The 55,718-nt window shown below is 72.1% G+C and carries 54 protein-coding genes (1 of these 54 only partly in view); 20 read left to right on the forward strand and 34 right to left on the reverse strand.

The genetic code is table 11. From position 1 onward, the window contains the following. The 3 genes from AB4039_RS12500 to AB4039_RS12510 form a co-directional block, all read left to right on the forward strand. A protein-coding gene (locus AB4039_RS12500; RefSeq protein ID WP_266844487.1) for a class I SAM-dependent methyltransferase crosses the window boundary here: on the forward strand, positions 1-69 show its 3' portion. Its footprint begins 582 nt before the window's first position; only the last 69 of its 651 coding nucleotides appear in the window; its start codon lies beyond the left edge, outside the window; its stop codon occupies positions 67-69. Between the two features lie 101 nt (positions 70-170). Further along, positions 171-716 carry a nucleoside 2-deoxyribosyltransferase gene (locus AB4039_RS12505; protein WP_442270729.1) on the forward strand — a complete coding sequence of 182 codons (546 nt, stop codon included), beginning with the start codon at positions 171-173 and terminating at the stop codon, positions 714-716. A gap of 80 nt (positions 717-796) precedes the next feature. Continuing rightward, positions 797-2,164: a M1 family metallopeptidase gene (locus AB4039_RS12510; protein ID WP_442270730.1), complete on the forward strand. Its 1,368-nt coding sequence runs from the start codon at positions 797-799 to the stop codon at positions 2,162-2,164. 86 nt (positions 2,165-2,250) lie between these two features. Here the strand turns inward: AB4039_RS12510 and AB4039_RS12515 are convergent, their stop codons facing one another. After that, positions 2,251-2,871, reverse strand: coding sequence for a TetR/AcrR family transcriptional regulator (locus AB4039_RS12515; protein WP_266844492.1), 621 nt, complete (start codon positions 2,869-2,871; stop codon positions 2,251-2,253). A gap of 83 nt (positions 2,872-2,954) precedes the next feature. Between AB4039_RS12515 and AB4039_RS12520 the strand changes: the two genes are divergently transcribed. Continuing rightward, positions 2,955-4,175, forward strand: coding sequence for an amidohydrolase family protein (locus AB4039_RS12520; RefSeq protein ID WP_442270731.1), 1,221 nt, complete (start codon positions 2,955-2,957; stop codon positions 4,173-4,175). A 224-nt stretch (positions 4,176-4,399) separates the two neighbouring features. Here the strand turns inward: AB4039_RS12520 and AB4039_RS12525 are convergent, their stop codons facing one another. Next, positions 4,400-5,341, reverse strand: coding sequence for an NADP-dependent oxidoreductase (locus AB4039_RS12525; protein WP_442270732.1), 942 nt, complete (start codon positions 5,339-5,341; stop codon positions 4,400-4,402). A gap of 288 nt (positions 5,342-5,629) precedes the next feature. Here AB4039_RS12525 and AB4039_RS12530 point away from each other — a divergent pair, with 288 nt between their 5' ends. Beyond that, the gene (locus AB4039_RS12530) at positions 5,630-6,121 is read left to right on the forward strand and encodes a hypothetical protein (protein WP_266844495.1); all 492 of its coding nucleotides are present in this window, start codon (positions 5,630-5,632) and stop codon (positions 6,119-6,121) included. Positions 6,122-6,210: 89 nt separating this feature from the next. Here AB4039_RS12530 and AB4039_RS12535 read toward each other — a convergent pair whose 3' ends face one another. Both AB4039_RS12535 and AB4039_RS12540 read right to left on the reverse strand, forming a co-directional pair. Further along, positions 6,211-6,429: a hypothetical protein gene (locus AB4039_RS12535; RefSeq protein ID WP_266844496.1), complete on the reverse strand. Its 219-nt coding sequence runs from the start codon at positions 6,427-6,429 to the stop codon at positions 6,211-6,213. A gap of 28 nt (positions 6,430-6,457) precedes the next feature. Next, the gene (locus AB4039_RS12540) at positions 6,458-6,694 is read right to left on the reverse strand and encodes a hypothetical protein (protein ID WP_266844498.1); all 237 of its coding nucleotides are present in this window, start codon (positions 6,692-6,694) and stop codon (positions 6,458-6,460) included. A gap of 627 nt (positions 6,695-7,321) precedes the next feature. Here AB4039_RS12540 and AB4039_RS12545 point away from each other — a divergent pair. The 3 genes from AB4039_RS12545 (at position 7,322) to AB4039_RS12555 (ending at position 9,672) form a co-directional block, all read left to right on the forward strand. Beyond that, positions 7,322-8,038, forward strand: coding sequence for a DUF1963 domain-containing protein (locus AB4039_RS12545; protein ID WP_442270733.1), 717 nt, complete (start codon positions 7,322-7,324; stop codon positions 8,036-8,038). Between the two features lie 201 nt (positions 8,039-8,239). Next, a complete protein-coding gene (locus AB4039_RS12550) occupies positions 8,240-9,013 on the forward strand; it encodes a class I SAM-dependent methyltransferase (RefSeq protein ID WP_266844502.1) in 774 nt (257 codons plus the stop codon). A gap of 137 nt (positions 9,014-9,150) precedes the next feature. Beyond that, complete coding sequence (locus AB4039_RS12555; protein WP_266844503.1) at positions 9,151-9,672, forward strand: universal stress protein; 522 nt, start codon at positions 9,151-9,153, stop codon at positions 9,670-9,672. Between the two features lie 28 nt (positions 9,673-9,700). Here the strand turns inward: AB4039_RS12555 and AB4039_RS12560 are convergent, their stop codons facing one another. From AB4039_RS12560 to AB4039_RS12570, 3 genes are read right to left on the reverse strand one after another with little or no spacing between them, the layout of a single operon-like run. Next, positions 9,701-10,351: an Rv1733c family protein gene (locus tag AB4039_RS12560; protein WP_442270734.1), complete on the reverse strand. Its 651-nt coding sequence runs from the start codon at positions 10,349-10,351 to the stop codon at positions 9,701-9,703. 34 nt (positions 10,352-10,385) lie between these two features. Next, complete coding sequence (locus AB4039_RS12565; RefSeq protein ID WP_266844507.1) at positions 10,386-10,508, reverse strand: hypothetical protein; 123 nt, start codon at positions 10,506-10,508, stop codon at positions 10,386-10,388. A gap of 47 nt (positions 10,509-10,555) precedes the next feature. Beyond that, a complete protein-coding gene (locus AB4039_RS12570) occupies positions 10,556-11,329 on the reverse strand; it encodes a pyridoxamine 5'-phosphate oxidase family protein (RefSeq protein WP_442270735.1) in 774 nt (257 codons plus the stop codon). Between the two features lie 66 nt (positions 11,330-11,395). On the opposite strand from AB4039_RS12570, the gene AB4039_RS12575 reads away from it, so the two are divergent. Continuing rightward, positions 11,396-11,593 carry a hypothetical protein gene (locus AB4039_RS12575; RefSeq protein WP_442270736.1) on the forward strand — a complete coding sequence of 66 codons (198 nt, stop codon included), beginning with the start codon at positions 11,396-11,398 and terminating at the stop codon, positions 11,591-11,593. Here the strand turns inward: AB4039_RS12575 and AB4039_RS12580 are convergent. The 3 genes from AB4039_RS12580 to AB4039_RS12590 are packed head-to-tail and all read right to left on the reverse strand — an operon-like array spanning position 11,583 to position 14,248. Then, entirely contained in the window at positions 11,583-12,338 is a 756-nt protein-coding gene (locus AB4039_RS12580) for an FAD:protein FMN transferase (protein ID WP_442270762.1), read from the reverse strand. The genes AB4039_RS12575 and AB4039_RS12580 overlap by 11 nt on opposite strands. 46 nt (positions 12,339-12,384) lie before the next feature. Continuing rightward, on the reverse strand, positions 12,385-12,822 hold the full coding sequence (locus tag AB4039_RS12585; protein WP_266844510.1) for an FMN-binding protein: 438 nt from the start codon (positions 12,820-12,822) through the stop codon (positions 12,385-12,387). Between the two features lie 55 nt (positions 12,823-12,877). After that, positions 12,878-14,248, reverse strand: a complete 1,371-nt coding sequence (locus tag AB4039_RS12590; protein WP_442270737.1) for a ferredoxin reductase family protein — start codon at positions 14,246-14,248, stop codon at positions 12,878-12,880. A 195-nt stretch (positions 14,249-14,443) separates the two neighbouring features. Between AB4039_RS12590 and AB4039_RS12595 the strand changes: the two genes are divergently transcribed. The 3 genes from AB4039_RS12595 (at position 14,444) to AB4039_RS12605 (ending at position 17,096) form a co-directional block, all read left to right on the forward strand. After that, entirely contained in the window at positions 14,444-15,190 is a 747-nt protein-coding gene (locus AB4039_RS12595; protein WP_442270738.1) for a response regulator transcription factor, read from the forward strand. A gap of 5 nt (positions 15,191-15,195) precedes the next feature. After that, positions 15,196-16,635, forward strand: a complete 1,440-nt coding sequence (locus tag AB4039_RS12600) for a sensor histidine kinase (protein WP_442270763.1) — start codon at positions 15,196-15,198, stop codon at positions 16,633-16,635. A 122-nt stretch (positions 16,636-16,757) separates the two neighbouring features. Next, positions 16,758-17,096 carry a hypothetical protein gene (locus AB4039_RS12605; protein WP_266844512.1) on the forward strand — a complete coding sequence of 113 codons (339 nt, stop codon included), beginning with the start codon at positions 16,758-16,760 and terminating at the stop codon, positions 17,094-17,096. A gap of 63 nt (positions 17,097-17,159) precedes the next feature. On the opposite strand, the gene AB4039_RS12610 is transcribed toward AB4039_RS12605, so the two are convergent. Further along, positions 17,160-17,528, reverse strand: a complete 369-nt coding sequence (locus tag AB4039_RS12610) for a nuclear transport factor 2 family protein (RefSeq protein WP_266844514.1) — start codon at positions 17,526-17,528, stop codon at positions 17,160-17,162. A gap of 70 nt (positions 17,529-17,598) precedes the next feature. Between AB4039_RS12610 and AB4039_RS12615 the strand changes: the two genes are divergently transcribed. After that, the gene (locus AB4039_RS12615; RefSeq protein ID WP_442270739.1) at positions 17,599-18,474 is read left to right on the forward strand and encodes a LysR family transcriptional regulator; all 876 of its coding nucleotides are present in this window, start codon (positions 17,599-17,601) and stop codon (positions 18,472-18,474) included. Between the two features lie 348 nt (positions 18,475-18,822). Then, entirely contained in the window at positions 18,823-20,247 is a 1,425-nt protein-coding gene (locus AB4039_RS12620) for an FAD-binding oxidoreductase (RefSeq protein WP_442270740.1), read from the forward strand. A 58-nt stretch (positions 20,248-20,305) separates the two neighbouring features. Here the strand turns inward: AB4039_RS12620 and AB4039_RS12625 are convergent, their stop codons facing one another. From AB4039_RS12625 to AB4039_RS12655, 7 genes are all read right to left on the reverse strand, one after another. Continuing rightward, positions 20,306-20,734, reverse strand: a complete 429-nt coding sequence (locus AB4039_RS12625) for a nuclear transport factor 2 family protein (RefSeq protein ID WP_442270741.1) — start codon at positions 20,732-20,734, stop codon at positions 20,306-20,308. A 113-nt stretch (positions 20,735-20,847) separates the two neighbouring features. Beyond that, a complete protein-coding gene (locus AB4039_RS12630; protein WP_442270742.1) occupies positions 20,848-22,602 on the reverse strand; it encodes a glycoside hydrolase family 35 protein in 1,755 nt (584 codons plus the stop codon). 63 nt (positions 22,603-22,665) lie between these two features. Continuing rightward, the gene (locus AB4039_RS12635; protein ID WP_442270743.1) at positions 22,666-24,642 is read right to left on the reverse strand and encodes a glycoside hydrolase family 5 protein; all 1,977 of its coding nucleotides are present in this window, start codon (positions 24,640-24,642) and stop codon (positions 22,666-22,668) included. Positions 24,643-24,718: 76 nt separating this feature from the next. Then, a complete protein-coding gene (locus AB4039_RS12640) occupies positions 24,719-25,564 on the reverse strand; it encodes a carbohydrate ABC transporter permease (protein WP_266844525.1) in 846 nt (281 codons plus the stop codon). Positions 25,565-25,571: 7 nt separating this feature from the next. Further along, positions 25,572-26,594: a carbohydrate ABC transporter permease gene (locus AB4039_RS12645; RefSeq protein ID WP_266844526.1), complete on the reverse strand. Its 1,023-nt coding sequence runs from the start codon at positions 26,592-26,594 to the stop codon at positions 25,572-25,574. Beyond that, on the reverse strand, positions 26,594-27,871 hold the full coding sequence (locus tag AB4039_RS12650) for an ABC transporter substrate-binding protein (protein ID WP_442270744.1): 1,278 nt from the start codon (positions 27,869-27,871) through the stop codon (positions 26,594-26,596). Before AB4039_RS12650 ends, AB4039_RS12645 begins: the two co-directional genes overlap by 1 nt. Positions 27,872-27,984: 113 nt before the next feature. Continuing rightward, positions 27,985-29,145, reverse strand: coding sequence for an ROK family protein (locus AB4039_RS12655; RefSeq protein ID WP_442270745.1), 1,161 nt, complete (start codon positions 29,143-29,145; stop codon positions 27,985-27,987). A gap of 174 nt (positions 29,146-29,319) precedes the next feature. Between AB4039_RS12655 and AB4039_RS12660 the strand changes: the two genes are divergently transcribed. Together AB4039_RS12660 and AB4039_RS12665 are read left to right on the forward strand one after the other, a co-directional pair. Beyond that, entirely contained in the window at positions 29,320-31,446 is a 2,127-nt protein-coding gene (locus tag AB4039_RS12660; RefSeq protein WP_442270746.1) for an alpha-galactosidase, read from the forward strand. A gap of 80 nt (positions 31,447-31,526) precedes the next feature. Further along, positions 31,527-32,369, forward strand: coding sequence for an alkaline phosphatase family protein (locus AB4039_RS12665; protein ID WP_442270747.1), 843 nt, complete (start codon positions 31,527-31,529; stop codon positions 32,367-32,369). Between the two features lie 50 nt (positions 32,370-32,419). Here AB4039_RS12665 and galK read toward each other — a convergent pair whose 3' ends face one another. The 7 genes from galK to AB4039_RS12700 all read right to left on the reverse strand — a co-directional run bounded on the left by galK (position 32,420) and on the right by AB4039_RS12700 (position 40,668). After that, positions 32,420-33,619, reverse strand: a complete 1,200-nt coding sequence (gene galK, locus AB4039_RS12670) for a galactokinase (protein ID WP_266844534.1) — start codon at positions 33,617-33,619, stop codon at positions 32,420-32,422. Beyond that, positions 33,616-34,665 carry a galactose-1-phosphate uridylyltransferase gene (gene galT / locus AB4039_RS12675; protein ID WP_442270748.1) on the reverse strand — a complete coding sequence of 350 codons (1,050 nt, stop codon included), beginning with the start codon at positions 34,663-34,665 and terminating at the stop codon, positions 33,616-33,618. The genes galK and galT overlap by 4 nt, the downstream gene beginning before the upstream one ends. Positions 34,666-34,777: 112 nt before the next feature. Then, positions 34,778-35,791 carry a LacI family DNA-binding transcriptional regulator gene (locus AB4039_RS12680; protein ID WP_266844537.1) on the reverse strand — a complete coding sequence of 338 codons (1,014 nt, stop codon included), beginning with the start codon at positions 35,789-35,791 and terminating at the stop codon, positions 34,778-34,780. Continuing rightward, entirely contained in the window at positions 35,788-37,572 is a 1,785-nt protein-coding gene (locus AB4039_RS12685) for a glycoside hydrolase family 36 protein (protein WP_442270749.1), read from the reverse strand. The genes AB4039_RS12680 and AB4039_RS12685 overlap by 4 nt, the downstream gene beginning before the upstream one ends. 2 nt (positions 37,573-37,574) lie before the next feature. After that, positions 37,575-38,405 (reverse strand): carbohydrate ABC transporter permease, encoded by an 831-nt coding sequence (locus AB4039_RS12690; RefSeq protein ID WP_266844541.1) that lies wholly within the window; start codon positions 38,403-38,405, stop codon positions 37,575-37,577. Then, positions 38,402-39,325: a carbohydrate ABC transporter permease gene (locus AB4039_RS12695; RefSeq protein ID WP_442270750.1), complete on the reverse strand. Its 924-nt coding sequence runs from the start codon at positions 39,323-39,325 to the stop codon at positions 38,402-38,404. The genes AB4039_RS12690 and AB4039_RS12695 overlap by 4 nt, the downstream gene beginning before the upstream one ends. After that, positions 39,322-40,668, reverse strand: a complete 1,347-nt coding sequence (locus AB4039_RS12700) for an ABC transporter substrate-binding protein (RefSeq protein WP_266844545.1) — start codon at positions 40,666-40,668, stop codon at positions 39,322-39,324. Before AB4039_RS12700 ends, AB4039_RS12695 begins: the two co-directional genes overlap by 4 nt. 214 nt (positions 40,669-40,882) lie before the next feature. Between AB4039_RS12700 and AB4039_RS12705 the strand changes: the two genes are divergently transcribed. Continuing rightward, entirely contained in the window at positions 40,883-42,877 is a 1,995-nt protein-coding gene (locus AB4039_RS12705) for a hypothetical protein (protein WP_442270751.1), read from the forward strand. Between the two features lie 65 nt (positions 42,878-42,942). On the opposite strand, the gene AB4039_RS12710 is transcribed toward AB4039_RS12705, so the two are convergent. The 4 genes from AB4039_RS12710 to AB4039_RS12725 all read right to left on the reverse strand — a co-directional run bounded on the left by AB4039_RS12710 (position 42,943) and on the right by AB4039_RS12725 (position 47,736). After that, complete coding sequence (locus tag AB4039_RS12710) at positions 42,943-43,830, reverse strand: hypothetical protein (RefSeq protein ID WP_442270752.1); 888 nt, start codon at positions 43,828-43,830, stop codon at positions 42,943-42,945. Between the two features lie 76 nt (positions 43,831-43,906). Beyond that, the gene (locus tag AB4039_RS12715; RefSeq protein ID WP_266844550.1) at positions 43,907-45,448 is read right to left on the reverse strand and encodes an AMP-binding protein; all 1,542 of its coding nucleotides are present in this window, start codon (positions 45,446-45,448) and stop codon (positions 43,907-43,909) included. 213 nt (positions 45,449-45,661) lie between these two features. Next, complete coding sequence (locus tag AB4039_RS12720; RefSeq protein ID WP_442270753.1) at positions 45,662-46,744, reverse strand: SGNH/GDSL hydrolase family protein; 1,083 nt, start codon at positions 46,742-46,744, stop codon at positions 45,662-45,664. 134 nt (positions 46,745-46,878) lie between these two features. Beyond that, the gene (locus AB4039_RS12725; RefSeq protein ID WP_266844554.1) at positions 46,879-47,736 is read right to left on the reverse strand and encodes a helix-turn-helix transcriptional regulator; all 858 of its coding nucleotides are present in this window, start codon (positions 47,734-47,736) and stop codon (positions 46,879-46,881) included. A 173-nt stretch (positions 47,737-47,909) separates the two neighbouring features. Between AB4039_RS12725 and AB4039_RS12730 the strand changes: the two genes are divergently transcribed. Further along, positions 47,910-48,653 (forward strand): SDR family oxidoreductase, encoded by a 744-nt coding sequence (locus AB4039_RS12730; protein WP_266844556.1) that lies wholly within the window; start codon positions 47,910-47,912, stop codon positions 48,651-48,653. Between the two features lie 19 nt (positions 48,654-48,672). Here AB4039_RS12730 and AB4039_RS12735 read toward each other — a convergent pair whose 3' ends face one another. After that, positions 48,673-49,509, reverse strand: a complete 837-nt coding sequence (locus AB4039_RS12735; RefSeq protein WP_442270754.1) for a hypothetical protein — start codon at positions 49,507-49,509, stop codon at positions 48,673-48,675. Between the two features lie 119 nt (positions 49,510-49,628). Beyond that, positions 49,629-50,138, reverse strand: coding sequence for a RidA family protein (locus AB4039_RS12740; protein WP_266844560.1), 510 nt, complete (start codon positions 50,136-50,138; stop codon positions 49,629-49,631). A 288-nt stretch (positions 50,139-50,426) separates the two neighbouring features. Between AB4039_RS12740 and AB4039_RS12745 the strand changes: the two genes are divergently transcribed. Then, positions 50,427-51,086: a rhomboid family intramembrane serine protease gene (locus AB4039_RS12745; protein ID WP_442270755.1), complete on the forward strand. Its 660-nt coding sequence runs from the start codon at positions 50,427-50,429 to the stop codon at positions 51,084-51,086. A 230-nt stretch (positions 51,087-51,316) separates the two neighbouring features. After that, the gene (locus tag AB4039_RS12750) at positions 51,317-52,093 is read left to right on the forward strand and encodes a hypothetical protein (protein WP_266844564.1); all 777 of its coding nucleotides are present in this window, start codon (positions 51,317-51,319) and stop codon (positions 52,091-52,093) included. 44 nt (positions 52,094-52,137) lie between these two features. Here the strand turns inward: AB4039_RS12750 and AB4039_RS12755 are convergent, their stop codons facing one another. From AB4039_RS12755 to AB4039_RS12765, 3 genes are all read right to left on the reverse strand, one after another. Further along, positions 52,138-52,881 (reverse strand): helix-turn-helix transcriptional regulator, encoded by a 744-nt coding sequence (locus tag AB4039_RS12755; protein ID WP_442270756.1) that lies wholly within the window; start codon positions 52,879-52,881, stop codon positions 52,138-52,140. Positions 52,882-52,891: 10 nt separating this feature from the next. Next, the gene (locus AB4039_RS12760) at positions 52,892-53,830 is read right to left on the reverse strand and encodes an alpha/beta hydrolase (RefSeq protein WP_266844568.1); all 939 of its coding nucleotides are present in this window, start codon (positions 53,828-53,830) and stop codon (positions 52,892-52,894) included. A 125-nt stretch (positions 53,831-53,955) separates the two neighbouring features. After that, the gene (locus AB4039_RS12765; RefSeq protein ID WP_266844570.1) at positions 53,956-55,428 is read right to left on the reverse strand and encodes a neuraminidase (sialidase); all 1,473 of its coding nucleotides are present in this window, start codon (positions 55,426-55,428) and stop codon (positions 53,956-53,958) included. Positions 55,429-55,718 lie beyond the last annotated feature (290 nt).

Raw genomic sequence — 55,718 nt, forward strand, 5'->3', positions numbered from 1 at the left:
GACACCACCGAGTACACGCACGGCGGCACCACCGGCGACGCCTTCATCCAGTGCTTCCTCAAGGACTGACCCCCGCCCTCTCCTCCCCCTCGGCCACGCCCGGCCGTGCGCCGGCCGGCCCGTATCCGACACCGCGCACCGCGCACCGCGCACCCCTCCGGAGGTACCCCATGGCCATCACCCCTCCCCTTGACTCCCCTGACTCCGCCGGGTCCCCTGGCTCCCGCCCCGGCCCGGGCATCCGCTCGGTCTTCCTCGCCGGCCCTTTCATCCAGCTCCTGGATCCCGAGACCGGCGAGATGCCGGCTGACGCGCGAGCGCCGTTCGACGTCCTGATCAAGCACTTCGAGGCGCAGGGGCTCGCCGTACACAACGCCCACCGCCGTGAGGCGTGGGGGGCGGAACTGATGCGTCCGGAGCAGTGCACCAAGCTCGACCAGGACGAGATCCGCAAGGCCGACGTCTTCGTGGCCCTGCCGGGCCACCCCGCCTCCCCGGGCACCCACATCGAGATCGGCTGGGCCAGCGCCTTCGGCAAGCCGATCGTGCTGCTGCTGGAACGCGACAGGGAGTACACCTTCCTGGTCCAGGGCCTGCACACGGTCGCAGCGGTGGAGTACGTGGTCCACACCGACATCGCCACCTGCCTGCCCGCCGTCGACCGGGCGGTGGAACTGGCGGTCCTTCGGCAGCGGGAGGGCACCGGCGGCCGGTGACCGGGACCGGGCTCCGGCCGTCTCCGGAGCCCGGCCCTCCCCCACCTGGCCCCACCGTCACCGACTCCGTAGGAAGACCCATGAGCAGGGCCGCCCGGCTCCTGGCAGCCGTTCTCGCGTGCTTCGCACTGACCGCCTCCATGCCGGGCGGCGCGCCACCCGGCAGCGGGCGGGGCGCCGAGCCGGCCCGGACGCCGGCCTCGGCGGCCTACGCGGTCGAGCTGGCCGGTGACTCCTCGGGAGGTACGTGGTCCGGGCACGAGCAGGTGAGCTTCACCAATGTCTCGGCGGATCCGCTCCACGAGGTCTTCCTCAGGCTGTGGGGCAACGCCCACGGGGGCTGCTCGGCGCCGGCCGTCACCGTGACGCACCTCGTCGGGGGCGGCGCGGACGGCCTCCGGGCCGGTTGCACCGCGCTGCGGATCGCCCTGCAGGCCCCGCTCGGCCCCGGCGAGCGCCACACGATCGGCTTCGCCCTCACGGTACGGGCCCCCGAACTCGTCGACAGCGCCGGAAGGTTCGCTCGGCACGGGGCGTACAGCCACTTCGGCAACGCCCTGCCGGTGCTCGCCGTACGGGACGCCGCCGGCTGGCACCTCGACCCGTTCACCGATACCGGGGAATCCTTCTACACCCTGGCCGCCGACTTCGCCGTCGTACTGGACCACCCGGCCGCCATCGGGGTGCCGGCCACCGGCAGCACGACCGAGGCGCCGGGGTCGGCCGGACGGACCGTCACCACGGCGACGGCCCGTCAGGTGCGTGACTTCGCCTGGTCGGCCGGCTCGTTCGAGACCGTCTCCGGGGTCTCCTCGGGTGGGGTCACCGTCCACGTCCACAGGGTGGCCGGCGTCGCGGCGGCGGACGCCCGGGCCATGCTGGCCACCGCCACGTCCGCGATGGACACGCACGCACGCGCGTTCGGCGCCTACCCCTACGGGGAGCTGGCCGTCGTCCTGGACGACGACCTCTGGTTCAGCGGCATGGAGTACCCGGGATTCGTCCTGGACCGGGTGAAGGCCTCCGCCCTGGTCCACGAGATCGCCCACCAGTGGTGGTACGGCATCGTCGGGAACGACCAGTACCACCAGCCCTGGCTGGACGAGTCCTTCGCCGAGTACGCCACCGACCTCGCCCTCGGCCGGGACTGCTCGGACTGCCGGCGCGCCGTCGTGTGGGCGACGCCGCAGGAACGGATCACCAACGGCATGGCGTACTGGGACGAGCACCCGGCCCGGTACGAGGACGTCGTCTACGGCTACGGCGCCTGCGCCCTGCACGACCTGCGGCGGACCATCGGGGCCGACGCGATGACCCGCCTGCTCCGCGGCTACGTCCGCACGCACCGGTACGGGGTGAGCACCACGCCCGCCTTCAAGGCCGCCGCCCGGGCCGTCACCGCCGAGGACCTGACCCCGTTCTGGGCCGCGCACCGGGTCGACGGCTGACCGGGCTGCTCCCTGCGCTCTCCACGAGCCGGAAGGCCGGCCGTCTCGATGCGACGCAGACGCTGGTCCGCTCGGCCGAGGCCGTGTCAGCCCAGGAGCCCGGCCAGTACTGCCGTGGTCGCGTTCAGCAGCTGCTCGGCGGCCGGGCCGCCCGCGGCCGTACGGGCGAGCAAGCCCTCGCGTGCCGCGAGGATCACCTCGGCGGCCTGCTCGGCAGCGGCCCCGGCCGGTACCAGCTCGGGCACGACCCGTTCCAGCAGGGTCGCCACCGCCGCTGTCACCGTGCGGTCGTGCGCGGCGACCCGCTCGGTGAGCTCCGGCGTACGGGCGGCCAGCAGGCGGAACTCCAGGAAGAGCAGGATCCACCCGGTTTCGGCGTCCTCGACCCGCAGCAGGGCTTCGACCAGCTGCCGCGCCCGCTCCTCGGACCCGAGCCGTTCGGCTGCGCCGGCCAGCTGCTCCAGCTCGGTCATGCGCCGGGCGGCGTGCTCGTCGAAGAGCGCCAGCAGCAGGTCCTCCTTGCCGGCGAAGTTCGAGTAGAAGGCCCCACGGGTGTAGCCGGCGGCGGCGCAGATGTCCTCGATGCTCGTCCGCGCGTACCCCGCGGACAGGAACAACTCGCCCGCCGCCGACAGGAGGCGGGCTCTGGTGTGGACGCGGCGCCGCGGAGGCCGAGGCGTCGCGGAGGCGGCAGGGGGGAGTTTCACAGGATCACAATACATGGTGTATTCAATACATGGTGTATTCAATACAGGTCGTATTGAATCGTTTTCACGAGAGGACCACCATCATGAGCCGACTCCTGATCACCGACGCCCACCTGCTCCACCCCGAGACCGGCACCCGTACCGACCCTGCCTGGGTCGAGGTCGCGGACGGCCGGATCGCCGCCACCGGGACCGGCCGCCCGCCGGCCGCCGAGCGGAACGTGCGGGTGCTCAACGCCGCCGGCGCGACCGTGATGCCCGGCCTGATCGACGCCCATGTCCACCTGCTGGTCACCTCCCTCGACCTGCCCGCTGTCGCGTCCTGGACCCCCGGATACCTGACCGTCCGGGCCCTGGCGGAGGCCGAACGGATGCTGCGCCGCGGCTTCACGACCGTCCGCGACGTGGGCGGCGCCGACCACGGCATGGCCCGCGCCCTGGCCGAAGGGCTGGCACTCGGCCCCCGGCTCGTATACGGCGGAAAGGCGCTCTCGCAGACCGGTGGCCACGGCGACCTGCGCCCGCTGGGGGACGACTCGGTGCCCTGCTGCGAGAGCCGACCCCACTTCGCCCGGATCGCGGACGGCGTCGATGCCGTCCGTGCCGCGGCCCGTGACGAATTCCGCAAGGGGGCCGCCCACCTGAAGGTGCTGCTCTCCGGCGGGGTGGCCTCGCCGCACGACGAGATCGCCGCCGTCCAGTACAGCGAGGAGGAGATCCGCGCCGCTGTGGAGGAAGCGGAGAACCACAATCGGTACGTCACCGTGCACGCCTACCACCCGCGCGCCATAGACCGGGCTCTGCGGGCAGGCGTGCGCTGCGTCGAACACGGCAACCTGATCGACGACGCGACCGTCGCCCTGCTGCTGGAGCGGGACGCCTTCCTGGTGCCCACGCTGGTCGCGTACGAGCGGACAGCGGAACTCAGCCGGCAGTCCGGCCTGCCGGAGTCGTCCTACCGCAAGCTCACCGAGGTCCGCGACCACGGGCTGGCCGCCGTGGAGAAGGCGCACCGGGCGGGAGTCAACCTGGTCTTCGGAAGCGACCTGCTCGGGCCGCTGCACTCGGCCCAGTTGGAGGAGTTCACGCTGCGCGCCGCGGTCCAGCCCGCCGCGGACGTGATCCGCTCCGCCACCAGCACGGCGGCCCGCCTGCTGCGGATGGAGGGCGAGATCGGCACCCTCGCGCCGGGCGCGCACGCCGACCTGCTCGTCGTGGACGGCGACCCCCTGGCGGACCTTGCCGTCCTCACCCGTCCCGAGCGCCACCTTCGGCACGTGGTCAAAGCCGGCGCCGTCCTCTGAGAAACCGGTCGCTGAACCGGGCGGTCGGCGAAGTGACAGAGCCAGGCCCCGGGGCTCGCGTCCCGGGGCGTCGTCGTTGCGCGGGTCAGCCCCACCCTGATGCGGCAGCACCCACCAGCGACCACGGCCCCGGCATCCACGGCGGGTTGACGAGCAGCCCCACGATCAGGGGATGGTCCGGCCCGAGCCGGTCCTCTGTGGCCGGGCCGGTCCGCGAGCAGCGGTCAGCTCCATCGGGGGACGAGGACGATGCGCCCGCGCAGGCCGCGCGAGGCCAGGGCGTCGTGGGCCGCGGCGGCTTCCGCGAAGGGCATCGTCCGGTCCACCCGCAGGGTGACGCTGCCGGCGTCCGCGAGGGCGGCCAGTTCGGCGAGCTGCACCGCGTCGCTGTGGACCCGGACCTGCGAGACCCGGATCCCGCGCTCCGCCGCTGGACCGGCGCCGAGGACACTGACGAACGTGCCGCCGTCTTCCACCGCGCCGATCACCGACCCGGCCAAGGCCGCGGCATCGATCAGCCCGGCGACTCCGCCGGGAACGGTTGCGCGGATCGCGGCGGCGGGGTCCTCGGAGCGCGGGACGAAGAGGGTGGCTCCCAACTTGCCCACCAGTTCCCGGTCCTGGGACCCGGCGACGGCGACGACCCGCAGACCACGCGCGGCCGCCAGCTCGACAAGGTAGCCGCCCACGGCGCCTGCCGCACCGGTGATCGCCACAGTGGCGCCGTCGGCCGCGGCGAGCAGGTCCAGTGCCTGCCGGGCGGTGAGTCCGTTCAGCGGGAGCGTCGCCGCCTGGACCGGGCTCGCGTGCCGGGGGGCGGCGGCGACGGCGGTGGCGGGCAGGACGACGTACTCGGCGTGCGTGCCCGCCTGGGTGTCCGGCCAGTCGGACAAGCCGATCACGGCGTCGCCGACCGCGAAGCCCCGGACACCGCCGCCCAGGGCGTCGACGGTTCCGGCGACGTCGAGACCTGGAATGTAGTACTCCCGCGCGGGGACGCGCGAGGCCAGGGCGCCGGACCGGATCAAGGCGTCGGCGGGGTTCAACGCGGCCGCCGCGACCCGGATACGGATCTGGCCGTCGCCGGGCTGAGGGGTCGGGACTTCGACGACGCGGAGCACGTCGGAGCCACCGTATTCGGACAGGATGACGGCACGCATCTTCATGTCTTCTCTCTGAAGGTGTCCTGGCCGGGCAGGCCYCGGCGTTCCATCGCTGGAACCTCGACGACCGGTTTCTCATTCCGTCGGGGCGGCACGGGAAACCAGTCGCCCACGCCGAGCCGCCGGACGCGCCGGCATCCCGCAGCCGAGCGCCGGACCGGTCCTCGTCCCCGTCCGCTCCTCGGCCGCTCGTCAGCGCCACGGCCGTACCGCCGGGCAGTTGCGAAGTTATTGCCGGAATTATGGGCTCCGCCACAGCACTCGCTCCCACAGCCCTGCTGGAGTCGGGTGATGGCCTTCTTCCTCTTCCTTCTCGTCCCGGCCGGTCTGATCCTTCCCTTCGTCTTCGCGGGTCGGGCCGTCGGTGTTCTGGCCCGGGCCGGCGGGCCGCAGCGGGCCGACAGCCATGCCTGGCTGCGCACCGCCGGCTTCGCCCAGGCGGCGATCGCGTGCGGCGCGTACACCTGGGGCCTACTGCACGTCACCGGCGCGGTCATGTCGGCGGAGGACGGCGGAACGGACTCGATCCCCATCCCGCCCTGCCGTACCCCGGGCTGGGAGCAGCGGGCGGAAGGGATCACCGGGTACCGGGTGGAGTACGTACCCCTGCGCTTCGTGTGCGAGACCGACGACATCGGCGACTACGCCGTCTCCGTCCCCGGCTACGTCAACCCGGTCTTCTTCTCCCTCGGCCTCGGCGCTGCCGTCTGCTTCACCGTCACAGCCCTGGATTCCGGCAGCGGCCGCTCGTACAAGCCCAGGTCGAACGGCCCCGCAACGTAGCCCCGGACGTCGAACGCCCTGGCGCACCGCGCAGCAGGTACGGCAACACCCCGGAGCGAAGCGGATCGGGGCGTTGCGGTTCGTGGCGTTCAGGCTTCGATGTACGCCACGATCGTGACGGTCCGCAGGGCGGTGACGTAGTAGATCACGCGTACGCCGTCGATTTCGTCCGCGTAGTCGCGCAGCAGGGTTCCGGGCACGGCGGTGCCGAGGTCGGGGTTGACGCTGATGGCGACGATCGCGCGGTCCAGGCGGTGCGTCTCGTTCCCGGTCAGCTTCCCGAGCTGGGTGAGCGCGGGCTCGACCATGACGACGCGTGAGCGGCGTCCAGAGGGGTCAGGCGACACGGGGCTGCTCGTCGGCGAGGCGGGCGAGGTGGGCGTCGCGGGCGGTCTCCCACGGCACTCCGGTCTCCGGGGCGGGGTAGCCGTTCGCGGCGATGTCCTCCAGCACCGAGGCGAGGACGTCGACCTTCGCCCGCTGCTCGGCCGCGTACGCGAGGACGGACGCGGCGGCGTGCTCGTCAAGGGGCTGGCGTTCGGGCACGGGCACGGTGGCCGGCTGCTCGCTCATCCGGAACTCCTCGGCTCTCATCTGGCGTGGTGTCACCACGATATCGCCGCGCCGGGGTCCTGGGGCCCGGCGCGGACGATGCGGTCCACCGGCGATCAGTTGCGTGGGGAGACGTAGTGGTCTGCCGCCCGTAGGGGCCCAGACGGGATCCGTCGATTCCCACGACGATGGTGTCGGCTCAGTCGACGAACTCCTCGGTCCGCCGCATGAAGGAGCGCAGACGACGCAGTACCCGATCACCGAGCTCGACGCCCACTGGCGCGCCGCCAACTACGTGGCCGCCGGGCTTCTTGGGGAGCCGTCGCGGAGCGTTGCAGAAGCAGGATCACCTTGCGGAGTGGTTCCAGTCCGGCTCGACCATAGAGCTGGCTCTCTTCTTTTGGGGGATCCATTGCCCTGATCCGGAGCACGGCGAGGCCGGTGAGGCTCGTGTCGTACCCCGGTTCTAGGGTTCGGAACATGTCCCGTCACACACCCGACCGCCCGGTCGACGTGGAGAGCCTCTTCCCCGAGCTGCTTCCCTTCCGTCGTGAGTCCGTCCGCCTGCACCCGCGCCCCGGTTCTCCGACGTGCCGGGACAGCTCTGTCGGTGGCCCGCTCCTGTGGCCCGCCGACGAGCCATGGCCGGTGTGCGAAGCCGAGCACTACGACCCGGACACCGCGAGCCGCCTCGAACCTGCCTCACCGATGGCCCCCATCGTGCAGATCCACCGCGCCGACGTACCCAGCCTGCCCTTCCCAGAGGGCACCGATCTCCTCCAGGTCCTGTGGTGTCCTTACGCGCACGGCGCCTACTGTCACCCGCTGCCCCAGGTGTACTGGCGAGGCTCCCTTGCCATCGGAGATGTGGGGGCGACACCTGCACCGTCGACGGCCGGGCTTCCCGACGGCTGGTACCCGGCACCCTGCGTCGTTCACCCCGAGCAGGTGACCGAGTACCCGAGGAATGACCGTCCCTGGGATCTGCGCGACGCACTCGAAGCCCGTGTCGAGGCACTGCTGGCAGAGACCGGGCTGCGGTACTCGTCGCATCTTGCCGACGCACCGGGAATCAAGCTGGGTGGCTATCCGGGCTGGAGCCAGGAGCCCTGCTGGCCGGACTGCGAAACGTGCGGGGGCCGGATGGAGCACCTTCTGACCGTGGCCGAGAGGGAATTCGACAGTGAGTCCTGGCGCACCTGGCTTCCCCAGGAAGACCGGACGGCCGAGAACACCGAGACCCGCTGGCTATGGAAATCCGAGGCGTTCAACCCCACCCTTCTGGACACCTRCGGAATCAACGTCTACGTATTCGAGTGCCGCACCTGTCCCCACCGCCCCGTCGGGCACTGGTCGGACCGATGACCGGCAGGCAAGCCGCCTGACGCACTCCTCTCACCCTGGCATTCTCGTTACTCGGTGCCAGAACCGAGTTTCAACAGCAGTTGGTGATCAGCGCGCCGGCAGATGTCCACCGGATGACGGCACTGTCGTCAGCGAGGACGTTCGCGCCGATCGCCAGGGCGACCAGCGTCTCCAGGGAATCCGGCACGGTAATCTCAGGTCATGCCTGAGACATCAGTGGCGCACTTCTATGACGAACTGGCCGACGACTACCACCTGATCTACTCAGACTGGGACGCGAGCATCCGTCGGCAGGGGGACGCCCTGGACGCACTGATCGGCCAGGATCGCGCGGCGGTGCTCGACTGTTCCTGCGGCATCGGCACCCAGGCCATCGGCCTGGCGCTGCGCGGGCACCGGGTCACCGGGACCGACATCAGCCCCCGCGCCGCCGCCCGCGCTGCCCGGGAGGCCGCCCGCCGGAGCCTGAGCCTGCGCACGGCCGCCGCCGACATGCGGCGCCTCCCGTTTGCCGATGGCCAATTCGACACTGTCGTCTGCGCCGACAACTCGCTGCCTCACCTGCTGACAGAGCAGGAGGTGAACGCCGCCCTGGCTGAGATGCGCCGAGTCCTGCGCCCCGGCGGCCGGCTGCTGATCAGCACACGGCCCTACGACGACCTGCTGCGCGATCGCCCGGCTTCGACGCCTCCACAAGTCCACAGGGTCGCCGAAGCCGACGGAGGAGAACGAACCGTCACCTTCCAGCTCTGGCACTGGCACGACGACGGCGAGCACTACGACTTGGAGCACTTCCAACTCCTCCCGGCAAGCGGAGAATGGCGCGTCCAGGTCCGCCGGACCACGTACTGGGCACTCGGCCGGGACCGGCTGGCCGGCCTCGCAGCCGAGGCCGGGTTCGTCGACCCTCAGTGGCGGATGCCACAGGAGACGGGCTTCTTCCAGCCGCTGCTTGTGGCCCGCGCCGGCGAGTAGGTGATCCCATCGCTCGGCGCGGGACGGCCGGCGCCCTGATGAGCAGCCCGGCCATCACGCCCGGCCGGAATGGAGCATGGTTCGGGCGGCCCGGCTGATTCGGCACCCTGACGGGCTTCGTCCTCGGCTCCGTCGCGATGGCCGTGCTGCACTCCACCGAGCGGCCCGTCGTCCTCGTAGTCCTCGTACCCAGCGGGGAGGACGGCTTGCCTCACCCGGCCGGGGAGCACGCCCGACGCGACGTGGTCGTCGGCGTCGCCATCAGCCGGCCGTGCGACGCCGTGCTCGCCTTCGCCTTCGCGGAAGTCGCACGCCGGTCCTGCCGCCTGCACGTCCTGCACGCCTGGCCGCCCCCGGTGCTGGTCGGGTACGGAGCGGCCTACGGTCCCCGCGTCCACGCTGAGATCAACGAGAACGTGACGGCCGATCTGGCCGACGTCCTCAGGCCCTGGCGGGACCGGTTCCCCGCCGTCGACGTGACCGCGCGGACCCCCATGGGACACGCGGCGCAGAAGCTCGTGGATTGCGGGGCCGAGGCCGGCCTGATCGTCGTCGGTCGCCGGATCCGCCACTCGTCGTTCGGCGCTCACATCGGCTCGACCGCCCACGCCGTGGTCCACCTCGCCGTCCCGCCCGTGGCTGTCATCGCCTACGGCTGAGCAGGCGGCGGGCCGGGTCGGCGGGGCCTCAGTCGTCACCGGCCTCCCGGCCCGGACGGAGTCGGCCGGACCATCCCGGTTCGACGCGTGCCCAGTCGCGCTCCCACTCGGCCAGGTTGCGCGCTTCCACGCTGCGGAGCCGCAGGGAGACGACTCCTGCGGCGGCGAGCGTGATCAGGCCCGCACTGCCCGCTCCGGCCGCGACGGCGTCCGACGCCAGTTCGGTCGCGGCTCGGGGAACGGAGGCCATCTCGCCGGTGTCGTCGACCCACAGCGGGACGGTGTGCCCCACGGGCGTTCCCGCCGGGACGGGCAGAGTGGCGGTGTGCTGGGAGGCGGGGGGATACCGCCACTGCACGCGGGCCACTGTGGTGGCGCCGTTGACCCCGGCCGGGATGTGCCGCGTGACCTCGCCGACGGTGGTCGCTTTCACCAGGTGTCGCTGCCGTGCCAGCTCCGCGGCCGCGCGGAGCCCGTTGTCCATGGAGGTGAGTCCCACCTGGATCCCACAGGCCACGGCGAGAAGGCACGACAGAGCGAAGACGAGGAGCCAGCGGCCGCGGGTACGGTCCGTCGCCCGCCGGAGCGGGTTGGCCTGCGCACGGTGCCAGTGCTGTCGACTCGTGGGGCCGTCCTGCGAACCCCTGCGTCCTGGTCCGGACGAGTTTCGGTGGAACATGCCGCACCTCCTCGCTGCGACGGTGCCGATCCGCTCAGTGCTCGGCGCCGAGTCCGGTACCGCTGTGACGGGCCCGGCTCCGGCTGATCCGTAGGGCGATGTCGGCCGGCGCGCCGTGCCTGTCGCCGTGGGCCACGAGCACTGCCTTCCCCGTCATGACGACTCTCCGTACCCACAGGTGGCTGTCCGCTTCGCCCGTGGGTATCAGTGCCGGGGCTTCCGGTGGTCCTTTCTCCTCCATGCTCTCAGTGTGCTCCGCGTCGAAGGCCCCTCGCCTCCGCTGCGTCCGAAGACGGCGGCTCGGACCGGCTTCAGTGACGGCCCGCGCGACGGCCGGTGATCCGGACGGGGGTGACGACATCCAGTGGGTGCGGCGGCCCCCGCACACGGCAGGGAGCGCGCGACGGCGTCCAGGCGCTGAAGGGCTTCGCCGTCCGTGACGCCGACGACCTCGCCGACGGCCATCACGCTCCAGCCCTGCTTCATCGCGTCGTCGATGTGGTCGACCTCGAAGGCCACCTCGGTTCCGGCGGCACGGGCGAGCAGCGCTTCGTCCGAGGTCCGCAGGGCGATGTCGTTGTCGTTCCCGGCGACGACGTAGTTGACCGGGAAGATCGCGGGGCCTTCCGCGGTGAAGGCCGCGACGCGGCCCATGCCGTGCGTCGAAAGCAGCCGACGGCATTCCTCCTCGCCGAGCGCCACGAGTGCGGAGTCCAGCCAGGCGGTTCCCCGGCCGGGCGGTTGCTCGGTGGTGGCTCCGGTCAGTTCGGCGACGGTGGTCCCCAGCACGTCGGCGAGACGTACGAGCGAACCGGCGCTGGGGTTGGCGGCCCGCTCTTCCAGGTAGGCGATGTACGAAGCGTCCGGGCCGGACGGCCCCGAGCGGGACCGGTCGGGCCCAGCGGTACGACCCTCGCGGCCGTCCCGGACTCCCGGCCACGGCGTGAGTCCGAGGAGTGAGGGTCGGAGGCACACCATGGGCACCCTGCGGACTCCGCCGACTGCGCCGCCCCTGTGGTCGCAGGCGAAGGCCGCGTCGTCGGCGTGGTTTCGGAAGCCGCCCTGTTCCTGAAGGAAGAATTCCGCGACCGCCGTCTCGGCATGAGCGAGCAGACGCGTCGCCTCGGCGACACCGCGAAGGCCGGGTCACTCCGGGCCGGTGATCTGATGACGACCCCGGCTGTCACCATCCGCAGAGCCCGGATGCCGGGCGCGGCTCCCTCCGCTCTGCTCAGGGTGTGACATCGCGCCGCGCCGTGCGCTCCGCCGGTCCCGTGAGCGGGAAGCCGCAGCTTCGGCGGGCCTGCCCGTCCAGGCCGACCGTGAGGAGCTCGTACCCAGGCCGCGACGCGATCCACGTGTGGGCGTCGGGGCCGAGGACGACGGCCGCGGTGGCCCAGCTGTCGGCCCAGGTCAGGTCCGGACCGGTGACCGTGGCGGCCAGGAGCCGGTGGGCGGCGCGGCCGGTGCGGGGGTCGAGGACGTGCGGTCCGCGCTCGGCGCCGCCCGACGTGGCCACTGCGAAGTCCCGGCCTTCGACGGTGGCGAGCAGCCTGCCCGGTCGGCAGGGGTCGGCGATGCCCACGCGCCACGGCAGGCCCGGGGCGGGTTCCCCGCCGAGGCGGATGTCGCCACCCCCGTTGACGAGACTGTTGGGCGCTCCGGCGGCGCGCAGCATGGCGTACGCCTGCTCGACGGCCCATCCCTTGACGAGACCCGATGGGTCCAAGCGGTTTCCGGCGCGTGCCGAGAAGCAACCCCGGGTGTCCCGCTCGGCCCGCTCGCACAGCCACAGGACGTGCCCGACCTCCTGGGGGGCGTCGGCGAGGCGCATCGATCCGTTGTCGATGCGGCTGATGGCACTGTCGGGGCGGTAGGTGGAGAAGGTCCGGTCCACGTGGTGCAGCCAGGCCACGGCCTCTGCCAGGGCGGCCTGCGTCGCGGGGGTGGGGCGGTGGCGCAGGTCGAAGGAGAAGACCGTTCCCATGACGTGTTCGGTGTGGCGCAGGCGCTCCGTCGAACCGGTTTCCCGCTCAGGCAAGGGACTTGTCCAGGGCGCTCTGGAGGGAGCGGGTGTACCCCTCGCTGGTGTAGGTGGCTCCGGACACGGCGTCGATCCGCGCGTTCTGGGCGCCGATCGCCTCGTCGGTGAGGCGGGGCACGGCGTAGGAGGCTATCTCACGGTCGCGGCGGTTCTCCGAGGGGACCCGGAGCACTTCGACCGCGGTCAGCCTGCCGCCGCTGATCGTGACGGCGACCTGCACGGGCCCGTAGCGCGTGTCGATCACGTCGCCGGTGAAGGTGCCGGAGCGGCTCGGACCCGTCGTGCCCGATGCCGCCCCGGTCGTCGGGTCCGGCGCGGCCGGCGACTGTGCGGAGACGGCGGGGCGGGCGGCCTGGTGGGGCTTGAGCGCGAGCAGCGAGACGATGCCTGTCACGGTCGCTGCGGTGGTGACGGCGGTACGGCGCAACGGGGCTCCTCGGGAGACGGATGGGGGCCATCGGGAAACGGTGCCGGGGTGGGGATCACAGAGCGAAGGACTCCTGGTGGACCCGGTGGGGCGCGACCCCGGCCCCCCTCAGGGCGGTGCCGGCGGCTGCGGTCATGCCGGGCGGACCGCAGAGGTAGACGTCCCGGTGGCCGAGGTCGGGAACGAGGGCGGTGAGGCAGGGGGCGGTGAGCGCCAGCTCGTGCCCCGCCGGCTCGTCCACCGAGTAGTACACCCGGGCCCCGCGCGCGGCGGCGATGGCGTCCAGTTCGCCGCGCAGCACCAGATCGGCCGGTGTGCGCGCCCAGTACACGAGGACCAGGTCGCCGGGCAGCGACTCGAACAGGGCGCGCAGCGGTGTGATGCCGATGCCTCCGGCCAGCAGAAGGGCGCGTCCGGCCCGGGTGTTCCGGGCGGTGAGCGCGCCGTAGGGGCCTTCGGCCCACACGCGGGTGCCGGGGGTGAGCCGGGCCAGGGCGGCGCTGTGGGCGCCGAGGGCCTTCACCGTGATGCGCAGACATCGCGGGCCGGCCGGGGCGGACAGCGAGTACGGGCTCGCGGTCCACCACAGACCGCGGGTCAGGAAGCGCCAGCGGAGGAACTGCCCGGGTTGCGCGGCCAACTCGTCCAGGCGCCGGCCGGTGACGTACACCGACACGACGCCGGGCCCCTCCTCGCGCACCTCGGCGACCCTGAGGCGGTGCCTGCGGGCCGACCGCAGCGGGGCGAGGAACCTGAACCAGAGCACCAGGGCGGCCGGGGTCAGGTACGTCGCGTACCAGAGGAACCGGGCGCTGCGATTGCCGACGAAGTCGGCGCCGTTGGCGAGCTGGTGGCCGAAGCCGAGGAAGATCGCCGCGTACGTGGCGCAGTGGAGGAGCTGCCAGGTCTCGTAGGAGAGCCTGCGCCGGGCCGCGCGTGCGGAGACGGCGGCGGTGAGGAGGAACAGCGCGAACGCGGCCGTGGCCTTGAGCATCTCCGGATAGCGCAGGACCAGGGTGGTGGTCTGGTTCAGCACACCCGTGTGGCCGGTGAGCGAGTACCCCCAGGTGATCAGCAGGGCGTGCACGAGGATCAGCGAGATCGCATAGCGCCCGCCGGCCGCGTGCCAGCGCGCCAGGCGGTCGCTGCCCACCGTGTGGTCCAGCCAGGGAACGCGGGCCATGAGGGCGACGACGACGGCGCAGGCGTAGCCGGCGAGCAGCCCCGTGACGCGGCCCGCGCCGGTGAGCCAGCCGCCCGGGCCGACCACGGAGGTGGTGTCGGCCCACCACAGGGCGAGGACGCCGGCCGCACCGGCCCAGCCCAGCACCTGCACGGCCGTAGGGGCGATATGGAACGCGAGCGGCCCTGCGGGCGGCCGGTGCCCGGGCCTGCGGGTCGTGTCGGTGGCGGGATAAGCGGCCACGGCGTCTCCTGTCCCTCGGGAAGCGGTCCCGCACGCGGTGCGCGGGCGGCCGGCGGGGCCGGATCCACACCGTTGCGGAACTTGTTCTGAGAATCCTTTGAACGACGACGTACCGATCGGATTCAGAGGAAACTCAAAGGTGGGGTGGCCCTCGGGAGCGCCGTTCTCGGCGATGCTGGACGGACCATGCACTCCATGCACTCCATGCACTCGCCTGCCTCACCGCCCCCGCTGCTGCTGCGGCCCGACGGCGCTGCGGTCCGCGTCCTGGTCGTCGACGACGAACCGGACCTCACCGACGTGCTCGGCGCGGCCCTGCGTTCCGAGGGCTGGGACGTCCGCACCGCGGCGGACGCCGCCGGAGCCCTCGCGAGCGCGGCGCAGTTCCGTCCCGACCTCGTCGTCCTCGACTGGATGCTCCCCGATCTGGACGGGCTTTCCGTCCTGCGGGCGCTGCGCGAGCTCTGCCCCGGTGTGTGCGTCCTGTTCCTGACGGCGCGGGACGCGGTGGAGGACCGCATCGCGGGCATCACGGCGGGCGGCGACGACTACGTCACCAAGCCGTTCAGCCTTGAGGAGGTGCTGGCACGGCTGCGGGGGCTGATGCGGCGGGCGGGGATGGTCCGCGGCGGCCAGGGCCCGCGCCTGGTGGTGGGGGACCTCGTCATGGACGAAGAGGCGCGCGAAGTGGCGCGGGGCGGACAGATCGTCGAACTGTCCCGGACCGAGTTCGAACTGCTCCGGTTCCTGATGCGCAACCCGCGCCGCGTGCTGTCGAAGGAGCAGATCCTGGACCGGGTGTGGTCCTACGACTTCGGCGGCCGCGCCCACGTGGTCGAGCTCTACATCAGCTACCTCCGCAAGAAGATCGACGCCGGTCGGACCCCGGTCATCCACACGGTGCGCGGGGTGGGCTACGTACTCAAGCCGGAGCATCCGTGACCCGAATACGGCTGCGCCCGCCCCGCTCACTGCGGGCCCGGCTGACGGCCGGGCTGGTGGTCCTGCTGGGACTGGCGTGCGGGGCCGTCGGAGTGGTGACCGTACTCGCGCTGCGGGGATTCCTCATCGGCCGGGTGGATCAGCAGCTCACCGCAGGCGGAGGACGGTTCGCGGCCAGCCTGGAGCACGAGGCCAAGCCCGACGCCGACAACCTCCCCGACACCCGCGGGCAGGCGGCGGGAACATTCGGTGCCCGCCTCCTGGACGGGCGGGTGACCGAGGCCGCAGTCGTGGAAGACACCGCCCAGCGGTCGGTCGCCCTCAGCCCGGCGGACGTCCGGACCTTGGACTCGGTGCGGGACGACCGCGAGGGACACAGCGTGCGGTTGTCCGCGCTCGGCTGCTACCGGGTCGTTGCCGTGCCGGGCGACGACGGTGACCTGCTGGTCACGGGGCTGCCGCTGCATCCGGTCGAGGAGACGGTCCACCGTTTGGAGGCGGTCGAGGGCACGGTCTTCGCCGCCGCCCTGATCAGCGCCGGTCTCGCCGCCGCCCTGTGGGTGCGCTTCTCACTGCGCCCGCTGGAACAGGTGGCGCGGACCGCCGCCGAAGTCACCCGGCTGCCCCTGGCGACCGGCGAGATCGCGATGCCCCACCCCGTCCCGTACACGGATCCGGACACCGAGGTCGGCCGGGTCGCCACCGCGCTCAACCGCATGCTCGGCCACGTCGGCGACGCCCTGACCCGCCGCCATGTCAGTGAGGAGCGGCTGCGCGCCTTCGCCGCCGATGCCAGCCACGAGCTGCGCACACCCGTGGCCACGATCCGGGCCCATGCCGAGCTGGCGCTGCGCCATCCCGGCCCCGTTCCCGACGAGGTCCGTCATGCCCTCGGACGCGTGGCCGCGGAGTCCGCCCGGATGAGCGGGCTGGTGGACGACCTGCTGCTGCTCGCCCGCCTCGACGCCGGCCGCCCGCTGGACCGGCAGCCGGTGGACCTGACCCGGACCGTCCTCGACGCGCTCGATGACGTCCGCGCGCTGGCCGACGGCCACCGCTGGGAACTGGATCTGCCCGAGGATCCCGTCGTGGTCCCCGGCGACGAGCACCGGTTGCACCAAGTGGTCGCCAACCTCCTCGCCAATGCCCGCCTCCACACGCCTCCCGGCACCCATGTCGTCGTGGCCCTGTCCGCGGGTGCGCGGCAAGCCGGACTCTCCGTCACCGACGACGGACCCGGCATCCCGGAGGACCTGCTGCCCGACATCTTCCGCCGCTTCTCCCGGGCCGACACCGGCCGCTCGCGCCGCAACGGATCCACCGGCCTCGGGCTCTCCATCGTCGAGGCCGTGACACACGCGCACGGCGGCACCGTCGCGGTCGAGAGCCGCCCCGGCCACACCCGCTTCCGGCTGCACCTCCCCACCGGGCCGGGGTCGCCGTAGCCGTCCCCATCTGCGCCGGGTCGGCGCATGCGGCGGGCTGCGGCGGGGCGACCACGCGAGAACACCGGCCCGGCCGTAGCGTGGAAGGGGCAAGGACACTCCGCGGTGAGGGGCGATGCGCAATGACCTGGGCTTCGTGGACGACGACAGGGGTCTTCGCCGGGCGGGGCGGGGTGCTGACCGAGGAGGCGGGGGTTCTCAGTGGGGACCTGACCGTGCACACCACCTGGTCGGGCCAGGAGGCCAATGTGGCGGTGCAGTACAGCGGCGGTTCGGACTGGTTCACGGTCACCGGCAGTCCGGTGCACTGCTCCTCCGAGGAGGACAGCCGTCTCCTGCACCAAGAGGTGGTCGACGCCGTACGCGGCGATGCGGCCGCCACCGTGCCCCACTCCAGGCCCCACTCCTTGCCCCGCACCATGCCCACGGACACGGTTCTCAGTGAGGAGGAACCGGGGTAGCGGTGGAGCTCCGGGCGGCCCTGCACCTGATCCCCGCCCCCGTGACGCCGGGGGCCTCCCCGTTCAGTTCCGCCTCTCGAATCCCGCCAGCAGTGCGCGGGGGTCGAAGGTCACGCGGATCCGGGTGACCTTCCCGTCCTCCACGTGCATCCAGTTCGCGGTCGGTGTGGGCGGCGCAACGCTCGTGTGCAGGTCGAACCAGGTGATCGCTTCATCTCCTTCCGCGACCCGCGTCTTCACGTCGATCTTCTCCAGCACCTGACCGAGCCCCTTCAGCCCGGCGAGCGCCTCCTCCACCCCCGAGGCCGTTCCCAGCGCTCCGACGAAGTCGACGTCTTCGGCCAGCAACCCCCGCAATGCCTCGAAGTCGCCCGCCTCCCAGGCGGTGAAGTAGGTCTCGGCAAGCTCTCGCGCGGTCTTCGTCGTCGTCATGCCTCCATCCTCCGGCCCTCTCATCCATCCGTCCAACAGATGGATCCGATGGCAACTATCATCACTGCATATGGAAGTACATCAGCTGCGCTACTTCGCCGCGATCGTGGACGAGGGCACCTTCACCGCCGCCGCCCATCGCCTGCACGTCAGCCAGTCCGGCATCAGCACCCAGGTGGCCAAGCTGGAGTCGGAGCTGGGCCAACCACTCCTCGACCGCTCCGGCCGTCACATCCGCCTCACCCCCGTTGGTGAGGCCGTTCTCCCCCTCGCGAAGAACGCCCTCGCCACCCTGGAGGCCATCCAGCACACCGCCGCCGAATTCGCCGATGCCGTCCGCGGCCGGGCCCGGCTCGGCATGATCATGGGCTGCTCGATCCCGGCCTTCCTCGACACCGTCGCCGAACTCGGCCGCACCCACCCCGGCATCGAGCTCAGCCTTCACGAGGGCTACTCCGATGACCTCCAGGCCCGGGTCCTCTCCGGCTCCCTCGACCTGGCCCTGATCGGCTACGCGGGCGAGGTCACTCCGGGCCTGGACGTGAGCATCGTCATCGACGAGCCGATCACCGCCGTCGTCCCGGCCGGGCACCCCCTCGACCGGACGGAACTGCGCCTCGCCGACCTCCAGGGTGAGAAGATCCTCTGCCTCTCCCCGGGCACCGGCATCCGCGCCGCCTACGAGGACTCCTGCCAAAGGATCGGGCTCGACCCACGCGTGGACATCGACGCCAGCTCCCCGGCCGCCCTTCTGCGCCTCGCCGAGCGCGGCGCGGGCGCCGCCGTCCTCAGCGTGTCCTCCACACAGGGCGCGGGCCTGCGGACCGTCCCGCTCGCCGACGCCGCCACGCACGCCCGGCTCGGACTCATCACCCGCCGAGGCCAGCACTCCCCGGCCGTACAGCTCCTGCGCACCAGGCTCTTCGCGGCGCTGCGGGCCGCCTAGGCAGGTACGTGTCGCATGGTGATCGACCTGCGGGACCTGCTCTCCCCGACCCTGATCCGGCACGTCGGTTTGCGTGACGCGCGCGCAATGGGCCGGTGGGGAGTGGGAGTTCACCGGGTCATGCCTGTCGATCGGGCCTGGGCCGGCTTCCGGTCAGTCCCGGTCGCGGGACCTTGTGCGCGGTGTCCGGCTCGCTTAGCCTCCTGGGGTTGTCGCTCGTCCATCCGGGACAACCGAAGGCTCCGCGCCCGAAACCCGCTCGCCGGGAATCGGAGCCTCCGTGAGCAGTTGTGACATGCCCGTGCTCTCAGCCCGTTCACCGGGCGATCTCCGACTGTGGCAGCCGCGATGAGCGCGCTGGTCCGTCCGTCGGACGGCATCGTCGGGCCGTTGCGGTCCGCGCTCGGGGCGGCGGTGCGCGCGCCCGGAACCGCGGGGTACGAGGACTCCCTTGCCCGCGTGTTCTTTCCGGAGGCCGCCCGTCGACGGCCCGCGTGCGTCGTGGCGCCCCGTACGGCCGAGGAGGTGGCGACCGTCATGAGGGTCGCCACCGAGGCGGGAGTCCGGGTCACGGTGCGTGGGGGCGGCCTGAGCTCGAACTGTGTCGCCGACGGGGCCGTCATGCTGGATCTCTCGGAGCATCGCGATGCCGCCCGTCCGGACGGAGACCGGGTGGTCGTCGACGGCGGGGCGACCATGGCCACCGTGCTCGGGGTTCTCCGCCCGGCGGGTCGTGCCCTGCCGGTCGGCGTGTCCGGCCACACGGGCCTGGGGATGGCCACCCGAGGGGGCGTCGGCTACCTGACGAGGTCCCTGGGCCTCACCGTCGACCATCTCGTGGGGGTCGAGCTGGTGCTCCCGTCCGGTGACCTCGTGCGTCTGTCGGAGAGGAGCGCGGGCGAGGACGCCGACCTGTGGTGGGCGGTGCGGGGCGGCGCGCCCTGCGTGGGGGTGGTCACCTCCGCGGTGTTCCGGACCCACGAGATCGCCCCGGTCTGGGTCGACCGTGCAGTGGTGGGTCCGGACGCGCTCGCCACGTATTTCCGGATCGCTCCGCAGCTTCCGCGGGACACCACCATGAGCGCGGTCCTCGGCTACACCTCCCTCTCGCCCCACGAGCCGGTCCTGTTCCTCTACACCGCTTGCGCGAGCCGGAACGACAGCGCCGTCGGGCGAGCCAGGTCGGCGGCCTCCGCCGTCGTCGCCGGGGCGGGCTCGCCTCCCCTCTACCGCTCGGAGAGGTCCGGGCGCTATCTGGCCGGGCTGCCCGAGTTCGCCATCCCCGGGGCCGGGGGCGCCGAGCCCGAACCGATCCGGCTGCCCCGGCCGGGTGACGGTCCGCGTGGTGCGTTCTTCGGCAAAGCGGTCTTCACCGGTCCCACTCTCGACGCCGCGGTCGCCGACGCCCTGGCGGAGCGGATCCGCGCCGCACCCACGCGGGCCTGCCGCATCGACTTCCAGCACACCGGCGGGGCTCTGGCCGACGTCGACGACACCGCCACCGCGTTCTGGGGCAGAACGGCCGAGTGGAGCATCCCGCTGAACGCGATCTGGGACGACGCCGCCGACACCGAGGCCTGCACGTCGTGGGCCCGCGACACGCTGCGGGCCCTGGCCCCGCACACCGTCGGGGTCTACAACGTCGAACTGAGACCGGGCCTCCCCGAAACCGAGACCGAGACACGGCAGGCCTACGGCGGCAACCTGGCCCGGCTCCGGGCGCTTCGACACCGCTACGACGGCGCGGGACTGCTCGCGCCACCACTCCCCTGACCCGACCCCGAGGCCGGTGTCCGAAGTCGCGGGGCGCCGGATCCGCCAGGGGGGGCGGTCAGGCGAGGCGGTCGGGCRGCGGTGCGAGGGTGAAGTTGTCCCAGATGAAGTTGTCCATCTGGTGCTGGTCGGCGCTCAGGTTGACGACGCGGTCGACCTGCCCGTCGGTGTTGAAGTGCCACACCAGGGCCCAGGTCGTGTCGACCTTGCCGGTGCCCGCGGTCGTCCAGCCGCGGTGGATGTCCACGACGTACTCGTCGTTGCTGCCGAAGAAGATCGGGGCGGCCTGGAAGCCGGCCTTGCCGAGCTGGTCGAAGAAGCTGCGGACTTCGGCGACGCCGTGCTTGGTCCCGGACAGCGGGTGCCGCCCGGGGATCGTCCACTGGACGTCCGGTGCCAGGACGGCACTCATGCCTTCGACGTCCCCGGCCGCGTAGGCGGCGAAGAACTTCTCGACCGCCTCGACCTTCGGGTCTTTCTCGTTCATGAACTCATCTTCCGTGTAGGCGTGTTGGAGTCCCATCCTCCCAAGACCGGCTCCGCTCCCACCAGCTCCTTCTGCATCGTGAGACCCGTGTCGTGGCCGGTGGCCGTCTTCGGCTACTCCTCGGTGGGGCCCAGATCGGGGTGGTCGCGCAGTTCGACCGTGCGGGTGGTGGAGGCGTGCAGTTCGAGGACGGTGATCTCGTTGCGGCCGGCCCTGAGCACGGGGGCCGGGACGTACAGCGTGGCCTGGGCGCCGCGGGACCAGTACCGGCCCAGCGCGAAGCCGTTGACCCAGACGTTGCCCTTGGTCCAGCCCTCCAGGGCGAGGAAGGTGTCGGCGGGCCGTTCGACGTCGACGTGGCCGCGGTGGAAGGCGGGTCCCACCGGGGGCGACTTCGGGTCGGAGGCGGTGAAGGACAGGCCGGCGAGATCGTCCAGGGGCAGGGCGCGGCTGGACCACAGCGCCGGCTCCCGGCCGCCCACGAGGGTGCGGCCGAGGAGTCCCTTGCGGTCGTGGACGCCCGGCCCGTAGTTGACCCTGCCCTGGTTCTCCACCAGCACCGTCAGCCGGGCTCCGGGGCGGGGGACGGCGAAGGCCAGGGCGTGCGCACGGCCCTCCCGTTCGAGCACGCCGACCGGTTGTCCGTCCACGAAGACCTGCGCGCGGTCGCGCACGTCTTCGGCCTGCAGTACGGCCGGGCCCCGGTCCGGCAGCCGGGTTTCGTAGAGGACGAAGCCGAAGTCCTGTCCGAGCTCCTCCATGGTGAGCGGGCGGGCCGCCTCCACGGCGCTGCCGAGGAGATCCGCCTGGGCCAGCAGGGGCGCGCATTCCGTCAGTGCGACCGGCCCGTGGCCGAGCTTCGGCGCGGGGGTGGGCACCGGCTCGTCGGGGACCGGCGCGTGTTTCGCGATGACCTCGCGGAAGGCGGTGTACTTGGGGGTCGGGTCGCCCGCCTCGTCCAGCAGGGCGTCGTAGTCGTACGAGGTGACGGTGGGGCGGTACGTCCCCTTGTCGTTGGCCCCGTTGGTGAAGCCGAAGTTCGTGCCGCCGTGGAACATGTAGATGTTCACGGAGGCACCGGCCGCGAGCAGCCGGTCGAGTTCGGCGGCGGCATCGCCGGCGTCGCGGACGGCGTGGGTCCCGCCCCACCGGTCGAACCAGCCGATCCAGAACTCCGAGCACATCAGGGGCCCGGCGGGCTGGTGCTCGCGCAGCCGTGCGAGGCCGGTCTCGGCCCTGCTGCCGAAGTTGGCGGTGCGCAGCACCCCTTCGAGACCGCCGCGTGCGAGGTCCGAGGGCTGGTCGCAGGTGAACAGGGGGACGTCCACGCCGTGGCGGCGGAGCAGCCGGGCCAGGTGGGCGAGGTACCCGGGGTCGTCCCCGTACGCCCCGTACTCGTTCTCCAGCTGGACGGCGAGCACCGGCCCGCCGCGGCTCCCGAGCGAGGCGAGGAGGGGCGGCATGAGGGCACCCAGGTACTCGTCCACGGCGCGCAGGAAGCGCGGGTCGCGGCTGCGCAGCGCGATGTCTTCCTCGGCGAGGAGCCAGGAGGGCAGGCCGCCGCCCTCCCATTCCGCGCAGATGTACGGTCCGGGGCGCAGCAGCACGTGCAGGCCCTCGGCGGCGGCGAGGTGGAGGAAGCGGGGCAGGTCGAGACCTCCGTCGAGCCGGAACTCGCCGCGCCGGCGGGCGTGGAGGTTCCACGGGACGTAGGTCTCGACCGTGTTGAGGCCCAGCAGGCGCGCCTTGTGGAGCCGGTCGGCCCATTGCCCCGGGTGAACGCGGAAGTAGTGCAGTGCACCGGAGACGATGCGGAACGGCCGGTCGTCGAGACGGAAGCCGTCTGCGGCGATCTCCAGTCGGGGCATGCGGTGCGCTCCTCGGGAAACGGGGAAGGGGGGAAGCGGAGACGAGGGGCAGAGGGGCGCCCGTCAGGCCAGAGGGCGGCACAGCAGCGCGTCGGGGACGCCGCCGTGGTTCCACCGCCATGTGAAGGCGACTCCGGCGACGTATTCGGTGTCGGCGCACTGGCCCTTGTAGTAGCCCGGCGCCCAGTCGCTGCCGGTCGAGCCTCCGGTGAGCGGGCGGTTGTCGCCGTGGTCGAACCAGATGGTGCGGCCGGTGACGGGCAGCGGGCCCGCGGCGGGGGCGCACAGCAGCGCGGACATGGCGTTGTCGCGCACGCTGTAGCCGACGGCGAAGGAGTTCTCGGGGCACTGCAGCTTGTTGTAGCCGTCCGCCCAGTCGCCCCGGGTGACGTAGCGCTCGTCGGTGACCACGGTCCAGGCGCCGGCCGCCTTCCGGGGCCCGCCCGCGTCGGTGCACAGGCCCCGGCTGTCGCTGCGGCCGAGGCCCGTCAGCCGCTGGGTGTCCGGGCAGTTGCCCTTGCGGTTGCCCGGAGACCAGTCCGGCTGCGCCGACATCGTGGCGGAGACGTTGTAGTCGGCGTGGTCGAGGTCGAGCATGTTCCAGTGGCTGACCTGGGGCACCTGACCGGTGCGGCCGGGGGCGGAGACCAGCTTGTTCCAGTCGTCGGCGCGCCAGTCTCCGCCGTCCTCGATGCCCTGGCGGACGCCGGTCGCGCTGTAGGACAGCAGGGCCCAGTTGTCCATCGGGGCGCCGGCTGCGTCGGTCCAGCCGACCAGGGGCCAGATCGCGAAGTCGGTGTCGTTGGTCGTGAGGATGTCGGTGAAGTTGTGCAGCCAGGCCCGTTCCTTGGCGTCGTCGGAGCCGCGGCCGCCGGCGCCGAACTCGCTGATCCACACCGGGGCGGTGAAGTGCTGGCCGGCTTCGGTGACGAACAGCGCCTCCTGGTTCACCACCTGGGCGAGCTGCTGCGGTGTGAAGTCCTGGTAGCGCGGGTCGCTCGTGGAGCCGGGGCCGCTGCCCGCGCCGGTGTTGGCGGGGCCGGTGTAGGCGTAGAAGTGGGCGGCGTAGACGAGCTTGCCCGACTCGATCAGCGTGTGGGAGAGGTTGGCCACCGGCGTCAGCATCGGCCGCCCGTGCGGGAGTCCGGCGAGGGGGACGCCGTACCAGTTGATGCCCTCCATGACGACGAGCATGTCGGGGTCGGCCTGCAGGATCCGGTTTCCGGCCTCTTCGAAGGCGGCGTAGGCGTCGTGGCCGTCGTACCAGCCCCAGTTCGGGTCGTCCCAGGTGTCACGGCGCACCTCGTTGCGCAGGTCCGCGCCCACCACTCGTTTGTCGGCCTTGTAGCGGTTCACCATGAACAGCCAGTCGTCCACMCACTGCTGGGTGCTCTGGCTGCTGTTCCAGCGCTCGTTGCCGTCCAGGCCGCAGCAGAAGCGGGCGGTGGTCGTGTGGTTGTTGAGGATCACCGCGAAGCCGTCGGCGGTGAGGGCCGCGATGACGGCGTCGAGGACCTGGAGCGGGGTCTTGCCCTTCAGCTGCGGGTTGGCGGCGACCGCCGTGTCCGGGACGGGCGTGGTGTCGTGGACGAGCGCGTTGGAGAACGGCAGCCGGATGCTGTTGAGGCCCAGGCCGTGGAAGTCGGCGAGGATGGCGGCCATGGGGGCCCGGTCCAGTCCGAGCGGCATGCTGTGGGCCGGTTCGCCGTGCATGTGGCTGGCGGGATCGTTGATGTCCCCGCTCCCGGTCCACGTCCCCTGGGCTCCCGCCCAGTTGCCCGCCTTCAGCTTGAAGCGGTTGCCCCCGGCGTCGACGATCCAACGGCCCCGGGTGCTGAGGGGGCCGGTCCAGGAGGCGGCCAGCTGCGGACCGGTCAGGGCCGTGGGCGTGGCCTGGCCGCCGGTCGGGGCGGCGGTCACGGTGGCGGATCCGCCACGAACGGGTGCCGCCGCGCCGGCGGCCGTGCTCGTGCCGAGGAGCAGCGCGGACAGCACGGCGAGTGCCGCGGTCGCGCGTCGGAGCAGTGGGGTGCCTGTCATGTCGGCCCCTTCTGAGGATGGAGGATGTGCCGTGCTCTTGACGTGCGTGCGGCCGGCGGCGACGGTCGCCCCGGGGTCAGCCTTTGAGGCCGCTGGTGGCGATGCCCTCGACGATGTAGCGCTGGGCCACCAGGAACATGACGACCAGGGGGGCGATCGTCACGACGGCTCCGGCGAACAGGCCGGGCAGGTTGACGGTCTGTGAGGTGAGGAACGTCGACAGGGCGATCTGTGCCGTCCAGGCCGACGGGTCCTGGCCGATGACCAGGGGCCACAGGAAGGAGTTCCAGCTGTCGATGAACGCCAGCGCTCCGAGCGAGGCGAGCATGGCGCCCGAGTTCGGCAGGGCGATCCGGCGGTAGAGGCCGAACCAGCCCAGCCCGTCGAGCCGTCCGGCCTCCTCGATCTCGGCCGGGAACCGGAGGTAGAAGTTGCGGAACAGCAGGACGGCGAAGGGGTTGAACAGGCCGGGCGCGATGATGCCCCACAGCGTGTTCACCCCGCCCATCGAGCCGACCACGACGAAGGTCGGTACGAAGGTCACCGAGCTGGGGATCATCAGGGTGGCGACGACCAGGGCGAGCAGGATGCCGCGTCCCGGTACGGGTATCCGCGCGAAGGCGTAGCCGGCGGCGGAGGCCAGGAGCGTGGAGACGGGGGCCGTGATGAGGGCGATCAGGGCCGAGTTCCCCAGCGCCCTGCCCATGGACAGGGTCGGGTCGCCGAAGAGCGCGCTGAAGTTCTCGAAGTGCATCGTGGACGGCCACCACGTCCAGTGGGGCGAGCTCACGCCCCGGGTGTCCATCAGGGCACCGCGCAGCATCAGGTAGAAGGGTGTCAGGAAGGCCGTCGTCAGCAGACCCATCAGCAGTCCCCGCGCCGAGAGGCGCAGGGCTCCGGAGAGCCTCGGCACGGTGCTCATGTGCGGCTCATCCTTCCTTTCTCCCGAATCCCGTGAAGCGCCCCTGGATCAGGGTCACTCCGACGATGAGGGCGGTGAGCACGAAGGCTCCGGCCGATCCGAGGCCGTAGTCCTGGCTGCCCATCGCGGTGTTGTACAGGTAGACCAACGGGGTCTGCACGGGGGCCGCACCGGTGCCGGAGAGCCCGCTGTTGAACAGGTTGTAGAACTCGTCGAAGGCCTGGAAGGCCGCGATGAAGAGCAGCATCAGCACGGCTACGGAGGTGTTGCGCAGCATCGGAAGCGTGACGCCGCGCAGCAGCCGCAGGCCCTTCGCCCCGTCGAGCGCGGCGGCCTCGTAGAGGTCCTGGGGGATGCCCTGGAGGCCGGCGAGGAAGAGCACCATGTAGAAGCCGACCTGGAGCCAGAGCCGGAGGGTGACCAGGGCGATCCAGTACAGCGGTGGTGAAGTGGTCTGCAGCCAGGGGACCGGGTCCATGCCGAACCATCCGGCGAGGGTGTTGGCGATGCCGGCGGGGAGCCCGTTGAACAGGCACATCTTCCACAGGAGCGAGGCGGCCACGTAGGACACGGCGGCCGGGACGAGGAAGGCGGTGCGCACCACGGCCCGCCCTCGCCGGATCCGGTGCACCAGCAGGGCGAGGCCGAGGGAGGCCGCGAAGGTGACGGGCACGATGAATGCGGTGAACAGGAGGATCTGGCCGAGGGACGCGCGGAACGTCCGGTCGGAGAGCAGCGTGCGGTAGTTGTCCAGGCCGACCCACCGGCCGGGGGCTATGGTGCCGCGGGCGTCGCTCAGGCTGAGCAGGAAGCTCCAGCCGATGGCCACGTACTTGAAGACGCCGAGCCCGATGAGCGTCGGCCCGGTGAGCAGCGCGAAGGCGGCCCAGGCCGAGCGCGCGGTGCGGGGCCGCCGGGCGGCGGGGGCCGCGCCGCGGCCGGAGGGCAGGGAAGCCGGCGAAGGCCCGGCAGGCCCGGACTGCTCTGACTGCCCGGACCGGGGCGTGCCGGTGTGCGGTGCCGCGACCATCAGCCGCGCTGCTTGTCGACGACCGTCTGGGCTCGGGCCACTGCTTCCGCCAGGGTCTGCGCGGGGTCCCCCTGCCCGCCGACGATCTTCGCGGCGGCCGACCTGAAGGCGTCGCTCACGGCGGTGTCCCAGGTGCCCGGGTTGGGCTTGCCGTACTTGGCGGCCAGTTCCACCGCCTCCCGGGCGGCGCCGCCGGAGAGCTTCTCGGCGCCGGCCGCCACGGACTTGCGGGGCGGGACGTGCAAACCGTAGCTCTCGGCCCAGTCCTTCTGCAGTCCGCTCTCCTGGACCCACAGCCACTGGACGAACTTCTTGGCGGCGTCCACGTTCCTGCCCTTGGCGTTGACGCAGCTGGTCCAGCCGCCGACGCGCACGACGGGGCTCCCGCCGGCCTTGAAGGCGGGCCACGGCAGGACGCCGAAGTCGTCGCCGAGCGCGGCCTTGATCGCGGGCATCGCCCACAGGCCGCACCACTGCATGGGCACGACGTCCTGGGTGAGGGCGGACGGGTCCCACCAGTCGGTGGTGAAGCCGAGGAGCAGGGACTTGTCCTCGTGCAGGCGCTTCAGGCCGGTCAGGGCTTCGAGCGCCTGCGGGGAGCCGAAGGCGACCTTGCCGTCGGTCACCAGATCGCCGCCGTTGGAGCGGACCGCGAGGATCGGGCTGTCGCCCAGGCCGTCGTTGCCGACGAACAGGCCCTTGCCCGTCTTGGTGCTGAGGGCCTTCGCCGCCGCGACGAGTTCGTCGAACGTGGTGGGCGGGGTGATTCCGGCCTCGGACAGCCTGCTCTTGCGGAAGTACAGCATCATGATGTCGTCGATCATCTTGACGCCGTGGAGCTTGCCGTCGACCGTCACGCCGGCGATGGCGTTGTCGTTGAAGTCGGGCCTGGCGCTGCCGTAGAGGTCGTCCAGCGCGGCGATCTGGCCCCGGCGGGCCAGGCTGTCGCTGAAGTCGCCGATCTCGAAGACGTCCGGGGCCGCGTCGGTGAGCAGCGTCGCGTTGAGCTTGGCCGTGTAGTCGCCGGGGACCCAGGTGACCTTGACGGCCGTGTCCGGGTGGGCCTTGGTGAAGGCGGTCGCGTAGCGCAGCGCGGCCTGCTGCGCGCCGGCCTCGCCGTAGGCGTGGTACCAGACGTTCAGGGTGGTCCTGGCCGCGGACGAGCCGCCCGTGCCCGGGTTGTTGCTGCAGGCGGTGGTCACCACGCTGCCCGCGACGATCATCAGCGATCCGCCGAGGAAACGCCTTCGGCTAAGCTCGGTTCTGTGTGCGCTCATGTCGCATCCTTCCGTGAGGGCAGGCGTGATGTGGGTGTGTTCCGCCCGGCCGGTGCCCTTCCTCAGTGCTTGCCGGCAGGGAAGGGCGCCGGGCGGGTGAGCCGTGTGCGGTGCTACGGGAACAGCGCCTGTACCGCCACCGCGGCGGCCCCGCGGGCCCACTCCTCCCAGGGGAGCGGGCGCAGCGACAGCGGGCACCGGCCCGCGGCCCCGAAGGTGTGGGACGCGTAGGCGTCCTTGATGTGCTGTCCGAACAGGTCGTAGGTGTCCGTCCCCTCGCCGCTCACCACGACGCGTTCCGGGCCGACGAGATTGACCAGCGTGGCGATGGCGACCCCGATCGCGCGGCCGGCGCGGGCGAACGCCTCCCGCGCCACGGGGTTGCCGTCGCGGGCCATCTCCACGGCCTGCTCGAACGCGAGCTCTCCGAGACCGGTGCCCCGGCGGACCGCTTCGAGGATCGCTCCGCTGGAGGCGAGCGCCTCGACGCAGCCGACCGACCCGCAGCGACAGCGGGGGCCGGCCGGGTCGACGCAAATGTGCCCCATCTCCCCGGCCACGCCGTAGGCGCCCTGCACCAGCTGTCCGTTGACGACGATGGCGGAGCCGATGCCCGCGCCGATCGTGACCAGCGCGAAGTAGCCGGTGCCCACCCCCTCCCCGAACCACCAGTGCTCGGCGATGGTGAGTGCTTTGACGTCGTTCTCGACGGTGACCGTCAGACCGGTGGACGCGCTCACCATTTCGGCGAGCTGGACGTCGCTCCAGCCGAGGCGGCCGGAGAAGCGGACCCGGCCGCCTGCGCGGTCCACGTCTCCCGAGACCGCGATGCCCAGGTGGCGGGTCCGGGCGCGGAACGCGGGCTCGGCGTCGAGCAGTTCGTCGACGAGTTCGGTCAGGAGCACGCTCACCGCCTCGGGCCGGCAGTCACCGAGTGTCCGGCCCGCTGTCGCCCGCACTCGGGCCCGCAGGTCGCACACCACGCCGAACAGCCGGTCGTCGCTGATCTTCACGCCGACGAAGAACTCCCGGTCCGGGGTGACCGCCAGCGGGTTGACGGGTCGGCCGGCCCCCGGAGCGGTGCGTTCCGGCGCGAGTTCGTGCAGATAGCCGTCATCGATGAGCGGTCTCGCGGCCTTGGTGATGGCCGTCGAGGACAGCCCCGTCCGGCGCGCGAGCTCGACCCGGCTGAGCGGGCCCTCGGCCAGGAGCAGGGCGAGGACCGCGGTTTCGGCCGGTGCGGTGACCAGTGGTTGGGAGTCGTTTCGAAACACGGGTGCAACGTAGAGCAAATAAATAACTTCGTCCAGTATTGATTTCCCGCCTGTCTCCGCCTTAGCCTCTGGCCCAACTCACGGCCCGTACCCGGGCATTCGGCGCAGCGGGGCTCTCGCCCGCACCACCCTTCGTACGGCCGTGGTCCTTTCCGCACCCCAGGAGACCCCTTCGTGCCTGCCGCGCTCCCGCTCGCCACCTTCGACCCCGGCCCCGGCGTCGCGCTTCTCCGCACGCCGAACAGCCTGTACGCCCTGCGCGTCGGCCTCGACGGAAGCCCTCGGCACCTGTACTGGGGCGCGCCGCTCGACGCCGCGGTCCTGGCCCGGCTGCCGGAGGCGGCCTCGCCCGCCGCCAGCAGCTTCGAAGCCGACGCCGCCGCGGACGAACTCGCTCCGCAGACCGGGGCGCGGTTCGGCCCGGCAGGCCTCCAGGTCCGGTTCGCCGACGGAACCAGCGGCGCCCAGTGGCGGTTCGCCGGGCACACCGTCGACGGCGGCGAGCTGCGCCTGCGCCTGTGCGACCGCCACTACCCCTTGCGCGCCGAGCTGTGTTACCGCGTCCGCCCCGGCAGTGACGTCATCGAACGGTGGGTGGAGCTCACCCACACCGCGGCGGCGGAGGAAGACGCCGGCCCCATCACCATCGACCGGCTGGACTCGGCCTCCTGGACGGCCCCCGCGCTCGCCGACTACCGGCTCAGCCACCTCACGGGCGGCTGGAACAGCGAGTTCCAGCTGAACCGCGACCGGCTCTCCGTCGCCGAGACCGTCCTCACCAGCCGCCGGGGGCTCACCGGCCACCACGCCAACCCCTGGCTGGCGCTCGACGACGGCACCGCGACGGAAGACCGGGGCGAGGTGTGGAGCACCGCCCTCGCCTGGAGCGGAAGCTGGCGCATCACCCTCCACCGCGACCCGGTCGGCCGCACCACCTGGACCGGCGGATTCGGGCACGAGGGACTGCGGTGGACGCTGCGACCGGGCGAGAGCCTGCGCACCCCCGTGTTCGCCGGCCTCTACACGCCGCACGGCTTCGGCGCGGCCAGCCGCGCCTGGCACGGCCACGTCCGGGACCACGTGCTGCCGGAGCCCGGCCGGGAGCGGCCGGTCGTCTACAACTCCTGGGAGGCCACCGGTTTCGGAGTCGACCAGGCCGGACAGGTCCGGCTGGCCCACCTGGCCTCCCGGGCCGGCGCCGAACTCTTCGTGCTGGACGACGGCTGGTTCGGCGCGCGGCGGGGCGACGGGGCGGGGCTCGGCGACTGGGTCCCGCGCCGCGACGCCTTCCCGGAGGGACTGCGCCCCCTCGCCGACGAGGTGCACCGCCTCGGCATGGAGTTCGGGCTGTGGGTGGAGCCCGAGATGGTCAACCGCGACAGCGGGCTGTACCGCGCCCACCCGGAGTGGGTCATCCACTCCCCCACGCGCGAGACGACCGAGCTGCGCAATCAACTGGTGCTGAACTTCGCCCGGCCCGACGTGGAGGCCTGGGCCCACCACACCCTCGACTCCGTCGTCCGCGACCACCGGGTCGACTGGCTCAAGTGGGATGCCAACCGCGCCTTCACCGAGACCGGCTGGGAAGGGCATCACGATCCGGACCGGCTCTGGATCGACCACACCCGGGCCGTCTACCGCGTCATGGACCGGCTCCGCGCCGACCACCCGGGCCTGCGCATCGAGGCGTGCGCGGGCGGCGGCGGGCGCGCCGACCTCGGCATCCTCGCCCGCACCGACCAGGTGTGGACCTCCGACAACACCGATCCCGTCGACCGGATCGCGATCCAGGACGGCTTCAGCCAGCTCTTCCCCGCCCAGGTCATGGCCGCATGGGTCACCGACAGCCCCAACGTCACCACCGGACGGCTCACTCCGCTGCGCTTCCGCTTCCACGTGGCCATGTCCGGCGCGCTCGGCCTCGGCGGAGACCTGACGACCTGGTCCGAGGAGGAACTCGACCAGGCCGCCGGGCTCGTGGCCGCGTACAAGCGGATCCGTCCGCTGGTGCAGTACGGCGTGCAGTACCGCGTCGAGGGAACGGGCGGGGTGACGGCCGTCCACTACGCCGCCGAAGACGGCGGCGAGCACGCCGTTCTCGCCTGGCGCCCCTCGGCCCGGTTCGGCCACCCGCCCGCCCCCGTCAGGCTGCCCGCGCTCGACGCCGGCGCCCACTACCTGGACCCGGACCTGGACCGCGTGCACAGCGGCGCCGTCCTGGTCCACCGCGGACTCGACCTGCGGCTGCCCACGGGGGACTACGCGAGCCGGCTGATCCGGCTGCGCCGCGTCACCCCCTGACATCGCGTCGGACGAGCCCCGCCACCGCACCCCCGAGCGCCGGCCACCCACCCTCCCACCCTCGGACACCCTGGACCGAAATGGACAACCGCCACGTCCTCGTCGTCGGCATCGACGGCGTACGGCTCGACCTGCTGCCGGAGCTGGACACGCCGCACCTCGACGCAGTGGCCCGCGCGGGCTTCCTGGCGCCCGTCGGGATCGACGACGCCACGCCGACCATGTCCGGCCCGTGCTGGACCACCATCGTGACCGGGGTCGGCGTCGCCAAACACGGGGTGTGGGGCAACCGTCTCGACGGCAACCGGCTCGACGTCTTCCCCGACTTCACCACCCGCCTGGCCCTCGAACACGGACGGCGCACCTTCGCCGTCGGCGGCTGGGCACCCCTGTTCCTCGCCCGGCAGGGCGGTCCGCTCTTCACCGCCCCCAGCCGGCTGAGCTTCATCGCCCCCCGCGAGGACACCCCGGAGGCCTGGGAGGAGGCCGACGAGGCCGTGACGGCCGAAGCGGCACGCGTACTGGGCTCCGGAGAGGAACTCCACGCCTCCTTCGTCTACCTCGGCGCCGTCGACGAGACCGCCCATTTCCTCGGCTGCGGTCAGGAGTACCGCCGGTCGATCGAGACCGCGGACCGCCGCCTGGGCCGGATCGTCAAGGCCGTGCGCGAGCGCCCCGGCCACGCCGGGGAGCAGTGGACGGTCATCGTGGTGACCGACCACGGCCACCGCGAGGAGGGGGGCCACGGAGGTCGCAGCGAGCGGGAGCGCACCGCATGGGTGGCCGCGTGCGGCCCCGGTCTGCCCGCCGGCGCGACCGTGCCGGGCGTCCGGCACGCCGACGTCGCCGCGCACGTCTACGCCGCGCTCGGCATCGTCCGGGATCCCCACTGGACCCTGGACGGCGCCCCCTTCACCGCCTGAACCCCCTGCCCCCTCCCTGCCCCCTGCCCCCTGCCCCCTGCCCCGGCGGGCTACCGCCTCCCGCGCTCGGGCGCGAGGCGGCGGGCGCCGGCCGCCGGGGTCACGGGGAACAGGCGCGGGGGGCGGTGGCCGGCCGCACCGAAGGCGGTCGTGACGGACCCGCCCACCGCGTCCTCCCGCCCCGCCTCCACCAGCGCGATGACGGAGCCCCCGAAGCCCCCGCCCGTCATCCGGGCGCCGAGCGCCCCGGCTTCCAGCGCGGCGGTGACGGCGAGGTCGGTCTCCGGGCACGAGACCCGGTAGTCGTCGCGCAGCGAGGCGTGGCCCGCGGTGAGGATCGGGCCGAGGGCCGCCGCGTCGCCCTCCCGCAGCCGGGAGACGGCCTCCGCGACCCGGGCGTTCTCGGTCACGACGTGGCGCACCAGGGGCGCGAGTTCCGCCGGCAGGACCTCCAGGGCCTTCGGCAGCTCGCCAGCGTCCACGTCGCGCAGGGCGGGCAGCCCGAGCAGCGCGGCCGCGCGTTCGCAGCCCGCCCGCAGGGCGGCGTACTCCCCGTCGGCGAGGTCGTGGGAGACCCGGGTGTCGATCACCAGCAGCCCCAGCCCCTGGCCCCGGAGGTCGAGGGGCACCTGCCGGTGCTCCTGCGGGGTACGGGCGTCGAGGTGGAGGGCGGCCTCGGCGGTGCAGCAGATCGAGGCCATCTGGTCCATGATCCCGCAGGGGACGCCCGCGAAGGCGTTCTCCGCGCGCTGGCCGATCCGGGCCAGTTCGGGCCCGGGCAAGCCCAGCCCGTACAGCGCGTCGTAGGCGACGGCGACCACGCACTCCAGCGCCGCCGAGGAGGAGAGGCCTGCGCCGGCGGGCACCGTGCTGTCGAAGTGGAGGTCCGCTCCCCCGACGGTGTGGCCCGCCTCGGCGAGTGCCCAGACCACGCCGGCCGGGTACGCGGCCCAGCCCGTCACCGCCCCCGGAGCCAGCTCGGCCACGGACAGTTCGGTGATCCCCCCCTGCCCCTGCGCGCTGTGCAGCCGCAGCCGCCCGTCCGTACGCGCGCGGGCGGCGAGCAGGGTGTTCTGCGGGAGGGCGATGGGCAGGGCGAACCCGTCGTTGTAGTCGGTGTGTTCACCGATGAGGTTCACCCGCCCCGGCGCCGCCCAGACCCCGTCCGGGGGCCCCGCGAAGAGCCGCGCGAAGTCGTCCGCGACGCCGTCGGCCCGGCTGTCGTCGTCCCACTGAGCGGTCCGGTTCACGCCCGGGCCTCCCGCAGTCGTCGCGCGGCCTCCTCGGGGGCCACGTCGTTGATGAAGGCTTCCGTCCCGGATTCCGTCCCGGCGAGGAACTTGAGCTTGTCGGAGGTCCGCCGCACGGTGAACAGCTCAAGGTGCAGGGCCAGTTCCTCCCCGCCGGTGCGTGGGGCCTGGTGCCAGGCCGAGATGTACGGGGTGGGACCCGGCCCCTGCGGCTGCCCCGGTACGGGGAACAGCCGGTCGAACCGGCGCAGCAGGTCCAGGTAGAGCTCCGGGAACTCGGCCCGCTCGGCCTCGGTGAGGCGGGTCAGGTCGGGGACGCGGCGGTGCGGGTAGAGGTGCACCTCGTACGGCCAGCGGGCGGCGTAGGGCACGAAGGCGGTCCAGTGCTCCCCGGCCGTCACCACCCGGTCGGTGGCGGCGCGGGCGCCCGCCAGCAGGTCCTCGAAGAGGTTGCGTCCGGTGGCGGCGCGGTGTGCGGTCGCGGCGGCCGTCATCTTGGCGGTGCGTGGTGTGACGAACGGGAAGGCGTAGATCTGGCCGTGCGGGTGGGCGAGCGTCACCCCGATCTCGGCCCCCCGGTTCTCGAAGCAGTACACCTGCTCGACTTCCGGGAGGGCCGAGAGCTCCGCAGTGCGGTCGGTCCACGCGTCCAGGACCAGGCGGGCGGCGGCCGGCGTGAGGTCGGCGAATCCGGCCCCGTGCTCCGGGGTGAAGCACACCACCTCGCAGCGTCCGGCCCCGCCCGCGAGGGAGGGGAAGCGGTTCTCGAAGACGGCGACCTCGTAGTCGTCGGCCGGGATCTCGCTGAGCCGGCCGTCCCGTGAGGGGCAGAGCGGGCATTCACCGGCGGGCGGGTGGTAGGTGCGGTCCTGCCGGTGGGAGGCGATGGTGATCCAGTCACCGGTCGCCTCGTCCCGCCTCAGTTGCGGGCGGGTGCTCACCCGGTCCAGCGGGCGCGGATCGGACGCATCGCGCACGGCGCCGTCGTCGGTGTCGAAGTAGATCAGTTCGCGGCCGTCCGCGAGTTTCGCGAGAGTCTTCTTCACTCGCCAAGACTAAACAGATTTCAAATCAAATCAACAGCATGGAACCAATGATTCTACAGAAATCAACAACACTCGATGTGGTCCTGTTGCTTTCAGAGCGGTTCCCCGCCGGTCAGGCCCCGGGGACGGGATCCACGGGCGCCGGCCCGGTGGTCGCCCGGATGACCAGTTCGGGGTCGAACAGCAGCTCCCCCGTAGGCACGTCCCGGTTGCTCACCAGCGCCAGTACGCTGCGGCCCACCTCCAGCGCCAGCCGGTCGGCAGGCTGGCGCACCGTGGTCAGCGGAGGATCCGTGAACTCGGTGATGGCCGAGCCGTCGTAGCCCACCACCGATACGTCCCCGGGCACCGAGCGCCCGTGCCGGCGGACGCCCCGGATCGCCCCGAGGGCCATGTAGTCGCTGGCCGCGACGATCGCGGTGGCGCCCAGGGCGAGCAGCGGGCCGACGGCGGCCTGGCCGCCCTCCACCGTGTAGGACTGCCGGATCACCCAGCGCTCGGGCTCCTCGATGCCCCGCTTGGCCATGGCCTCCAGGAAACCCCGCACCCGCCGGTCGGCGGGCTGGTTGCCGGCCGGGCCCGAGGCCATCCCGATCCGGCGGTGGCCCAGTCGGTGGAGGTGGTCGACGGCCAGTTCGGCGGCGAGCGCGTCGTCGGTGGAGAAGACCGGGGTGGGCACCCCGTCCGCGAACTCGCCGTTGATCCCTACGTAGGGGACCCGGCGCTGGCGCAGCAGTTCGTACGTCTCGGTGTCGGCGCCGTCGACGGTGTTGGACGCGGACAGGAAGACCACGGCCGCGACTCCCTTGTCCACGAGCGCGGAGATGAAGTCCCGCTCCTGCACTCCGCCCGGGAAGGCGGGGCACAGGATCGTCTTGAGTCCGTGCGGGGCGAGGGCCGACTCGATGCGCTCGGCGACATCGGCGAAGAACGGGTTGGAGACGAACTCGGTGATCACCGCGACCAGTTGGCCCTGGACCTGCCGTTCGTAGCCGAGCTCCGTCATGGCCTGCTCGACCGCGTCCCGGGTCTTCTTCGACACGCCCTGGCGCCGGTTGATCACCCGGCTGACGGTCGCCTCACTGACCTGGGCGCGGGCTGCGACCTCGGTGATCCCGACCTTCATCGCGGTCCTTCCGTGATCGTGAGCGATGCCATGCCGCCGCGCGGCACGGAGAGCGAGCGTGCTCCCTCCGGCAGGTACGTCGGCGGATCGTCCATGATACGGCCGTCCGGCCCGTGGACCACGCCCCGGACCCGGCCCCCGCCGCCCATCACCTCGACCATCACCCGGTCCCGGTCCGAGCCGTTGACCACGTAGAAGTGGCGGTACGCGGAGAGGTCCAGCGGGACGACCCGGTCGCCGTGGACGCTCAGCAGGCAGTGGTCCCCGGCGCTCGCCCGCACCAAGGGGTACAGCTCGTCGGGCCGGCCCGGTTCCACGTCCCCGTCCAGCAGCAGCTCGCGGTGGCCCCGCCACTGCGCCAGCCAGAAGCCGATGGCCTCCCGGTGCGCCGCGGGCACCCGGTCCAGCCGTACGGAGATCTGCGGCACCGAGTGCAGGGCCCCGATCAGCTGCCGGGCCACCGTCGTCACGGGCGCGTCGGCCGACCACAGGAGCATGTCGGAGTGGACGGCTCCACCGACGGCGAGCAGTGCCGTGTCGAGGGTGCGGACCCGGTTCGCGGTCGCGTCCGCCGGGCAGTCGAAGGAGCGCAGCATGTTGCCGAAGGGGGCCATGCCGGGTCCCGTGTAGGGCTGGCGCAGTTCCAGGAGCACCCCCGGGCGTACGGATTCCAGGACCGCGCGCAGTTCCGCCAGCAGGGTCACCATGGCCTGTCCTACGTCCCCCGCGCCGTCGCCCGCGTACACCATGGCCTGGTCGAGGAAGTCGAGCTTCAGTCCGTCGAGCCCGTACGCGCCGACCAGCCGGGCGCAGAGGCCGACCACGTGCGCGCGCACCTCGGGGCGGCGGGGGTCGAGCACGTGCGCGCCGGGGACGGTGGCGGGGGCGGGCGCGCAGGTCGCCCAGCGGCGGTGGCAGGCGGCCTCGGGGCCGAGGAGCAGGGGCGCGACCCAGGCCAGGTAGCTCAGCCCCTGATCGCGGACCCGGGCGACGTGCCCCGCGAAGTCGGGGAACTTGGCCCGGTCGGGCTGCCAGTCCCCGCAGCCGGCGTAGCCGCGTCCGTGGCCCAGCTCCTGCCAGCCGTCGTCGAGGATCAGCGCTCCGCAGCCGAGTGCGGAGGCCAGTGCGGCCTGGGTTTCGACGGCGGCCGCGTCGACGTCCTGGTTGAAGGCGTACCAGGTGGAGTAGACGGGCGTGCGGGCCGCGTCGGGCACCACCGCGGTCGCGGTCGCGGCGGCGAACCAGGCACGCAGGGTCCGCATGGCCCGCGCCACCGAGGGCGATCGGGGGACGAGCAGGATCCGGTGGGCCCGCGCCGAGGCGGGCAGGTGGAGGTGGACGACGTGGGTGTCGTTCTCCTCCGAGACCCCGAAGCGCAGGGCAGCCTCGGGCACCGGGTCGGCGGCGGCGAAGGTGAGCAGGGTGGCGCCCGTGTGGTCGTAGAGGCATCCGGCGGCGTGTCCGTCGACCAGCGAGACCCGGGAACGGCCCTCCCAGTCGGCGAGGAGGGTGCGCTGCCAGCCGCCCTGCGGGTGCCAGTATCCGGCGGCGTCACCGAGGGCCACGGAGAAGCGGAGCTCGACGGGGGCGCCGTCGGCCCGCACCTCCAGTACGCGCAGCCCCCCGGAGAGTTCGCCGAGGGTCCAACGGGGATCGGTGCCCGGAGCGTGGGCGAGGACGGCGAGCGAGACCCCGTCGAGCAGCGGCTCGCCCCGGGCGGGTGTGAGCCCCGCGGTGGTCACGGCCCCGGAGCCGTCCGACGAGGCGGTGGTGGTGTGCACGGTCACTCCTTCACGGCGCCGGCGAGCAGGCCGGACACGAAGTGGCGCTGGAGCGCCAGGAACACGAGGGCCATGGGGATGGCCGCGGCGGCCGTTCCGGCGAGGATCGCGCCGTAGTCGGTTTCGTCGAGGCCCTGCAGGGAGGCCAGGGCCACGGGGACGGTGAACGTGGCGCCGTCGCGCAGGACGATCAGCGGCCAGATGAAGTCGTTCCACTGGTAGAGGAAGAGGAAGATCGCCAGGGCGGCCAGGGCCGGCTTCATGGGCGGGAGCACCACCTTCCGGAACAGCCGCAGTTCGCCGCAGCCGTCCATGCGCCCCGAGTCGAGGAGTTCGTCGGGGAGCGCCGCCATCGACTGGCGCATCAGGAAGATGCCGAAGGGCAGGGCCAGGTTGGGCATGATCACGGCCTGGTAGGTGCCCAGCCACCGGAGCCCGGCCATCATCTGGAAGAGCGGTACGAGGGTGACCTGGGCGGGGACCACGAGTCCGAGCATGAGCAGTGCGAACAGGGCCTCGCGGCCCCGGAAGCGGTACTTGGCGAAGCCGTAGCCGGCCAGGGTGCAGACGGCTCCCGCGCACAGGGTGTAGATCACCGCGATGAACAGGGAGTTGAGGACCACCCGGCCGAACTGCGCGGTGTCCTGGAGGGTGTGGAGGTTGGCCGCCAGGTGGCCGCCGGGCAGCAGCGGCGGCGGACTGTCGAAGATCTCCGGCGAGCTGTGCGTGGCCCCGACCACGAGCCAGTAGAAGGGGATCAGGACGGCGGCGAGGGCGATGGCGAGTCCGGAGGTGAGCAGGATGCTCCTGCCGCGGTGGCGGGCGGGCGTCATGACTTCTCCCCCAGGAAGCGGAACTGGATCACTCCGAGAATTCCGATGAGGACGGCCAGGGCGTAGGCGATGGCGGACGCGTATCCGAAGTCGAAGTACTTGAAGGCGTTCTGGTACAGGTACACGCCGATGGTCAGGGTGGCGTTGTCCGGGCCGCCGCCGGTGAGCACGTACGGCTCGTCGAAGATCTGCAGGGTGCCGATGGTGGAGAGCACCGTGGTGAGCAGCAGCGCGGGGCGCAGGCCCGGCAGGGTGACGTGCCGGAAGGAGGTCCAGGCACCGGCTCCGTCCACGGCCGCCGCGTCGTACAGCTCGGCAGGCACGGACTGCAGGCGGGCGAGCAGGATCACCGCGTTGTACCCGGTGTAGTGCCAGGTGAGCGCGAGGCCGAGGGAGACCTTCGCCCACAGCGGGTCGGTCAGCCACGGCACCGGGTCCAGACCCGCGAGCCCCAACAGCCAGTTGACGAGCCCGTAGTCCTTGCCCAGCAGGACGGAGAAGACGAGCCCGTAGGCGACCAGGCCGGTGATCATGGGCAGGAAGAAGCCCAGCCGGAAGAGCGCGCGGCCGCGCAGCAGGGTGGAGTTCAGGGCCACGGCGAGCCCGGTGGCGAGGGCCAGCATGACGGGCACCTGGACGACGAGGATCACCGCGGTGTTCTTCAGGGCGGTCCAGAACAGCGGATCGCGCATCAGGCGCGTGTAGTTGTCGGCGCCGACGAACCGCTCGGTCCCGCCGACGGTCTTGTGCAGGCTGATCACGAAGGACCGGCCGATGGGGTAGATCTTGAAGACGGCGAAGAGGAGCAGCGCGGGCAGGACGAAGAGGTACGGTGCCACGCGCCGGCGGGGCCGGGGCCGCGGGGCCGTCCCCCGGGAGGCGACGGCCCGGGGTTCTCCGTCGGTGAGCGTGGTGGTCATCGGTGGACCTTGCGCCCGGTCTGCCGGCCGAGCTGGTCGGCGGCATCCCGCAGCACCTTCGCCGGGTCGGCGCCGCCCAGCAGCACCTTGGACTGGGCATCGGTGACGAGCTTGAGGGCGCGGGCGTAGTCGGCGGTGTAGTTGAAGGCGGACGAGGGGGCCTTGAGGGCCTCCAGGAAGACCTCGCCCTTCCGCTGACCGCCGAAGAAGGGGGACGGCTCGTGGAAGACCGCGTCGTCGTACGCCTTCATCAGGGCGGGGGCGATGCCCTTGCCCTTGTAGATCTGCACCTGGGAGGCCGGGCGGGTGAGGACGAACTCGACGAAGGACCAGGCTGCGGCCTGGTGTTCGCTGGCGCCCGCGACGGCGAGGTGGGTGGAGTTGACCGTGGCCGCGGTGGAGCCGCCCCGGCGTACGGCCGGGGGAAGCCTGACCTTCCACTTCCCGGCTTCCTCGGGGACCTGTTCCTGGATGATGCCGCCGAACCAGGTGGGCATGGGCAGGACGGCCGCGGTCCCCTGCTTCAGGGAGCTCATCAGGGCGTTCCAGCCGCCCGCGAGATCGCTGACCAGGCCGGCGTCGTTCATCGTCTTGATGAGGGTCATGGCCTTCACGGCTTCCGGGGAGTCGAGCGTGATCTCGCCGGAGAGGCTGAAGTAGAAGGCACCCTGCAGTTGGAGCAGCATCTGGAAGAAGTTGGCGGCGTCGGCCTGTGAGGCGGGCTTGTCGATGCCCAGCAGGTGGGCGCCGGTCTTCTGCTTGATCTCCTTGCCGGCTTCGATGGTCTCCTCCCAGGTCTGGAGGGCGTCCGCGTCCACCCCGGCCTTCTCGAAGAGGTCGGCGCGGTAGTAGAAGCCCGCCGAGTTCGCTTCCCAGGGCAGGGCGTTGACGCGCTTGCCATCGGGGCAAACCGTCTGCCACATGCCCTGTGCGAAGGCGTCCCGGTAGGCGTTCGCGCCCAGGGGGCCGAGGTCGGCGAGGCCGCCGGGGAACTTCTCCACGTAGCCCGGCAGGTAGTCGACCCCGATGTGCAGGACGTCGGCGAGGCCCTGGCCGTTGGCGGCGAGCCCGGTGGTGATCTTGTCCCAGATCGCCGGGTTGCCGATGTCCTCGACCGTCACCTCGATCCCGGGGTACTTCTTGTTGAACTCGGGGACGAGGGCCTTCATTTCGGCGGCGGGCCCCTGCCAGGACCAGACCGAGATCCTCCCCTTGTCCTTGTCCCCGGCGGCCCCCTCCTGACCCGTGGCGCCCGTTCCGGAGCAGGCCGTCAGGCCGGTCAGCCCGGCCCCCGCGGCGACCGCGCCGCCCATCCGCAGCACTCTCCGACGTCCCAGTTCCATACCTGACCCACCCCTTGCTCGCACCGTCGCGGAAGCCGATGGGCCAGGACTGTAACGAGGCACCCCCACGCTTGCAAGAGTTCGATGAAATCTTTCAGTTCGATCCAGCAGGGGATTCTGACAAGTTCATTGCAGACCTTCAGTGGAGGTTGCTAGCGTGCCGCCCGCCCGCGCCGTGCAGACCGGCCGCCCCGCCACAACCCGGGAGAACCCGATGACGCGTTCCCGTGTGTCACTCCTGTCCGCCCTCGCCCTGCTCCTCCCGCTCACCCCGCTCGCCCTCGGGGGCCAGGCCTCGGCGGCGGCGCCGGGCCCGGCCGCGGGGCAGTCCGTACCGCCCGCGCCCGCCCCGCTCACCGTCGTCAACCCCGGCTTCGAACAGGGCGCCGCCGGCTGGCGGTTCACCGCCGGGACCGGAGTCGCCACGAACTACCCGCACGGCGCGGCCCGCCTCGCCTACCTGGACGCCGGACCCGCGATGAAGGTGTCCCAGACCGTGACGGCCGCCGGCCGGGGCACGTACGACATATCCGCCTGGATCGCGACCGGCGGGCCGAACGGCCGCTACGTCGCCCGCGTCAACGGCACGGTCGCCGCCGCGCTGACCCTGCCGARCGCGACGAACTACCGGCGCTACACGCTGAGCCGGATCGCCCTCGCCCCCGGCGACACGCTGGAGATCGCCTTCGAGTCGGGGGACGGCTGGGTCAACGCCGACGACGTGATGCTCTCGCCCGCCTCCCCCGCGGACCCGAAGATCACCTCCTCCGACCCCAAGATCGTCGAGATGTTCGACTGGTCCAAGCGGAAGGCCAACAGCTGGGTACACCTGCCGGGCACCCAGGGCCCGCTCGACGTCGACGAGAACCACACCGGCGGCAGCGGCACCGGCGCCTATGCCGCCTCCTACTGGGCCGGTTACGCCAACCGCAGCGGCTACTACTCGCGCGACACGGCCCACCAACTGGCCGGCGCCGGGGTGCTCGCCCTGAACGCCGAGAACCGGACGATGCTCCGCTCCTTCGCCGCCTCCGCCACTCCCGAGCACAAGTACTACCCGGCCTGGGCCCTCAACTTCGACGCGAAGAGCTACCTGTCGATCGACTACAGGAGCCCGGTGAACTTCGTCCGCGAGGTGCCCGCCACCTTCGAGCTGGTGCAGAAGTCCGAAGAGGCGTACCGCTGGAGCGGCGACCGCTCCTACGTCGACGATCCGGTCCTGTGGAACTTCTACCGGCACGCAACCGACGAGTTCGTCACCCTGCACGACGGGCTCAAGGACAACGGTACGGTCAAGGTGGCCGAGGGCACCGGCCAGGGCATCTTCCAGGGCACCGCCAGCTACAACGAGCAGAGCGGCGAGCCGCTCGCCGAGGCCGGCGACGCGATCGGCTCCCAGTACCAGGCCTATCTGGCGATGTCCTCCCTCGCCCGCTCGAAGGGGGACCGCGCGCTCGCCGACCGCTACGGGGCCAAGGCCCGGGACCTGAAGGCGTACTTCAACTCGACCTGGAGCGGGACCGGCTCGGGCGCGGACATGGTGCGCGGCTACACCACGGACGGGCGCGCCCTGACCGGCTGGGGCAAGGAGAACAGCTGGTTCATGCCGCTGAAGCAGATCCTCGACCCGGGTCCGCGCCGGGAGGCCTATCTCGACTACATCGACCAGCAGGCCTCGGGCCCGGGCCGGCCCGACAACATCGAGGCCCTCACCTACCTGCCGGACACCTTCTTCCGGAACAACCGGGCCGACACCGGCTGGAAGTGGATGAAGGACGTCTACGACCACAAGGACATCCAGCACGTGAACACCAAGCAGGGCACCAACGGGGACTATCCCGAGGTCTCCTTCACCCTGCTCGGCCAGACCGTCGAAGGGCTGCTGGGAGTCTCCCCCGACGCGCCCGCGCACGCCCTGAGCACCCAGTCCCGGCTGCCCTCGGGGATGGACTGGCTGCAGATCGACGACCTGCGGATCGGCGACTCGGCCTTCTCCCTGCGCCACGACGGGGCGACCCGTTCCTCGCTCACGCACACCTCGGGCCGCTCCTCCTACACCTGGGAGGCCCGCTTCCCCGGCACCCACCCCACGCTGAAGGTCAACGGGGTGGCCCGGCCGGCCCGCACCAAGGTGATCGACGGGGTGACGTACAGCTACGTGACCCCGCTCGTCGCCCCGGGCCGCACGGTCACGGTCCAGGCCGACTGAGCCCCGGCGCCCCGGCGGGAGACCGCCGGGGCGCGGCGTCCGCCCGGCCGGGTGCCGGGCCGGTGTCAGATCTCCAGGGCTCCGGGGAACGGCCCGTTCCCGACGCCGGGAGCGGTGACGGCCAGCCAGCCGTGACCGCTCATGGGGGTGTTCTCGTCGATCTCCTCCGGGTCGACGGTCACCGTTTCCGCCACTGCGTTGGCGTTCGCCTCGCAGGAGGCGTTCGGTTCGTACAGGCCGGGTTCCCAGTACTCGTCTTCCGTCTGGGGGGTCTCCCAGGGCAGCGGGTCGCCCGTCCATGCCGGCTCGCGGTAGGTCTGGTACGAGCGGATGACCCGGCCCTGCTCGGCGATGGCCCAGCCGTGCTGGTCGTCGTAGGCGTCGCGGAAGTAGAAGTGGGCCTGCCCGCAGTGCGCGCTGACCCAGGCCAGTACCTCCTCCTCGGCGCAGCCGGCCACCGGGCCGCCGAACACCATCCGCCAACCGTCGAACTCGGGCGTGACGAATGCCCGGCAGACGGTCGTCTCCTCGCCGTCGGGGCCGGTCGTCACGGCCGTGTCGTGCTCCACCGCCGACATCCCCATGGCCATGGTCGCGGGGATGCGGTCGTGGAGCCCCAGGGCGTCGAAGACACCCTCGTACGTGGCCGCCGGCACGGCGATCCACACGTACGGGCAGTGGTGGTCCAGCGGCCGGTCGGTCGGCAGCTTGATCCGGACCAGGCGCTCCAGCGCCCGCCGGTCCCGGTCGCTCAGCTCGTCCCCGGCACCGATCAACGCCAGCGCGTGCAGCGCATGGCGGCGCATGGCGCCCGGCCCGCTCCGCCGTATCTCCAACAGGCCGCCGGTCCCTTCGGCTCCGAGCGCCTTCAGGCCCTTCTCGACCTGCCACACGGCATCTCGTCGGGCGAGCTGCGAAAGGAGTGACTCAAGTGTCGGGTTCTGCGTGTTCATGACGCCGACCCTAGAGGAGGGCCCGATCGGGCGGGTACGTCACCGACCGCGCGGTGGAGGGGGCCGGAGACCACGGTCAGGCAGACGGGGCCGGCTCGACCGCCCTGCTGCGGAGCAGCTTCTTGTCCGGCTTGCCCGCGTCGGTCAGGGGCAGCGCGTCGACGAAGGCGAAGCTCGCGGGCTCGTACATGGCACCCTTCCGCTCCCGAACCATGGCGCGCAGCTCCTTATCGCCGACGTCGGCGCCCGGCGCGCGGACGACGACCGCGTGGACTCGCTCCATGAGGTTGGCATCGGGAACTCCGAGCACCGCGCTCTGCAGGACCTGCGGGTGGGAGTTCAGTACGTCCTCCAGTTCCACCGTGTACACGTGGCCTCCCACCACCACGATCATGTCCTTCAGCCGGTCCACGATCGTGATGTAGCCGTCCGGGTCGACGAACCCGATGTCACCGGTGTGCAGCCAGCCGTCCCGCAGCACCTCCGCGGTGAGCTCGGGCTGCTTCCAGTAGCCCTGCATCACGTGCGGGGAGCGTACGCAGATCTCGCCGTGTTCGCCGGCGGGCAGGTGCCGTCCGTCGGCGTCACGGACGGCGACCTCGACGCCTTCCATGACCTTCCCGGCGGTTCGCAGCAGCTCCGGGCGCAGCGGGTCGTGGTCCTGGGGGGAGAGCATGCTGATCCCGCCCGCTTCGTTCTGGCCGTAGAACTGGTTCAGCACGGGGCCGAAGCGCCGGACCGCCGCCGCGAGACGGGCCGGGGAGGAGGCGCAGCCCCCGTAGGTGAGCATGCGCAGGCTGGAGGTGTCGGTGCGGTCGACCTCGGGGTGGTCCATCAACTGGTAGAGCAGCGGCGGCAGCAGGAACATGTGGGAGATGCGCTCGCGCTCGATGGCGCTGAGCACGGCACCGGCCTCGAACTCTTCCAGCAGGACGACGGTGCCGCCGCGGTGCAGCGTGGTGTCCGCCACGAGGCCCCCCGCATGCGCGAGGGTGGTGCACACCAGAGCCCTGACCTGCCCCTCCTCGGACCAGTCCGGTCCGATGGACACCCACTGCTCGAAGGTCGTGCAGATGGCCTTGGGATGACCGGTGGTCCCACCGGTGTGGCGGATGGTGCAGATGTCCTGTGGCTGCGCCGAGCCCGGCAATACCTCGGTGGACTCCTCGGCGGCGAGCCGCACCAGGTCCGGGCCCGCCCCGCCGCCTCCCCCGAGGAACAACACCCGTTCCAGCGGCAATCGGCGGGCCAGGTCGGCGGCGCGCTCGCGGTGGGCCGGGTCGACTATCAGCGCCCGGGTCTCGACGTCCCGGAGGATGTCGGCGTGCACGTCGGCCGAAAGGCCCGCGTAGAGGTGGTTCACGGCGCAGCCGAGCAGCCCGGCGGCGTAGCGGGCCGCGATCGTCTCGGGGAGGTTGCCGGAGAGGAGGGTGACCGTCTGACCGCGTGTCACCCCCTGGGCGCGCAGTGCGCGGGCCATGGCGTGGACGAGGCCGCGCAATTCACCCGCGCTCACGCGTCGGTCCCGGTGTACCAGGGCCTCACGGCCCGGTTCCTTTGCCAAGGCGTCAAGAATCTCTTCCACGTGGCTGTGGAAGTGTTCGGTGGTGTCGTCCATACCGGTCCCCATTGGTTGACTTGAGCAACGAGTGGGAGGTTAACGGCCACCGATCCACGCGCCCAAGCCGGACGCCGACATCCGGCCAATACCCGCGCCGGGCCGCGCGGGCGGGGTGACGCGGCTCCGGGTGGCCATGCAGGTCGGCCACCCGGAGCCCTCAGCCGGCGCACGGGAGCCCCGGACTCCCCGGCGGCCGGCCGGCCAGGGGTGTCACTGCACGATGCCGGCCTTGCGCAGCGCGGCCGCGACCTGGGCGGTCTGGTTGTCGGCTCCGCGCTTGTTGGGGTGGAAGGTGGTCAGGGTCTCGTTGCCGCGGAAGATGCCACCGCCGTGGGCGAGCAGGCCCTGCAACCAGGCCGTCCAGCCGGGGGTGAAGGGCGGCATCTCCTTGCCGGCGGGGAAGCGGGCGGGCTTGTAGCCGTCGAGCTTGTCGTCGAACTCGTAGCGGCCGTAGAGGCCGAACATCCACTTGTCGGCGCCTTCACGGCAGACGTGGTGGGCGCGGGTGGATTCGGCGATGTCGACGTAGGTGTGCCCGTGGGCCTGCGCGGCATCGCGGATGACGGAGTCGACCAGGGCGAACTGCTCCTGGATGAAGGGCATGTCGCCCTTCTTGATCGTGATGTTCTCGTCCAGACCGCCGTCGCAGGTGCCCTGCCCGGCCGCGCTCGGGAACAGCGTGGGGTAGCCGACGAAGAGGAAGCGGGCGTGCGGGGCACGCTCGCGCAGCTCCGGCATCATCTTCGCGAAGCCGCTGCGCAGGTCGCCTTCCTTCTGCGCGAGGTCCGCGCGACCCTCGGCGGTGTTGCGGTAGTAGTCGGTGCCGGGACTGCCCAGGGACGACGCGCCCAGGGTGGCGCACTTGGCGATGATCTGGCCGAGGTTGTACTGGTTGCCTCCGATGCCGACGGTGGCCAGGGTGGTGGCCGCGCTCAGCGCGTCGATCTGAGCGGGGCGCGGGGTGGGGGTGAACCGCGGCATGCCGCTGTCGTCGACCGGGACGTAGGGCGGGCCCCCGAAGACCGTCTGCGGGGTGAGAATGCCTCCCAGCCCCAGCCCGCGGTCGTCGATCGTCGCGCCGCCGCAGGTGACGTCGATGAACTCGTGCCCGGAGAGGACGGTGTGGGCCAGCTGCTGCGGATAACTGTCCCTCGACCGGCCGGTGCAGTCGCCGTCCCGACCACCGAGGCCGCCGTCCACCGGCTCGCGGACGAGGTTGGCGTCACCTCCGATGAACTGGCCGGCGCTGTAGGAGTCACCGAGCGCGACGTACTGGGGCTGGATGCTGGACATGGAAGCCTTCCCGAGCAGCACTTTGCGTAGCAGTAAGACTACACAGGGCTACGTCAAGGAATACGACACACGCCTAGACATCTGGCATATGACGAGACATCACTCTCGCCGCCCGCTGCCGCCGGATCTCCGGCTCAGATCACCGGCGCGCCGGTGCCGGTTCGCGGCTGCGTGTGGCGAGTGGCGCGGAGGCTGCCGAGCAGGGCCAGGCCCCGGTCGCCGGGGCTGCCCGGTTCCGCGTGGTAGATCACGAGCTGCTGTCCCGGTGCGCCGCGAACGTCGAAGGACTGGTAGGAGAGCGAGAGGGGGCCGACCTCGGGATGGACGAGTTCCTTGGATGCGTGGGACTTTCCGCCGACGGTGTGCGCGGACCAGAGCGCGGCGAACTCCTCGCTCGCCCCGAGCAGGACGTCCAGCACCTCGCGCAGGCGCGGGTAGTGCGGTTCGAGGCCGGCCGCGCGGCGCAGGGCGGCGGCGACCGCCCCGGCCGACCGGTGCCACTGCGCGTGGAAGGCGCGGCCCGCGGGATCGAGGAAGGTCATGAGGGCGAGGTTGTCCGCGGCCCGGAACGGCGAGAAGAGCGCCTCGGCCAGGCCGTTGGCGGCCAGCAGGTCCAGCGCCGGGTTGAGGACGAACGCGGGGGTGTGCGCGTAACCGTCCAGCAGTCGGCGCAGCACGGGCGCGACCGTCTCCCTCGGCTGCGCCCGGTCACGCCGCGGCCCGCTGCCCGCCAGCCGGTACAGGTGGGCGAGGCCATCGCGGTCCAGGCGCAGGGCCGTCCCGATCGCGTCGAGGATCTGTGGCGAGGGGCCGCGCTCGCGGCCCTGTTCCAGACGGGTGTAGTAGTCGGCGTTCATTCCGGCCAGGACCGCCACCTCCTCCCGGCGCAGCCCCGCCACCCGGCGGCGCCCGTAGGAGGCCAGCCCGACGTCATCGGGCGTCAGCCGTGCGCGGCGGGCCCGGAGGAAGTCACCGAGGTCATTGCTGCTCATCTCCCCAGGCTAGACCGGGCCCCGGCCGCGAACCCGGGTGCGCCGTACCCCGGCACGGCCCGTCCTGGCCCGGCCCCGGCCGCCGCACCAGACTCCGGAACACCCAACCGTACGAGCCCGTCGGCCTCCCGACTCCGGTGCTTCGTACGGGACTTCTCCCAGGAGGAACAGGCATGACCGACACCACCGCCGTCACCCGGACCGTGGCCGTCACCGGCGCCAGCAGCGGCATCGGCGAAGCCACCGCACGCCGCCTGGCGGCGGACGGGTACCGCGTCCTGCTCGGCGCGCGCCGGACCGACCGGCTCGAACGGATCACAGCGGAGATCACCGGGGCGGGCGGCGAGGCCTTCTTCCGCAGGCTGGACGTCACGGACGCGCAGGACACCCGCGCCTTCGTCGACGCGGCGCTCGGCGCTTACGGCCGCCTGGACGCACTGGTGAACAACGCGGGCCTGATGCCGCTGTCCCCGCTCGACGCCCTGCGGACCGAGGAGTGGGACCGCATGCTCGACGTGAACGTCCGGGGCGTCCTGCACGGCATCGCCGCCGCCCTCCCCCCGATGCGCGCCCAGGGCGGCGGGCACATCGTGAACATCGCCTCCGTGGGAGCCTATGAGGTCTCACCCACCGCCGCCGTCTACTGCGCCACCAAGTTCGCCGTCCGCGCGATCTCCGAAGGCCTGCGCCAGGAATCCGCCGGCGGCATCCGGGTCACCCTCGTGTCCCCGGGCGTCACCGAGTCCGAACTCGCCGACACCATCGGCGATCCGGTGGCCCGGGAGGCGATGAAGGCCTACCGAGCCGTGGCGCTGCCCGCCTCGGCGGTCGCGGGGGCCATCGCGTACGCCCTGGCCCAGCCCCCGGAAGTCGACGTCAACGAGCTCGTCGTACGTCCGGCCGCGACCGCCCGGTGACCGGCCGGACACGGACTCGCTACGGGAGGGTGAGGATGCGGTCCGGGCGGTCGCCGTCGCGGGCCTCCGGGGTGGGGTAGAGGCGCCACTCCCCGCCGCGGAGCACCGCGACGGGGCAGGACCAGTTCTCGTGCGGTTCGGGGTCCACGATGTGGGTGGTGGCCGTGGTGACGTCGTGGATCACCAGCGAGAGGACCGCGATCGCACCCATGCCGACGTGCCCCTGAAGGGGGTGGTCGTCCGGGGCGGCCATCTCCGTGACGTAGAAGCGGTCGTCCACCCAGTAGCCGGTGTCGTCGAGGAAATTCGGCGCTTCCACCCGGATCCCGTCCACCCACAGCATCACCCTGGACCACCGCCCCTGGACGGTCACCGCCCGGTGGCGGTCGTCGGTGGTGAACGCGGCCCGCACCCCGAACCGGGTGTAGCAGTCCCAGAAGCCGCTGCAGGCGCCGGCCACCGGGCCTTCGCGCGGAACCGGCCGCTCGCCGGCGGGCGGCGGGACGGGCTCCTGTGAGCAGGTCCGCGGCTCTCGGCAGGCGCGGTCGATCCGGCGGGTGCAGCCGAGGCCCAGCGCCGCGAAGTCGCGGGGCGACAGTCGGGACAGCAACTCGCCCAGGCGCTCGCGGTAACCGTCCTCGCCGAGCCGCGCGGTCTGCTCGGCGGCGCCGGCCCACCACTGCCGGACGGCGAGCGCCTCGGACGAACGGCTCAGCCAGTCGTGCCACGGGTCCGTTCCCGGGTTCAGCTCCGGGTTCGCCTCCGGGTCCCGCTCCGGCGCCTGCGGTCCTGCCCGTTCCGCCTCGGGCTTCGTCTCGGCAGTCGCCCGGTTCCTCCACCTGCGCCACAGCCACATCGCGCCCCACCCCCAGCGACCGATCGTAGGCCCTGGACTTCACAGGACGCCCACCCCGGTGTGCCGCGCCCGGCGGACCGCACAGCGGCCGCGCGGCTACCGCCGCGCGGCCCGCTGGGTCAGGAGCGCGGCGACACCAGCGCGACGGCCTCGATCTCCACCAGCTGATCGGGGAACGCGAGGTCCGTGACACCGAGGATGGTGTCGGTCGTGCGGTGGTTGCCGTTGTACTCCTTGTGCAGCCGCGCGGCCGTGTCGAAGTTCTTGCGCAGGTCCTTGGTGTAGATCTTCATGCTGACGATCTGGCTGCGCGGGATCTTGTAGTGCGCGAGCACCTTGTCCAGGTTGTCGAACGACGTGCGCACCTGCTTCTCGAAGTCGCCGACGCCCACCAGGTTCCCGGCCGCGTCATGCGACAGCTGGCCCGAGATGTAGACCGTGTCCCCGGCTCTGATCGCCTGCGAGTACCCATAGGACCCCTCCCACGGCACCCCGAACCCGAAGTGGTCCCAGCCGCGGCGCCCTTGGTCCTGCGCGCTGGCTCCCTGCAGTCCCGTGAAAGTGATCATCGCGGCCACGACCGCGGCCACCACAGCGGTGATGCCGAACCTGCGCCCTGACTTGGTCATTTCCCTTGTCCTTTCGTGCCCAGTGGAGCCTGGAGCCCCGACACTGACAGGGCACGAGCGAGAACTCCTCGAACGGGAATCGATTGGACGTGGAACCACCGAGCGGAAGTGGTTGTTTCCGTCAACGCGTCCTATGGCGGGGGCCGTTACCCGAACCGGTGCCCCGGGTACGGCCGGTCGGCATGTCATTTCCTCGTGCTGTTGTCGGCGCTGTCCGGACAGGGAAGTGCGTCGCCACTCGCACGGCGTGCCTGTCGGTGTGGCCGCACCGTCTGGCAGGCTTCGATCATGAACATGCACATCGTGTTGCTCTATGGATGCGCGGTGGCCGTCATCGTGCCGGGCATCCGCCTCTTGACGACCCTCGCCGCGGCGGACGGCGGGGAGACGCCTCCTCCCGTGGCCTTGCTGCGGGCGTGGCGCCGGCCGGTCCCGGGAGTCGCCGTGGGGCTGCTGGCAGCCATGGTGGTGCTGGGTGTGCTCCAGACGGTCGTCCCCGGCACGATCAATGCGCTGGCGCGACACCCTCATGGTGCGTGGTGGCGAGCGGTGACCGCCTTGGCGGTGCAGTCGTCAGGATGGATCCAACTCCTGTTCAACCTGGCCGCCCTCGCGGTTGTGGCTCCGGTTGCCGAGCGGCAGTTCGGCCCCTGGCGGACGATGCTGGTCTTCGCCGCGAGCGGGGTCACCGCCCAGGCGGTGAGCATGGCCGGCTGGAGCGTTCGGGGAGGCGGCGACTCGGTGGCGATCTGCGGCCTCGTGGGCGCGCTCGCCACCTGGTACGCGGTGCGCGGCAGCGTCGTCGCCCTGCGGTGGGTGTCTCTCCTCGTCCCCGCCGCAGGTCTGGTCCTGTGTCTCCTCACCAACAACCACGGCGTGGGCCTTCTTGTCGGCGCCGCGCTGGGAGTCGGACTGACAGTGCCCGCGCGCTCGCCCCTGTCGGCATGACCCGGCGTGACGGCTGGTGGTCGCGTCGGTGTCGGGCATGGTGAACCCGTGCACGGTGCAGGGTAGATCTAGGAGGTGTGGTCGACGCCCCCCGGCGGCGACCTCGGGCCGGGTGGTGAGGAACTGGCCGGGGTGTCCACAGGGGACCCGCTGCTGTCACCCGGACGGGGCCCGTGCAAGATGGCGCTGCCGGCCAGAACCGTGGTCGACCCCAAGCCCGAGGAAGACCCATGTCGACCGCTGAACCCTGGCCCCCGGCACCCATCGCGCCGTGGCCCCCCGCCCCTCCCCGACGATACGGAAAGTGGCTCGCCCTCGGCGGCTGTACCGGAGCCCTGGGCTGCGCCGCATTGGTGGTCCTGGCAGTGGTCTGCGCCGTGGTGGCGTTGGTCGCGATGGTCTTCTGGGGCCGCATCTGGGAGCCCGGAGCTCCGGGCGACGCCCTCGTGCTGACGAATGCCGAGGCGGCAGGAGTGTGGGAAGACGGACGAGGCGGCAGCCTGGTCCTGGCCGGGGACGGGACGTTCAGCGCCTCATCGGCCTGTGGCGACTACTTCGACCCCCAGAGCCGGGCCAGCTCCGGCTTCGGCCTCGCCCCGTCCAAGACGGGTACGGGGACCTGGGAACTCCGATCGGCGTCAACGGTCGAGGGCGGGCCGCGGCAGTCGACCGTTGACATCGCATTCGGCCCCGGCGGTGTGAGCAGCAGTTACGAGGCGACCGGCACGACCGCGGCCCCGATGCTCTGGGCATACATCGGTGATCCCGACGACGGGGATCGCTGCATCCTCAAAAAGGCGGCAGTCTCCGGCGCGTACGGCGAAACGCGCTCCGAACCCGGCACCGGCGTGCCCGTGTCCGTATCCGCGTCGGTGTCCGTGCCCACCCGCGACCGGCCTCGCACACGGGCACCCCGGGACTGCTTCTCCCGGGACTGCACGAGCGTGCCGACCGCCTCGCTCTGCGGGTCCCGGCCGTCGGCCGGCGCGCACGGCCCGTGTAGCTGACGGCCGCTGTCGGGGGGATCCGCGGACCCGGCTCCTTCACGGGTTCACCGGCGTGGTGCCTTCGGTTGGTCGAGGTGGGGTGCGAGTGGGGCCAGTGTGGTGGGCCGCACGGCGCCGGATGCGGCCGAGCCGCGCAGCAGTTCGGTCAGGTCGTGGGGCTGGGCCGGCTCAGCGGTGGGGGCCGCCTCCGTGATGCGGTCCAGCCGGAAGCCCCGGCCGGACCGTCGTGTGCGGCACCAGGCGATGAGGTACCACCGGCCTTCGGCGGTGAGCAGCCCGGCCGGTTCCACTTCACGGTCGCTTCCGCGGCCTGCCGCGTCCGTGTAGGTCAGCCGAAGGACCGTGTTCGTGCTGAGGGCCCGTTCCACCGCGGCGCGGACCGTGGAGTCGGTCGGCGAGGGCTGCGCCACGATCCGTACGGCCAGTTGCCGCGCCGCCGCCGAGGCGGTCCCGGTCATCGAGGCCGCGATCTTCTGGGCCGCGGTACGGGCCGCACCGGCGTACGGGGCGCAGGCATCGGCGGCGGCGAGGGCCACGGCCAGTGCCGAGGCTTCATCGGCGGTGAAGTGGATCGGGGGCAGGGTCATCTCCCGGTCGATGGACCAGCCCCCGCCCCGCCCGGTTGTGGTGCGTACCGGGACACCGGTCTCCATCAACGCCTGCAGGTCACGCTGCACCGTACGCGTGCTCACCTCGAACCGCGCGGCGAGCGCCGAGACCGTCATCGGCCGCGGCGCCACCGCGCGCAGTTCCTCCACCAGGGCATAGAGCCGGACCGTACGGTTCATGCCGACGACGCTAGCGTCCCGCGGAGGCCAGGAACTCCTGCTCGCGCCGCAGTTGCCGCTCGGTGACGGTCAGCGGGAACAGGGTGAAGCCGTGCATGGCGCCGGCGACGAGTTCGAGTTGCGCGGGCGCGCCCGCCGCTCGCCACCGCCCGGCCAGGAACACCGAGTCGTCCAGCAACGGATCCTCGGTGCCGACGACGATGCGGGCCGGCGGCAGGCCGGCGAGGTCGGCGTACAGCGGCGAGACCTCGGGATCGCGGCGCTGCTCCGCCCCCATGCCGGGCGTGCACTGCTCGTAGGTCCACCGCAGCGTGTCGGTGTTGCTCAGCAGCCGCCGGGAGCCGAACGCTCGCTGGCTCGGTGTCATCGACAGGTCGTAGGGGCCGAAGAGCAGGTGGGCCGCCCGGAAGGCGCCGGTGACGCCGTGCCGGTCGCGAAGGCGCAGCAGCGTCAGCACGCTGAGGTGGGCTCCGGCCGATTCGCCCCCGATCAGCAGCCGTTCGGTGCCGAACTCGGCCGCGGCGTGCTTCACCAGCCATCGGGCCGCCGCTTCGCAGTCGTCGGGCCCGGCGGGGAAGGGGTGTTCGGGTGCGAGGCGGTACTCCACGCTGACCACGGCCAGCCGTGCCCGCTCGGCGAGGCGCCACAACCTCTCGTCCTGACCGTCCGAGGAACCGAACATCCAGCCGCCGCCGTGGATGTGGAGGTACACGCCGTCGACGTGGTCCGGCCTGAAGACCCGTACCGTCACCCCGCCCTCGACGATGCGGTCCTGACCGCGCGCCAGTCTCACCGGTGGCGTGTCGCCGCCGAGCCGGTTGCGCCGCAGGCCGGCCAGCAGGGCCGCGTCCGGCGTTCCCGCGCGCTGCGGCCGGCTCGCGGCGGTGGCCTCGAACCGCTCGTTGAACGTCAGGGTCTCTGCGAGGCGGTCCTCGTCTGTGATCATCATGTCGCTCATGCTCACAGCCGTGCGCGACAGCGTGATGTCACCCTTTTCCGGAGAGCTGCGTCACACTCCTGCCGTATCGGCGAATCCGTGAATCGGCGAATCGGCGAATCGCACGACCGGGGCGGTCACGAGGTGCGGAAGCTGCCGCTGTACACGTCCGTACGGTTCTGCGGAGCGTGGGAGTGGGTCTCGGTGAGCACCGCCCGTACTCCCTTCCCGTCCGCCACCAGGCCTTGGTAGTCGCCGAGGAAGTAGCCCCCGGCGAACGGCGCCTGCAGCCAGTCGAAGACCCGTGAGATCCGTCGTTCGCTCCGCAGCTTCGGTTCTCCGTGCGGCAGCGTGGCCAACTGGTAGGCGGTGGGCAGGGTGGTGGTGTCGCCCGGCCTGAGGAAGCGCAGGTCGTAGTAGGTGAGCGCGACCGTGCCCCGCTCGTCGACCGCGATCGACGGGGAGAAGGCCGGCACGCCCTCCGGGCTGATCAGCTCCGGGGTCCCCCAGGTGCGACCGCCGTCGGTGGAGCGCACCAGCTGGACGGAGTCGAAGCTGCCGCCTGAGAAGTCCGAGCCCTCGTAGGCCATGTACAGCGTGCCCGTCTTCGGGTCGACGGCCGGGCTGGGCAGGGTGGATCCGGCGCGCAGCGCCTTGGTGGGGTCGTTCGGGTCGACCTCCGGTACGGAGGTGTCCCGGGCCACGGTGACCGGGGCGCTCCAGGTCTCTCCGGCGTCGGTCGAGGTGACCACCTGGTAGTGGGCCTCGACGACGGTGGTCAGGTCGTCGGCGAGGGTGATCCGGTCGAAGAAGTCGTACAGGGCGCCGGTGCGCCGGTCGACGACGATCAGATGGCCGATGGTCTGGGTGTTGGGCACGCCGCTGGTGTCGACGAACCGCCGTGCCTCGCTCCAGGTGCGGCCGCCGTCGCGGGTGAGGGAGATGTAGCCCGGTCCGTCGAGGGAACTCGGGCCGGGCGGGTCGTTGTCGAGGCGGTCCCAGACCTGGTAGGCGGTGCCCTTGCGGATGGGGTCGGCGGTGAGCGAGGGCTTGTCGTTGAAGAACGGCTCTTCGTCGACGTGCGTGGTGGTGAGGTTCCGCCAGGTGCGGCCGCCGTCGCGGGACGTGGCGGCGAGGAGGGCGCTGCGCGTGCTCTTCGTGAAGTCGACGCCCTCCCCGCCCGCGTAGACGGTGCCGTCCGGTCCGGTGCTCACCCAGGGGTCGGTGGCCCGTTCGAAGTCCGCGCCGCCCGGGGCGCAGAGACTGAACGGCAGCGTGCTCGGGTGGAAGGTGCGGCCGTCCGTGGTCCAGGCGGCCGCCAGACCACGGGCGCCGCCGTCGTTCCAGCGGTCCTGTTGGAACACCGTGACCACGCGCTTCGGGTCGCGGGGATCGACGGACAGGTAGGGCTCGACCTCGGTGCCCGGGTAGACGACGCTGTCGGGGGACCTCGCGCCGATGGTGCAGTCCGCGTACGGGTCGCCGTCGGACACCTGGGCCAAGGGCGCGCCGTCGGGGTTCCGGTCCGCTGCGGCGGGAGCCGCGCCGGTGACCGTGGTGAGCAGGATCGCGGCGGTGGCGACAGCGGTCACGGGCAGGAAGACGCGCATGCGGGATCTCCTCGGGCCTCGGCGGCCGGGGTGTGCGGGACCGCCGTCAGCGGGGCGGCGTGGGGTGCCGCGGAGGCGTACCGGAACCCGATGGCGGGACGACTCCGCTTGATCCTCTTCGGCGCCGCGGCCGGTGTCCTTGATGGGCCGGACGGCGGAGTCCTGGCAGCCGGTGTCTTCCGGCGCCCCCTCCCCGCGGACCACCGCCCGCACGCCCGTCGCGCGGGCGGGCCGTTTCGGCGGTCGTGGTGTGGAGCGTGCCGATGAGGAGGCTCCCGATGCGCAGGGTC

The sequence above is a fragment of the Streptomyces sp. M-16 genome, from assembly GCF_052114405.1.
Taxonomy (GTDB): domain Bacteria; phylum Actinomycetota; class Actinomycetes; order Streptomycetales; family Streptomycetaceae; genus Streptomyces.

Bases quoted from the DNA above. Each gene is read 5' to 3' on its own strand.
- AB4039_RS12615 (WP_442270739.1), top strand. From the start codon at position 17,599: ATGGAAGTACATCAGCTGCGCTACTTCGCCGCGATCGTGGACGAGGGC.
- AB4039_RS12580 (WP_442270762.1), bottom strand. From the start codon at position 12,338: ATGGGAACGGTCTTCTCCTTCGACCTGCGCCACCGCCCCACCCCCGCG.
- AB4039_RS12540 (WP_266844498.1), bottom strand. From the start codon at position 6,694: ATGAGCGAGCAGCCGGCCACCGTGCCCGTGCCCGAACGCCAGCCCCTT.
- AB4039_RS12595 (WP_442270738.1), top strand. From the start codon at position 14,444: ATGCACTCCATGCACTCGCCTGCCTCACCGCCCCCGCTGCTGCTGCGG.
- AB4039_RS12650 (WP_442270744.1), bottom strand. From the start codon at position 27,871: ATGAGCGCACACAGAACCGAGCTTAGCCGAAGGCGTTTCCTCGGCGGA.
- AB4039_RS12620 (WP_442270740.1), top strand. From the start codon at position 18,823: ATGAGCGCGCTGGTCCGTCCGTCGGACGGCATCGTCGGGCCGTTGCGG.
- AB4039_RS12525 (WP_442270732.1), bottom strand. From the start codon at position 5,341: ATGAAGATGCGTGCCGTCATCCTGTCCGAATACGGTGGCTCCGACGTG.
- AB4039_RS12725 (WP_266844554.1), bottom strand. From the start codon at position 47,736: ATGAGCAGCAATGACCTCGGTGACTTCCTCCGGGCCCGCCGCGCACGG.
- AB4039_RS12745 (WP_442270755.1), top strand. From the start codon at position 50,427: ATGAACATGCACATCGTGTTGCTCTATGGATGCGCGGTGGCCGTCATC.
- AB4039_RS12700 (WP_266844545.1), bottom strand. From the start codon at position 40,668: ATGGAACTGGGACGTCGGAGAGTGCTGCGGATGGGCGGCGCGGTCGCC.
- AB4039_RS12565 (WP_266844507.1), bottom strand. From the start codon at position 10,508: ATGACGGGGAAGGCAGTGCTCGTGGCCCACGGCGACAGGCACGGCGCG.
- AB4039_RS12645 (WP_266844526.1), bottom strand. From the start codon at position 26,594: ATGGTCGCGGCACCGCACACCGGCACGCCCCGGTCCGGGCAGTCAGAG.
- AB4039_RS12505 (WP_442270729.1), top strand. From the start codon at position 171: ATGGCCATCACCCCTCCCCTTGACTCCCCTGACTCCGCCGGGTCCCCT.
- AB4039_RS12730 (WP_266844556.1), top strand. From the start codon at position 47,910: ATGACCGACACCACCGCCGTCACCCGGACCGTGGCCGTCACCGGCGCC.
- AB4039_RS12690 (WP_266844541.1), bottom strand. From the start codon at position 38,405: ATGACGCCCGCCCGCCACCGCGGCAGGAGCATCCTGCTCACCTCCGGA.
- AB4039_RS12630 (WP_442270742.1), bottom strand. From the start codon at position 22,602: ATGCCCCGACTGGAGATCGCCGCAGACGGCTTCCGTCTCGACGACCGG.
- AB4039_RS12510 (WP_442270730.1), top strand. From the start codon at position 797: ATGAGCAGGGCCGCCCGGCTCCTGGCAGCCGTTCTCGCGTGCTTCGCA.
- AB4039_RS12760 (WP_266844568.1), bottom strand. From the start codon at position 53,830: ATGATGATCACAGACGAGGACCGCCTCGCAGAGACCCTGACGTTCAAC.
- AB4039_RS12520 (WP_442270731.1), top strand. From the start codon at position 2,955: ATGAGCCGACTCCTGATCACCGACGCCCACCTGCTCCACCCCGAGACC.
- AB4039_RS12640 (WP_266844525.1), bottom strand. From the start codon at position 25,564: ATGAGCACCGTGCCGAGGCTCTCCGGAGCCCTGCGCCTCTCGGCGCGG.
- AB4039_RS12740 (WP_266844560.1), bottom strand. From the start codon at position 50,138: ATGACCAAGTCAGGGCGCAGGTTCGGCATCACCGCTGTGGTGGCCGCG.
- AB4039_RS12765 (WP_266844570.1), bottom strand. From the start codon at position 55,428: ATGCGCGTCTTCCTGCCCGTGACCGCTGTCGCCACCGCCGCGATCCTG.
- AB4039_RS12605 (WP_266844512.1), top strand. From the start codon at position 16,758: ATGACCTGGGCTTCGTGGACGACGACAGGGGTCTTCGCCGGGCGGGGC.
- AB4039_RS12560 (WP_442270734.1), bottom strand. From the start codon at position 10,351: ATGTTCCACCGAAACTCGTCCGGACCAGGACGCAGGGGTTCGCAGGAC.
- AB4039_RS12555 (WP_266844503.1), top strand. From the start codon at position 9,151: ATGGCCGTGCTGCACTCCACCGAGCGGCCCGTCGTCCTCGTAGTCCTC.
- AB4039_RS12570 (WP_442270735.1), bottom strand. From the start codon at position 11,329: ATGGTGTGCCTCCGACCCTCACTCCTCGGACTCACGCCGTGGCCGGGA.
- AB4039_RS12680 (WP_266844537.1), bottom strand. From the start codon at position 35,791: ATGAAGGTCGGGATCACCGAGGTCGCAGCCCGCGCCCAGGTCAGTGAG.
- AB4039_RS12755 (WP_442270756.1), bottom strand. From the start codon at position 52,881: ATGAACCGTACGGTCCGGCTCTATGCCCTGGTGGAGGAACTGCGCGCG.
- AB4039_RS12550 (WP_266844502.1), top strand. From the start codon at position 8,240: ATGCCTGAGACATCAGTGGCGCACTTCTATGACGAACTGGCCGACGAC.
- AB4039_RS12735 (WP_442270754.1), bottom strand. From the start codon at position 49,509: ATGTGGCTGTGGCGCAGGTGGAGGAACCGGGCGACTGCCGAGACGAAG.
- AB4039_RS12535 (WP_266844496.1), bottom strand. From the start codon at position 6,429: ATGGTCGAGCCCGCGCTCACCCAGCTCGGGAAGCTGACCGGGAACGAG.
- AB4039_RS12720 (WP_442270753.1), bottom strand. From the start codon at position 46,744: ATGTCCAGCATCCAGCCCCAGTACGTCGCGCTCGGTGACTCCTACAGC.
- AB4039_RS12695 (WP_442270750.1), bottom strand. From the start codon at position 39,325: ATGACCACCACGCTCACCGACGGAGAACCCCGGGCCGTCGCCTCCCGG.
- AB4039_RS12750 (WP_266844564.1), top strand. From the start codon at position 51,317: ATGTCGACCGCTGAACCCTGGCCCCCGGCACCCATCGCGCCGTGGCCC.
- AB4039_RS12665 (WP_442270747.1), top strand. From the start codon at position 31,527: ATGGACAACCGCCACGTCCTCGTCGTCGGCATCGACGGCGTACGGCTC.
- AB4039_RS12610 (WP_266844514.1), bottom strand. From the start codon at position 17,528: ATGACGACGACGAAGACCGCGCGAGAGCTTGCCGAGACCTACTTCACC.
- AB4039_RS12710 (WP_442270752.1), bottom strand. From the start codon at position 43,830: ATGAACACGCAGAACCCGACACTTGAGTCACTCCTTTCGCAGCTCGCC.
- AB4039_RS12530 (WP_266844495.1), top strand. From the start codon at position 5,630: ATGGCCTTCTTCCTCTTCCTTCTCGTCCCGGCCGGTCTGATCCTTCCC.
- AB4039_RS12715 (WP_266844550.1), bottom strand. From the start codon at position 45,448: ATGGACGACACCACCGAACACTTCCACAGCCACGTGGAAGAGATTCTT.